63 protein-coding genes and 1 tRNA gene (1 of these 64 cut by a window edge) are annotated in these 56,380 nt (G+C 41.3%); 45 read left to right on the top strand and 19 right to left on the bottom strand.

The window, feature by feature from the left end; all coding sequences use genetic code 11:
• Positions 1-267 carry the 5' portion of a 30S ribosomal protein S9 gene (gene rpsI, locus GBI66_RS17250; protein WP_004775642.1) on the bottom strand. It extends 120 nt beyond the left edge of the window, so 267 of the gene's 387 nt are visible here — the first part of the coding sequence; it begins with the start codon at positions 265-267; its stop codon lies beyond the left edge, outside the window.
• Positions 268-279: 12 nt separating this feature from the next.
• A complete protein-coding gene (gene rplM / locus GBI66_RS17245) occupies positions 280-708 on the bottom strand; it encodes a 50S ribosomal protein L13 (RefSeq protein ID WP_004652543.1) in 429 nt (142 codons plus the stop codon).
• A 267-nt stretch (positions 709-975) separates the two neighbouring features.
• Between rplM and GBI66_RS17240 the strand changes: the two genes are divergently transcribed.
• From GBI66_RS17240 to GBI66_RS17065, 36 genes are all read left to right on the top strand, one after another.
• Positions 976-1,605 (top strand): hypothetical protein, encoded by a 630-nt coding sequence (locus GBI66_RS17240; protein WP_151716933.1) that lies wholly within the window; start codon positions 976-978, stop codon positions 1,603-1,605.
• Between the two features lie 88 nt (positions 1,606-1,693).
• Entirely contained in the window at positions 1,694-2,662 is a 969-nt protein-coding gene (pdxA, locus tag GBI66_RS17235) for a 4-hydroxythreonine-4-phosphate dehydrogenase PdxA (RefSeq protein ID WP_151716932.1), read from the top strand.
• Between the two features lie 32 nt (positions 2,663-2,694).
• Positions 2,695-3,507 (top strand): 16S rRNA (adenine(1518)-N(6)/adenine(1519)-N(6))-dimethyltransferase RsmA, encoded by an 813-nt coding sequence (gene rsmA / locus GBI66_RS17230; protein ID WP_005193205.1) that lies wholly within the window; start codon positions 2,695-2,697, stop codon positions 3,505-3,507.
• Positions 3,507-4,346 carry a symmetrical bis(5'-nucleosyl)-tetraphosphatase gene (locus GBI66_RS17225; protein WP_151716931.1) on the top strand — a complete coding sequence of 280 codons (840 nt, stop codon included), beginning with the start codon at positions 3,507-3,509 and terminating at the stop codon, positions 4,344-4,346. Before rsmA ends, GBI66_RS17225 begins: the two co-directional genes overlap by 1 nt.
• Positions 4,347-4,502: 156 nt before the next feature.
• Entirely contained in the window at positions 4,503-5,774 is a 1,272-nt protein-coding gene (locus GBI66_RS17220; protein WP_151716942.1) for a glycosyltransferase family 1 protein, read from the top strand.
• Between the two features lie 37 nt (positions 5,775-5,811).
• On the top strand, positions 5,812-6,363 hold the full coding sequence (locus GBI66_RS17215) for a phosphatase PAP2 family protein (protein ID WP_005193202.1): 552 nt from the start codon (positions 5,812-5,814) through the stop codon (positions 6,361-6,363).
• Between the two features lie 96 nt (positions 6,364-6,459).
• Entirely contained in the window at positions 6,460-6,660 is a 201-nt protein-coding gene (gene iscX / locus GBI66_RS17210) for a Fe-S cluster assembly protein IscX (protein ID WP_004652532.1), read from the top strand.
• 107 nt (positions 6,661-6,767) lie between these two features.
• On the top strand, positions 6,768-7,199 hold the full coding sequence (gene ndk / locus GBI66_RS17205) for a nucleoside-diphosphate kinase (protein ID WP_004652531.1): 432 nt from the start codon (positions 6,768-6,770) through the stop codon (positions 7,197-7,199).
• Between the two features lie 121 nt (positions 7,200-7,320).
• Positions 7,321-8,556 (top strand): 23S rRNA (adenine(2503)-C(2))-methyltransferase RlmN, encoded by a 1,236-nt coding sequence (gene rlmN / locus GBI66_RS17200; protein WP_005193201.1) that lies wholly within the window; start codon positions 7,321-7,323, stop codon positions 8,554-8,556.
• Between the two features lie 17 nt (positions 8,557-8,573).
• Positions 8,574-9,380 carry a type IV pilus biogenesis/stability protein PilW gene (pilW, locus tag GBI66_RS17195; RefSeq protein WP_151716930.1) on the top strand — a complete coding sequence of 269 codons (807 nt, stop codon included), beginning with the start codon at positions 8,574-8,576 and terminating at the stop codon, positions 9,378-9,380.
• Positions 9,371-10,168 carry a RodZ domain-containing protein gene (locus GBI66_RS17190; protein ID WP_005193199.1) on the top strand — a complete coding sequence of 266 codons (798 nt, stop codon included), beginning with the start codon at positions 9,371-9,373 and terminating at the stop codon, positions 10,166-10,168. The genes pilW and GBI66_RS17190 overlap by 10 nt, the downstream gene beginning before the upstream one ends.
• Before the next feature lie 22 nt (positions 10,169-10,190).
• Positions 10,191-11,306: a flavodoxin-dependent (E)-4-hydroxy-3-methylbut-2-enyl-diphosphate synthase gene (ispG, locus tag GBI66_RS17185; RefSeq protein ID WP_005193196.1), complete on the top strand. Its 1,116-nt coding sequence runs from the start codon at positions 10,191-10,193 to the stop codon at positions 11,304-11,306.
• Positions 11,303-12,595, top strand: a complete 1,293-nt coding sequence (hisS, locus tag GBI66_RS17180) for a histidine--tRNA ligase (RefSeq protein ID WP_151716929.1) — start codon at positions 11,303-11,305, stop codon at positions 12,593-12,595. Before ispG ends, hisS begins: the two co-directional genes overlap by 4 nt.
• A 29-nt stretch (positions 12,596-12,624) precedes the next feature.
• Positions 12,625-13,323, top strand: coding sequence for a tetratricopeptide repeat protein (locus tag GBI66_RS17175; protein ID WP_005193190.1), 699 nt, complete (start codon positions 12,625-12,627; stop codon positions 13,321-13,323).
• A complete protein-coding gene (gene bamB / locus GBI66_RS17170; RefSeq protein WP_151716928.1) occupies positions 13,323-14,465 on the top strand; it encodes an outer membrane protein assembly factor BamB in 1,143 nt (380 codons plus the stop codon). The genes GBI66_RS17175 and bamB overlap by 1 nt, the downstream gene beginning before the upstream one ends.
• Before the next feature lie 174 nt (positions 14,466-14,639).
• On the top strand, positions 14,640-16,049 hold the full coding sequence (gene der, locus GBI66_RS17165) for a ribosome biogenesis GTPase Der (RefSeq protein WP_004652520.1): 1,410 nt from the start codon (positions 14,640-14,642) through the stop codon (positions 16,047-16,049).
• Between the two features lie 263 nt (positions 16,050-16,312).
• Positions 16,313-16,927, top strand: a complete 615-nt coding sequence (locus tag GBI66_RS17160; RefSeq protein ID WP_151716927.1) for a beta-ketoacyl synthase chain length factor — start codon at positions 16,313-16,315, stop codon at positions 16,925-16,927.
• Entirely contained in the window at positions 16,912-17,733 is an 822-nt protein-coding gene (locus GBI66_RS17155) for a 1-acyl-sn-glycerol-3-phosphate acyltransferase (RefSeq protein ID WP_151716926.1), read from the top strand. Before GBI66_RS17160 ends, GBI66_RS17155 begins: the two co-directional genes overlap by 16 nt.
• Entirely contained in the window at positions 17,717-17,977 is a 261-nt protein-coding gene (locus GBI66_RS17150; protein WP_004775609.1) for a phosphopantetheine-binding protein, read from the top strand. The genes GBI66_RS17155 and GBI66_RS17150 overlap by 17 nt, the downstream gene beginning before the upstream one ends.
• An 11-nt stretch (positions 17,978-17,988) precedes the next feature.
• Entirely contained in the window at positions 17,989-18,237 is a 249-nt protein-coding gene (locus tag GBI66_RS17145; RefSeq protein WP_005193178.1) for an acyl carrier protein, read from the top strand.
• Positions 18,234-18,785, top strand: a complete 552-nt coding sequence (locus tag GBI66_RS17140) for a septation protein IspZ (protein WP_171494332.1) — start codon at positions 18,234-18,236, stop codon at positions 18,783-18,785. Before GBI66_RS17145 ends, GBI66_RS17140 begins: the two co-directional genes overlap by 4 nt.
• A gap of 6 nt (positions 18,786-18,791) precedes the next feature.
• Positions 18,792-20,465 carry an AMP-binding protein gene (locus GBI66_RS17135; protein WP_151716925.1) on the top strand — a complete coding sequence of 558 codons (1,674 nt, stop codon included), beginning with the start codon at positions 18,792-18,794 and terminating at the stop codon, positions 20,463-20,465.
• An 8-nt stretch (positions 20,466-20,473) separates the two neighbouring features.
• Positions 20,474-21,214: a glycosyltransferase family 2 protein gene (locus GBI66_RS17130; protein ID WP_151716924.1), complete on the top strand. Its 741-nt coding sequence runs from the start codon at positions 20,474-20,476 to the stop codon at positions 21,212-21,214.
• A gap of 4 nt (positions 21,215-21,218) precedes the next feature.
• Complete coding sequence (locus GBI66_RS17125; protein WP_151716923.1) at positions 21,219-22,148, top strand: acyltransferase; 930 nt, start codon at positions 21,219-21,221, stop codon at positions 22,146-22,148.
• Between the two features lies 1 nt (position 22,149).
• On the top strand, positions 22,150-23,715 hold the full coding sequence (gene hutH, locus GBI66_RS17120) for a histidine ammonia-lyase (RefSeq protein WP_151716922.1): 1,566 nt from the start codon (positions 22,150-22,152) through the stop codon (positions 23,713-23,715).
• Between the two features lie 9 nt (positions 23,716-23,724).
• Positions 23,725-24,153 carry a thioesterase family protein gene (locus tag GBI66_RS17115; RefSeq protein WP_004775601.1) on the top strand — a complete coding sequence of 143 codons (429 nt, stop codon included), beginning with the start codon at positions 23,725-23,727 and terminating at the stop codon, positions 24,151-24,153.
• Entirely contained in the window at positions 24,146-24,817 is a 672-nt protein-coding gene (locus GBI66_RS17110; RefSeq protein ID WP_151716921.1) for an outer membrane lipoprotein carrier protein LolA, read from the top strand. Before GBI66_RS17115 ends, GBI66_RS17110 begins: the two co-directional genes overlap by 8 nt.
• Positions 24,792-27,104, top strand: coding sequence for an MMPL family transporter (locus GBI66_RS17105; protein WP_151716920.1), 2,313 nt, complete (start codon positions 24,792-24,794; stop codon positions 27,102-27,104). The genes GBI66_RS17110 and GBI66_RS17105 overlap by 26 nt, the downstream gene beginning before the upstream one ends.
• A gap of 25 nt (positions 27,105-27,129) precedes the next feature.
• The gene (locus tag GBI66_RS17100) at positions 27,130-28,419 is read left to right on the top strand and encodes an NAD(P)/FAD-dependent oxidoreductase (RefSeq protein ID WP_151716940.1); all 1,290 of its coding nucleotides are present in this window, start codon (positions 27,130-27,132) and stop codon (positions 28,417-28,419) included.
• A 1-nt stretch (position 28,420) separates the two neighbouring features.
• A complete protein-coding gene (locus GBI66_RS17095) occupies positions 28,421-28,975 on the top strand; it encodes a DUF3261 domain-containing protein (RefSeq protein ID WP_151716919.1) in 555 nt (184 codons plus the stop codon).
• A complete protein-coding gene (locus GBI66_RS17090; RefSeq protein ID WP_151716918.1) occupies positions 28,972-30,165 on the top strand; it encodes a beta-ketoacyl-[acyl-carrier-protein] synthase family protein in 1,194 nt (397 codons plus the stop codon). The genes GBI66_RS17095 and GBI66_RS17090 overlap by 4 nt, the downstream gene beginning before the upstream one ends.
• Entirely contained in the window at positions 30,166-30,597 is a 432-nt protein-coding gene (locus GBI66_RS17085) for a 3-hydroxylacyl-ACP dehydratase (protein WP_151716917.1), read from the top strand.
• Positions 30,598-30,611: 14 nt separating this feature from the next.
• Positions 30,612-31,337, top strand: coding sequence for a 3-ketoacyl-ACP reductase FabG2 (locus tag GBI66_RS17080; RefSeq protein ID WP_151716916.1), 726 nt, complete (start codon positions 30,612-30,614; stop codon positions 31,335-31,337).
• Entirely contained in the window at positions 31,337-32,560 is a 1,224-nt protein-coding gene (locus tag GBI66_RS17075; protein WP_151716915.1) for a beta-ketoacyl-ACP synthase, read from the top strand. The genes GBI66_RS17080 and GBI66_RS17075 overlap by 1 nt, the downstream gene beginning before the upstream one ends.
• Positions 32,561-32,574: 14 nt before the next feature.
• On the top strand, positions 32,575-33,009 hold the full coding sequence (locus GBI66_RS17070) for an excinuclease (RefSeq protein ID WP_123773739.1): 435 nt from the start codon (positions 32,575-32,577) through the stop codon (positions 33,007-33,009).
• A gap of 25 nt (positions 33,010-33,034) precedes the next feature.
• The gene (locus tag GBI66_RS17065; protein WP_151716914.1) at positions 33,035-33,688 is read left to right on the top strand and encodes a 4'-phosphopantetheinyl transferase superfamily protein; all 654 of its coding nucleotides are present in this window, start codon (positions 33,035-33,037) and stop codon (positions 33,686-33,688) included.
• Positions 33,689-33,770: 82 nt separating this feature from the next.
• Here the strand turns inward: GBI66_RS17065 and secF are convergent, their stop codons facing one another.
• The 8 genes from secF to queA all read right to left on the bottom strand — a co-directional run bounded on the left by secF (position 33,771) and on the right by queA (position 42,448).
• Complete coding sequence (gene secF / locus GBI66_RS17060; protein ID WP_005193137.1) at positions 33,771-34,739, bottom strand: protein translocase subunit SecF; 969 nt, start codon at positions 34,737-34,739, stop codon at positions 33,771-33,773.
• 10 nt (positions 34,740-34,749) lie between these two features.
• Positions 34,750-36,651: a protein translocase subunit SecD gene (gene secD, locus GBI66_RS17055; protein WP_151716913.1), complete on the bottom strand. Its 1,902-nt coding sequence runs from the start codon at positions 36,649-36,651 to the stop codon at positions 34,750-34,752.
• 51 nt (positions 36,652-36,702) lie between these two features.
• Positions 36,703-37,032, bottom strand: a complete 330-nt coding sequence (gene yajC / locus GBI66_RS17050) for a preprotein translocase subunit YajC (protein WP_005149729.1) — start codon at positions 37,030-37,032, stop codon at positions 36,703-36,705.
• A gap of 109 nt (positions 37,033-37,141) precedes the next feature.
• Complete coding sequence (gene tgt / locus GBI66_RS17045; protein WP_005193126.1) at positions 37,142-38,272, bottom strand: tRNA guanosine(34) transglycosylase Tgt; 1,131 nt, start codon at positions 38,270-38,272, stop codon at positions 37,142-37,144.
• Positions 38,273-38,624: 352 nt separating this feature from the next.
• Positions 38,625-39,194 (bottom strand): LemA family protein, encoded by a 570-nt coding sequence (locus GBI66_RS17040; protein WP_005193124.1) that lies wholly within the window; start codon positions 39,192-39,194, stop codon positions 38,625-38,627.
• A gap of 31 nt (positions 39,195-39,225) precedes the next feature.
• Positions 39,226-40,254 (bottom strand): hypothetical protein, encoded by a 1,029-nt coding sequence (locus GBI66_RS17035; RefSeq protein WP_151716912.1) that lies wholly within the window; start codon positions 40,252-40,254, stop codon positions 39,226-39,228.
• A gap of 105 nt (positions 40,255-40,359) precedes the next feature.
• Entirely contained in the window at positions 40,360-41,286 is a 927-nt protein-coding gene (locus tag GBI66_RS17030; protein ID WP_228267306.1) for a hypothetical protein, read from the bottom strand.
• Positions 41,287-41,410: 124 nt separating this feature from the next.
• On the bottom strand, positions 41,411-42,448 hold the full coding sequence (queA, locus tag GBI66_RS17025; RefSeq protein WP_151716910.1) for a tRNA preQ1(34) S-adenosylmethionine ribosyltransferase-isomerase QueA: 1,038 nt from the start codon (positions 42,446-42,448) through the stop codon (positions 41,411-41,413).
• Between the two features lie 181 nt (positions 42,449-42,629).
• Between queA and GBI66_RS17020 the strand changes: the two genes are divergently transcribed.
• The 3 genes from GBI66_RS17020 (at position 42,630) to GBI66_RS17010 (ending at position 44,616) form a co-directional block, all read left to right on the top strand.
• Positions 42,630-42,716: transfer RNA gene (locus GBI66_RS17020), tRNA-Leu, on the top strand.
• A 185-nt stretch (positions 42,717-42,901) separates the two neighbouring features.
• A complete protein-coding gene (locus GBI66_RS17015) occupies positions 42,902-43,972 on the top strand; it encodes a site-specific integrase (protein ID WP_151716909.1) in 1,071 nt (356 codons plus the stop codon).
• A 95-nt stretch (positions 43,973-44,067) separates the two neighbouring features.
• Positions 44,068-44,616: a hypothetical protein gene (locus GBI66_RS17010; RefSeq protein WP_151716908.1), complete on the top strand. Its 549-nt coding sequence runs from the start codon at positions 44,068-44,070 to the stop codon at positions 44,614-44,616.
• 50 nt (positions 44,617-44,666) lie between these two features.
• On the opposite strand, the gene GBI66_RS17005 is transcribed toward GBI66_RS17010, so the two are convergent.
• From GBI66_RS17005 to GBI66_RS19515, 4 genes are all read right to left on the bottom strand, one after another.
• Entirely contained in the window at positions 44,667-44,951 is a 285-nt protein-coding gene (locus tag GBI66_RS17005) for a hypothetical protein (protein WP_151716907.1), read from the bottom strand.
• A 94-nt stretch (positions 44,952-45,045) separates the two neighbouring features.
• Positions 45,046-47,772, bottom strand: a complete 2,727-nt coding sequence (locus tag GBI66_RS17000; protein ID WP_151716906.1) for a toprim domain-containing protein — start codon at positions 47,770-47,772, stop codon at positions 45,046-45,048.
• A 7-nt stretch (positions 47,773-47,779) separates the two neighbouring features.
• Positions 47,780-48,163 carry an ogr/Delta-like zinc finger family protein gene (locus GBI66_RS16995; RefSeq protein ID WP_151716905.1) on the bottom strand — a complete coding sequence of 128 codons (384 nt, stop codon included), beginning with the start codon at positions 48,161-48,163 and terminating at the stop codon, positions 47,780-47,782.
• 154 nt (positions 48,164-48,317) lie between these two features.
• On the bottom strand, positions 48,318-48,488 hold the full coding sequence (locus GBI66_RS19515; protein WP_171253783.1) for a hypothetical protein: 171 nt from the start codon (positions 48,486-48,488) through the stop codon (positions 48,318-48,320).
• A gap of 120 nt (positions 48,489-48,608) precedes the next feature.
• Here GBI66_RS19515 and GBI66_RS16990 point away from each other — a divergent pair, with 120 nt between their 5' ends.
• From GBI66_RS16990 to GBI66_RS16980, 3 genes are all read left to right on the top strand, one after another.
• The gene (locus GBI66_RS16990; protein ID WP_151716904.1) at positions 48,609-48,959 is read left to right on the top strand and encodes a helix-turn-helix domain-containing protein; all 351 of its coding nucleotides are present in this window, start codon (positions 48,609-48,611) and stop codon (positions 48,957-48,959) included.
• A gap of 111 nt (positions 48,960-49,070) precedes the next feature.
• The gene (locus GBI66_RS16985) at positions 49,071-50,486 is read left to right on the top strand and encodes a hypothetical protein (RefSeq protein ID WP_151716903.1); all 1,416 of its coding nucleotides are present in this window, start codon (positions 49,071-49,073) and stop codon (positions 50,484-50,486) included.
• A gap of 6 nt (positions 50,487-50,492) precedes the next feature.
• Positions 50,493-51,143: a hypothetical protein gene (locus GBI66_RS16980; protein ID WP_151716902.1), complete on the top strand. Its 651-nt coding sequence runs from the start codon at positions 50,493-50,495 to the stop codon at positions 51,141-51,143.
• Positions 51,144-51,171: 28 nt separating this feature from the next.
• Here GBI66_RS16980 and GBI66_RS19510 read toward each other — a convergent pair whose 3' ends face one another.
• The 5 genes from GBI66_RS19510 to GBI66_RS16960 are packed head-to-tail and all read right to left on the bottom strand — an operon-like array spanning position 51,172 to position 52,706.
• A complete protein-coding gene (locus GBI66_RS19510; protein ID WP_005149759.1) occupies positions 51,172-51,333 on the bottom strand; it encodes a hypothetical protein in 162 nt (53 codons plus the stop codon).
• 1 nt (position 51,334) lies between these two features.
• Complete coding sequence (locus GBI66_RS16975; protein WP_151716901.1) at positions 51,335-51,652, bottom strand: antA/AntB antirepressor family protein; 318 nt, start codon at positions 51,650-51,652, stop codon at positions 51,335-51,337.
• A gap of 9 nt (positions 51,653-51,661) precedes the next feature.
• Positions 51,662-52,339: a hypothetical protein gene (locus tag GBI66_RS16970; protein ID WP_151716900.1), complete on the bottom strand. Its 678-nt coding sequence runs from the start codon at positions 52,337-52,339 to the stop codon at positions 51,662-51,664.
• Positions 52,336-52,515, bottom strand: coding sequence for a hypothetical protein (locus GBI66_RS16965; RefSeq protein ID WP_151716899.1), 180 nt, complete (start codon positions 52,513-52,515; stop codon positions 52,336-52,338). The genes GBI66_RS16970 and GBI66_RS16965 overlap by 4 nt, the downstream gene beginning before the upstream one ends.
• Positions 52,512-52,706: a hypothetical protein gene (locus tag GBI66_RS16960; protein WP_151716898.1), complete on the bottom strand. Its 195-nt coding sequence runs from the start codon at positions 52,704-52,706 to the stop codon at positions 52,512-52,514. The genes GBI66_RS16965 and GBI66_RS16960 overlap by 4 nt, the downstream gene beginning before the upstream one ends.
• A gap of 516 nt (positions 52,707-53,222) precedes the next feature.
• Between GBI66_RS16960 and GBI66_RS19665 the strand changes: the two genes are divergently transcribed.
• From GBI66_RS19665 to GBI66_RS16945, 3 genes are all read left to right on the top strand, one after another.
• On the top strand, positions 53,223-53,954 hold the full coding sequence (locus tag GBI66_RS19665) for an excalibur calcium-binding domain-containing protein (RefSeq protein ID WP_215901029.1): 732 nt from the start codon (positions 53,223-53,225) through the stop codon (positions 53,952-53,954).
• A gap of 72 nt (positions 53,955-54,026) precedes the next feature.
• A complete protein-coding gene (locus GBI66_RS16950; RefSeq protein WP_151716897.1) occupies positions 54,027-55,064 on the top strand; it encodes a hypothetical protein in 1,038 nt (345 codons plus the stop codon).
• 153 nt (positions 55,065-55,217) lie between these two features.
• Positions 55,218-56,249 carry a hypothetical protein gene (locus tag GBI66_RS16945; protein WP_151716896.1) on the top strand — a complete coding sequence of 344 codons (1,032 nt, stop codon included), beginning with the start codon at positions 55,218-55,220 and terminating at the stop codon, positions 56,247-56,249.
• Positions 56,250-56,380: the final 131 nt, after the last annotated feature.

Below are 56,380 nucleotides of genomic sequence, written 5' to 3'. Positions count from 1 at the left end.
GTCAGCAGCGATCAATGCACGAGTAATACCGTGACGGATAGCGCCTGCTTGACCACCGATACCACCACCTTTAACAGTGATGTAAAGGTCAAATTTTTCAGTAACTTCTAAAAGCTCTAAAGGCTGACGCACAACCATACGAGCAGTTTCACGACCGAAATATTGCTCAAGCGTACGGTTGTTAATTACGAGTTTACCTGTACCAGCTGATAAGAAAACACGTGCAGTTGCGGTCTTACGGCGACCTGTACCATAATTAGTAGCCATGTGCTGTATCCCTTAGATGTCCAAAACTTGTGGCTGTTGAGCAGTATGAGGATGCTCAGTACCAGCGTACACTTTCATTTTTTTGATCATTGCATAACCAAGAGGACCTTTTGGTAACATACCTTTAACAGCTTTTTCTAAAACTGCTTCAGGTTTGTGAGCAATTAACTTCTCGAAGTTAGTCTCACGGATACCACCAGGGAAACCAGTATGGCGATAATATTTCTTATCAAGTGATTTGTTACCAGTCACTTGAACGTGTTCAGCATTGATCACAACGATGTAGTCACCAGTGTCAACGTGAGGAGTATAAGAAGTCTTGTGCTTACCGCGTAAACGACGAGCGATTTCAGTCGCAAGGCGACCTAAAGTTTTGCCAGAAGCATCAACAACATACCAGTCGTGTTGAACTTCAGCTGGCTTAGCGCTGAGAGTTTTCATTTAAACCACTACCTATTATAGTTGGTTTGGACGGTAAAATCTGTCCAAACAAAAGGAGACCGAATTCTACATGAGTTCGTAAAAGTACACAAGAAAAATTCACCTGAGCCGTCACAAATTGCTGCAATGTGACTGAATTTGTAATTAAGGCGACTTTTATTTCAAGCAACATTATTTGCCTTGTGAGGGGGAGGGATTTGCCCTATTATTTTTTTAGCAAATATTTGAAATAAATAGAAGTATTAACCTCTTCTCGTGGGGAATTTGATGAAGTTGTCGTTTTCTACAAAAATTGTTGTAGTTACATTGTTGATAGGCGTTTGTTCAACACAGACCAATGCACGACGACTTTATAAATGGGTAGATCAGACCAGCGTCACTAATTATTCAGAATTTCAGCCTAAAGAGGGGACCAGCCGTAAGCTTGAGGTACTGGAAAGTCGAGGTAATGATCACGTTGACCCTGCAATGGCAGTGACGGCTGAGATGAAAGCGATTGAGATTCCTGTTGATCAACTGAATCTCCAAGGGCAAGCCTCAGCTGCAACAACACAATCTATTCAACAACCAACAACACAAACTGTAGTGAAGCAGGGGGCAATTGCAGCACCTTATACTCGACCTGTAAGTACTGTGGTTGCAACACCTGTGATAGAGAAGAAGGAATCTCAGATTGCACAGCCCGTGCAGGTTGCAGAAAAGAAAGATGTGGTTAGCAATCCATTGGTAGAAAAAGCCGCAAGTGGTGTCGTTGTGGCTGAGAAAAAAGAAGAAGTCGTTGTTGTACAGCCTCAAAAGAAAGTACAGCCAAAGATTAATCCTTGGACACGCAAGGTCGAGTTTGTACCTTCGAATCTAGTGCCACAAAATTTGCCGAAAGTTTCCGCTACACCTTAAAGCGTTTGAATTATTAAAAATCCAGCACTATAGCTGTTCTTCGATTTTGGTTACACTAGATAGGAATCAAGAAAGACTGGCGGTATACATGCGTCCTTTATATGTCACTTCAGGCGAACCTGCAGGAATTGGTCCTGATATTTGTCTCAGTTTGGCAGAACGTATCGATGAGCGACCGATTGTTATTCTGGCTGATCTACAAATGTTACAGCAACGCGCCAATCTTTTAGGTATTGATGTTGAACTGATTGCTTATCAGGGGCAGACTGAATCTAGTGTGCAGGGACAACTTTTTGTTGAACATGTGCCTTTAGCTAAACCTGTTGTGTTGGGACAATTAGATTCAGCCAATGCGGCTTATGTGTTGGAACAGCTACGCCGTTCAGCTGATTATGCGCTGTCAGGACTGAGTGTTGGTGTGGCAACAGCCCCAGTGCAGAAGTCGATTATCAACGAGGCAGGCATCGCGTTTAGTGGGCATACGGAATATTACCAAGAGTTTGCTGGCATTGATCGTGTGGTGATGATGCTAGCGACCAAAACATTGCGTGTTGCTTTGGCGACGACACATTTACCCTTACGTGATGTGCCTGATGCTATTACCAAAGAACGTCTACAGCAAGTCATTGATATTTTGATTCATGATTTAAAAACCAAATTTAAAATCGCTGCACCACGTATTTTGGTCTGTGGTCTGAATCCTCATGCAGGTGAAGATGGCTATTTGGGCCGAGAAGAAATAGAAGTGATTAATCCTGTGTTAGAAACCTATCGAGCACAAGGCATTGAGATGAGCTTAAGCTTACCTGCAGATACCTTATTTACTCCTGAAAATTTAAGCAATGCAGATGCAGTTTTAGCGATGTATCACGATCAAGGTCTACCTGTGTTAAAATCACAAGGCTTTGGTGAAGCAGTTAACATTACATTAGGCTTGCCATTTATTCGAACCTCTGTCGATCATGGTACAGCACTTTCTCTTGCAGGCACTGGACAGGCAAAAGCATCGAGCTTGCATGTTGCAGTGGATTTAGCACTTGATTTAGCTCGTCAGTGATTAACGAGTAAATTATTCACGTTGGAATTATTATGTATCAAATTAATGCCCTAAACCCTAAAGATGAAGGGCATCAGGCTCGAAAACGTTTTGGTCAAAACTTCTTACATGATCAACGTGTGATTGCCAAAATTGTACGCTCAGTGAATCCACGTACAGGCGAAAATATTGTTGAAATTGGACCTGGTTTGGCTGCATTAACATCGCCTTTGATTGGTGAGTGTGATGCTTTGACCGTAGTTGAGCTTGACCGAGATTTGGCAGCAGGCTTACCTGGGCGTGTGCCACATCCTGAACGTTTGACCATTATTGAAGCTGACGCATTAAAGTACGATTTCACCGAACTGTTTAAAGATGGTCGTCCACTGCGTGTGGTTGGAAATTTACCATATAACATTTCTACGCCTTTGTTGTTCCATCTCTTGGAGTTTGGTGACAAAGTCAAAGACATGCATTTCATGTTGCAGAAAGAAGTGGTTGATCGTATTACCGCAACGCCAAATACCAAAGAATATGGCCGTTTATCGGTGATGATTCAGTATTACTGCAAACCAACGTTTTTGTTTGAAGTGCCGCCAGGCTCATTCAATCCACCACCGAAAGTCACATCGGCAGTATTTCGTTTAGAGCCATATGAAACCAAGCCAATCGTTGCAAAGGATGAGAAAGCTTTGGCCCGTTTGGTTGGGCATGTCTTTACTCAGCGCCGTAAAACTCTACGTAATAGTTTAAAAGGGATGTTGGCAGAAGATGGCTTTGAAAAAGCAGGCGTTGATCCGATGGCACGTCCAGAAACCTTAAGCCTAGCTGACTTTGTCGCACTCTCTGATCAGATGGTGTCTTAATGTCTAAGCGCTATAACTATGTCATTGGTGATGTGCAAGGTTGTTTCGAAGCACTGAAAGCGTTGCTGAAAGAAATTCGCTTTGATCCTGACCAAGACTTTTTATGGTTTGCGGGGGATTTGGTTGCACGTGGTGAAAACTCGGTAGGTGCTTTACGCTTTATTAAAAAGCTGGCTGACCGTGGTGCTGCCGCAACGGTATTAGGCAATCACGATTTGACCTTGATTGCCTGTGCCCGTGGTTTTAAAAAGGCCAAAGACAAAGATCATACTCAAGAAGTGATTGATGCCATTGATGGTGATGAGCTGATTGATTGGCTGCGTAAACAGCCGTTAAGCCTATCTCCAAATGCGCAGACTTTGATTACCCATGCAGGTGTGCCGTGTATCTGGAATGCTGAACAAACGATGGCATTGGCACAAGAAGTACAGCAGGTGGTGGGTCATGACGATCTTTCGGTTTTAGATGGTTTTCTTGCTGAAATGTATGGCTCACAACCTGATCTATGGTCAGATGAATTGACGGGAATGGCACGTTTGCGCTGTATTACCAACTATCTGACAAGGATGCGTTTAACTGATGCTGCTGGGCGTTTGGAATTTGATTTTAAAGATGCGCTTGATGCACCAATGCCAGCAGGTTTCCAACCTTGGTTTGAGTTTGAAAGTCAGGCAGCACAAAGCCATCAATTAATTTTTGGGCATTGGGCAGCTTTGCAGGGCAAGACCATTAGTCCTCAAATTCAAAATGTCGATGGTGGTTGTGTTTGGGGACAGCAATTGATGGCGTTCCGTTTAGACGATCAGCAACTTTTTGCAGTGGATAATCCTTTAGCTTGATCAGTCTGTGATCTCTTTTAAATGCCCATTTTCATACTGAACTCGGGCATTTTTTATTTTAAGACTGTCAAAAAACTGTCACACACTGATCATTAAAGTGTCAAAAAATGCTTTTAAGCTGAAAGCATGAAAATAACGACACAAATGGATGGCGATATGCAGAGTACATACGCGACATCTCTATTCAAGCAAGAGTTTCCTGAAAATTTTAAATTTTACTTTAAAAGGAAACAACCCAGAAATAAACAAGATGAATTGTCTGAGCTTCGCGATCTCGTTCGTCCTCGTCTCCGAATTGCCATTGTGACTGAAACATGGCCACCAGAAATCAATGGTGTAGCGCTGTCGATGATGCAATTGTGCCAAGGTCTACAACGACTTGGACATAAAATTTTATTGGTACGACCAACCCAAAAAGCAGTTTGTACCGAATTTCATCCAGAACAAGAATGCCTGGTCATGTCTCAGCCGATTCCGAAATATCCAAGTATTCAGTTTGGTTGGCCACAATATCTCAAGGTCTCGAAAGCCTTTGAAAAGTTCGCACCAGATGTGGTGCATATTGTGACCGAAGGACCGTTGGGCTTGACTGCACTACAAGCGGCAAAATCGAGAAAAATAGCAGTCTCCAGTGGTTTTCATTCAGCCTTTCATGATTTTAGTCGCTTCTTTGACTTGGCTTTTTTAGTCAAGCCGATTCAACGTTATTTGACTTGGTTTCATAACAGTACCGATGTGACTTGTGTGCCGAGCCAATATACCGAACAAGCTTTACGCGGCTTTGGTGTGACTTGCCCATTGGTGGTGGTGGGTCGTGGTGTGGATACTGAGAAATTTTCGCCTCAGCACCGTTCACAACAACTGCGCCAACAATGGGGTGTCGATGCAGATACCCGAGTGATGTTGTATGTCGGACGTTTATCGCCAGAAAAAGAAGTCGATGTGCTGATTAAAAGCTTTCATGCCTTACAAGCACAACAAGGTAAAAATGTGAAGTTTGTAATTGTCGGTGATGGCCCAGATCGCGCCCGTCTAGGCAAGATGGCACAATCGGATGACATTATTTTTATGGGCAGTCTGAGTGGTCGTGAACTTTCAGCCGCGTATGCCAGTGCCGATGTGTTTGCCTTTGCTAGTCAAGCCGATACTTTTGGAAATGTAGTCTTAGAAGCAATTGCCAGCGGCTTAGCGGTGGTGGCTTATGATTATGTCTGCGCCCATCAACACGTCAAACCGAATGTTACAGGGTGGTTGACTCCATTAGGTCAAACAGATCATTTAATTCAGTCGATTTGCCAACTACCTGCACTACCACAATTGAGACAGATGGGCTTATTGGCCAGTGAAAGTGTGCAACAAAGTAGCTGGCAATTTCCAGTACAACAATTAGAACAAGCACTATATCAAGTCGTGAGGAGTCTCCCATGACCACGACTTAAAGTATTCTCATAAGAGGAGAAAAAGTATGAATCTTCAAAATGCAAAAATAAAAATACTTGATTTAGATTTAAAAGGGTGTGTCTACCTTAATCATCTCTCCCATTCACAGCGAGTCGCTTTATTTTTTAAAACGATCAGTCGTTTGGGGGATGGACCATTTTGGTATGTCATGTTGTTGTCAGTTTGGGCAATGCAAGGTTTGGCATATGGTGTGCAAATTTTGTATGTGATTGCTGCGGGTTCTGTCGGAACCTTGATCTATAAATTTTTGAAAAATAAAACCACACGTCCAAGACCTTATCAGGTGCATCAAGTGATTGTCTTGGGTGAAAGGGCACTGGATCATTTTAGTTTTCCATCAGGTCATACTTTACATGCAGTGATGGTGACCATCACGCTGGGCTATATCCAACCTTTGTTGCTGATCTTGATGCTGCCTTTCACTATTCTGGTCGCCTTGTCACGTATGGTCTTGGGTCTGCATTATCCGAGTGATGTGATTGTGGGTGCGATGATTGGTGCATCAGTTGCCAGTACTATTATTTTGCTGGCACCTAGCTTTAATATCGCATTGTAAGGTGTTTTATGCTGAATTTCGCAATAGAGCACTATCCCTTAAATTGCATGATTTGTTAAAGTACGCTCAATTACACATATTTATTTAGGTTGTCATATGGGCTTACGTTGGACAGATACGATTGATATTGCGATTGAACTCACCGAAGCACATCCAGATGTGGATCCACAATGGATCCGTTTTACCGATTTACATGCATGGGTTTGTGCTTTGCCTGACTTTAGTGATGACCCAAATAAGTCAACTGAAGGTTTGCTTGAAGCCATTCAAATGGCATGGCTAGATGAAGTTCGTTAAAAATTCGTCAGAAAACGCTTAAGTTTTGCATATTCAAGCTGATTATTAGCGATGACATCGGTATAATGCGGCAAATTTTTTAGTTTAAACCATAATAGGAGTCAATCATGGCGATTGAACGTACTTTATCTATCGTAAAACCAGATGCAGTTTCTAAAAACCACATCGGCGACATCTTTGCTCGTTTCGAAAAATCAGGTTTGAAAATTGTTGCAACTAAAATGAAACACCTTTCTCAAGCTGATGCTGAAGGTTTCTATGCTGAGCACAAAGAACGTGGTTTCTTTGCTGACTTAGTTGCATTCATGACTTCTGGTCCAGTTGTTGTTTCAGTTCTTGAAGGCGAAAATGCAGTTCTTGCTCACCGCGAAATCTTAGGTGCGACAAACCCTAAAGAAGCTGCTCCAGGTACAATCCGCGCTGACTTCGCTGTAAGCATCGACGAAAATGCTGCTCACGGTTCTGACTCAGTTGCTTCTGCTGAGCGTGAAATCGCTTACTTCTTTGCTGATAACGAGATTTGCCCACGCACTCGTTAATCCAAAGTATTCAAACCAGATAAGTGGTATACTACTTATCTGGTTTTTTATTTTTTATAGATTGCGTTGTGCGAATTATGCACAGCGGTTTTTAGCGCTGATATTGTTTAGGTAAATGTACATGAGTTCTGCAGTGGTCGTTTCATCAGAAAATTTAGATGAAAAACAACAGTCTGTTTCTACACCTGTCGTTCATGCTGTCGAGAAAAAAGTAAATTTACTTGGCATGTCTCGAGCTGAATTAGAAAAATTCTTCGAAGACTTAGGCGAAAAGAAATTTCGTGCGGGTCAGGTCATGAAATGGATTCATCAATATTTTGTGACTGATTTTGCTGAGATGAGCAATATCTCAGGCAAATTACGAGAGAAACTGGAAAAGATTTGTGAAATTAAAGCACCTGATGTGGTGCATCGTAACTACTCTAAAGATGGAACCCGTAAGTGGGTGTTCCGTGTTGGAGATGGTGAAGGGTCATTGGTTGAAACTGTATTGATTCCTGCGGAAGATAAAACAGGTGCACGTAAGACCTTGTGTATTTCGTCACAAGTGGGCTGTGCATTGGATTGTTCATTCTGCTCGACAGGCAAGCAAGGTTTTCAACGTGATTTAACCCCAGCTGAAATCATTGGTCAGTTGTGGATGGCAAACTATTCCTACATGGAAGAGGTACCTGTTGCCGAACGCGAGCGTACCGTGACAAATGTAGTGATGATGGGTATGGGCGAACCTTTACTCAACTATGATGCTGTACTCAGTTCTATGCAGTTAATGCTGGATGACTTTGCTTATGGCATGTCGAAACGCCGTGTCACCTTATCGACTTCAGGTGTCGTACCGAAAATTGATCAACTGGCGCAAGATATCGATGTCGCTTTGGCAATTTCACTACATGCACCAAATGATGAATTGCGGAACGAACTTGTTCCAATCAATAAAAAATATCCATTACAGCAGTTAATTGCTGCTTGCCAACGTTATCTTGCTAAAGATGGCAATGAAAGCTCACGTCGCCATGTCACGATCGAATATGTGATGTTAGACGGTGTTAATGACAAGCCTGAGCATGCACAACAACTTTTAAAATTATTGAAAAACTTACCGAGTAAGATCAATCTTATTCCATTTAACCCGTTCCCGCATGCACCGTATGGTCGTTCGAGCCGTAACCGTATTATTGCTTTCCAAAAAACTTTGTCGGATGCAGGATTTGTGTGTACGATTCGTCAGACACGTGGTGATGATATCGATGCAGCGTGTGGACAATTGGTAGGACAGGTTGCTGACCGTACTCGTCGTGCTGAACAATGGAAAAAGAAAGTGGCGCAACAACAAGAAATTTTGCGCACACAAGGATAATACTTGGGGAAAAGGCGTTGAATACCACTCGACCAAAAACGATTATTGCGACAGCTGTTGGGTTTACTTTACTTGGCCTAACAGCATGTCAAACACCCTCTACAACATTAAAAAAAGATCCAGAAAAAGCAGTGCAAGTCCGTACTCAACTTGCGGCAGAGTATATTCGTAATCGTGATTTAGATGCAGCTAAGCGTTCACTTGACCAAGCTTTAAAGATTGATTCCCGTGATGCCAATGCCAATATGATGATGGGGATTTTGCTGCAACAAGAAGGTAGCAAGACTAATATGGAAAAAGCAGAAGCTTATTTTAAGCGTGCAATTTCCTCAGAACCTGATAATGCTCAAGCGCGTAATAATTACGGTACATATTTGTATCAACAGCAACGTTATAATGACGCCATTGAGCAATTTACCCGTGCGGGTGCAACTTTAGGCTATGAACAACGTTTTCAGTCGTTGGAAAACCTAGGGCGAATCTATTTGAAATTGGGCGATGTTGCGAATGCTGAAAAATCATTCAAACAAGCGCTACAAGCGAATCGAAACGCAACCATTTCAATGTTAGAGTTGGCGGAAATTTTCTATTTGCAACAAAATAATAGAGATGCTGCACAACTATACGAACAATATGTTCGTAACGTGGGACAGAAAAACCAAGGTGCTCGGGCGCTTTGGATTGGTCTACGCATTGCTCGAGCGAATGCGGATCAATTAGGAATGCAAGTGTTAGTCAATCAACTACGTGCGCTATTTCCTGATAGTCCAGAATATCAACGTTATTTGCAATTACAGTACAGTACTGAGGCCGTATGGAAATAAATCCAAATTCACATCAGCCAACTGGCTCAACCTCGCCAGCGTCAACGTTAGGAAATATTCAACGACCTGGTGAGTATTTGCGTCAAATTCGTATTGCACAAAAGAAAGAAATTGATGAGATTGCAAACGTATTGAATATGCCTGTCAAAACATTGACAGCATTAGAGCAAGACGACTATAAATCATTACCTGAAGCCACGTTTATCAAAGGCTATTATCGTGCTTATGCAAAGCATTTAAATGCAGATGCCAGTGCGATCATTCAGCGCTTTGATGAAATCTATGCCAACGATACTGGGCTTAAAGCCAGTCATGCCTTGAATAATTCTCCGATTAAAATTATGGGGAAATTGTCAGGTTCGAAAAGTGTACGTAACCGTATCTGGTTAAAGCGTATTGCGATCGTGGTTGCGGTTGGCGTTTTGGCTTGGTTAGCGGTTATGGCGGTTCAAAACTGGACATCAAGCCATAAAGATGATGAAGATGTGCCGAAGATCAAGAATTCTGACGTTCAAATTCTACCTATGAGTGGGACGACCACGACTGCAACATCTGGTGACCAATTGGTGTTGAGTTTTAACCGTCCGACCTCTGTGCATATCGTAGATGCAACAGGTAAAGTATTGGCAACAGGTCGCCAAGCATCGACATTGACTTTAAGTGGTGAATCACCATTTCAAATCCGTTTAGATGATGCGACAGCAGTAGCATTGACTTTAAATCAGGAGCAAATTTCATTGTCTCCTTATACAGTTAATGGAAAAGCAGAATTCCGTTTGTCTCGTTAATGCCAAAGAGTAGAGCTATACGATGATTGTGAACCCAATTAAACGCCGTCCAACACGTAAAATTCGCGTCGGTTCGGTGTATGTCGGTGGTGATGCCCCGATCAGTGTTCAAAGTATGACGAATACTGAAACCTGTGATGTCGATGCAACTGTTGCGCAAATCCAGCGCTGTGCAGATGCAGGTGCAGATATCATGCGCGTTTCTGTTCCTTCGATGGAAGCGGCAGAGGCGTTTGGTGCAATTCGTAAACGTGTGACTGTTCCTTTAGTTGCGGATATTCATTTTGATCATCGTATTGCACTCGCTGTGGCTGATTATGGCGCAGATTGTTTGCGTATTAACCCAGGCAATATCGGTTCAGATCAGAAAGTACGTGAAGTGGTTGCTGCGGCAAAACATCATGGCATTTCGATTCGTATTGGTGTGAATGCGGGTTCGTTAGAAAAAGATTTACAAGTGAAATATGGCGAGCCAACAGGACAAGCTTTACTTGAGTCTGCTATGCGTCATATTGATATTCTTGATCGTTTAGACTTTCATGAGTTCAAAGTCAGTGTAAAAGCATCGAATGTGTTTTTAACCATGGATGCCTACCGCTTACTGTCTCAGCAGATTGATAATCCCTTACACCTTGGCGTAACCGAAGCTGGTATTTACCGTACTGGTACGGTGAAATCAGCCATCGCACTGGGTGGATTGTTGATGGAAGGCATTGGCGATACCATGCGTATCTCGCTTGCAGCTGAACCAGAAGATGAAATTAAAATCGGTTTTGATATTTTAAAATCGTTGGGCTTGCGCTCAAATGGAATTAACTTTATTGCTTGCCCAAGCTGCTCACGCCAAGAATTCAATGTGATTCAAGTGATGCAAGCATTGGAAGAGCGTTTAGAAGATATCCGTACCCCGATGGATTTATCTGTGATCGGGTGTAAAGTGAATGGTCCTGGTGAAGCCAAAGAGGCAGATATCGGGATTGTAGGAGCATCTCCTCGTTCATTGGTCTATCGTAATGGTGAAAAGAGCCATTTGATCGACACAAATCAGTTGGTTGATGAAATTGAAACAATGGTTCGTCAACGTGTTCAAGAGCTTGAAGAAGCAAAATCTAAAGAAATTATTCGTAGTTCATCATGAGTTCAATCGTCGCTATCAAAGGTTTTAATGACATCCTTCCAACGCAAACTGCAGCTTGGAGAAGTCTGGAACAACAACTTGCATCTCTGATGGATGCGTATGGTTATCAACAGATCCGTTTGCCGATTGTCGAGCAGACAGGTTTATTCAAACGTGCTATTGGTGATGCGACCGATATCGTTGAAAAGGAGATGTATACCTTTTTCGACAAAGGTAATCCGCCTGAATCATTGACCTTACGTCCAGAAGGGACGGCGGGTTGTGTACGTGCTTTGCTTGAACATAATTTGTTGCGTGGCGCGACGCCGCGTGTGTGGTATATGGGACCAATGTTCCGTTATGAAAAACCGCAAAAGGGCCGTTACCGTCAGTTCCACCAGTTTGGTGTAGAAACTTTTGGGGTGGCAACGCCAGATATCGATGCAGAGTTAATTTTACTCACAGCGCGTTTGTGGAAGCATATGGGTATTGCTGACAAGGTTCAACTTGAGTTGAATACCTTGGGTGAAACCGATGAGCGTGCAGAATACCGTGCAGCATTGGTTGAGTTTCTAAACCAACACAAAGATGCGCTGGATGAAGATTCGCAACGTCGTTTAACCACCAATCCATTACGTATTTTGGATTCTAAGATTGAATCGACGCAAAAGATTTTGGAAAATGCACCGAAGTTGCATGATTTCCTTAAAGAAGATTCAATCAATCACTTTCAGCAATTGCAGCAATATTTAAGTGATGCTGGCATTGAATTTGTGATTAACCAAAAGTTAGTGCGTGGTTTGGACTACTACAACAAAACTGTATTTGAATGGACCACCACAATGTTGGGTTCACAGGGTACAGTTTGTGCGGGTGGTCGCTATGATGGTTTGGTTGGCCAGTTGAAAGGTAAGGCTGATCAGTCGGTACCTGCAGTTGGTTTTGCGATGGGTATGGAGCGTTTGCTGCTGTTGCTTGAGCAAGTTGAACAAACCAAAGATGTTCGTGATTGCGAAATCTTCTTGTTAGCTGAACCTGCTTATCAAGCTAAAGCGCTAGTCTTGGCAGAGCAAATTCGTGACCAATTGGAAGCGGCAAATAGCACGATTCGTTTGAAAACTGGATCTCAGGGCAGCATGAAAAGCCAAATGAAGAAGGCGGATCAGTCTGGTGCAACCTATGCGGTTATTTTGGGTGAGCGTGAGTGGGAATCTCAGCAGCTATTAGTGAAGCAACTTGCAACGGCTGAACAGTCTCAAGTAGCCTTGGCTGAACTGACACCATTCTTTATCGAAAAATTTAAACAATAAATTGCAAAGTTTAGGAAAAGGACAATCACATGAGTCTAAGTGATGAAGAACAACTCGACAGTTTAAAGTCGTTTGCCAAAAAATATGGTTCTGCAATGATTAGCGGAATTCTCATTGCCTTGATTGCCTTTTTCGGATGGGAATACTGGCAAAAGAAAAACCTTGCTGAAGCCCAGAACCAAACAGCAAAGGTACAGAAGTTGATGGATGAGGCAAAAGCGGCGTCGGGTCAACCAAATGCTTTTGCCAGCTTATCTGAAACAGCTGATAAAATTGTAAAAGATGACGCTGACTCGGCTCAAGCAATTCAAACACAATTTATTATGGCGAAACTTGCTTACGACAAGCAAGACTATGCTGCAGCTGAAAAAGCCTTGAAGAAAGTTGAAAATGCGAAGGTAAAAGATGCTGGTTTGCTGCAAATTGTTAAAATACGTTTAGCGGATACACAATTGGCGCAAAGCAAATATGATGAAGCTTTGAAAACCTTATCAACGGTGACTGATCCAGCGTTCAAAGCAACAGCAGAAGAGCTGCGCGGTGATATCTTTGTTGCGAAAAAAGACAACGCATCTGCACGTAAAGCGTATCAAAGTGCATGGGATAACTTGCTCGAACGTAAACAAGAGCGTCAGCTTTTACAAATTAAACTCGAAAGTGTTGGCGTTTTAGTAGATGATCCTGATTTTGAGCGCCCGATCTTAGATACCAAAGTGGATGAGTCTTAATGCAGAATAAACTAAAACTACCTTTGGCAATTGCAATTGCTTCAGCTTTATTGGTTGGTTGTTCAAGCAATAAAGTAAAAGAAGTAAAACCAAATCCATTGCCAAAAATCACGCAAGAACAAAATTTAAACCTTGTGTTTTCACAAAGTGTTTCGTCGACTGATGCTGCTGAAGCTTTACGCTTGCAGTTGGATACCGACAATGGTGTGGTTTTTGCGATTGACCCAGATGGTCAGGTGTCTGCTTACAAAGGTAAAGAACGTCTCTGGAAAAGTAAAATTACCAAACAAGAACTCACTGCTGGTGTAGAAGCTGGTGAGGGGATTGTAGTCAGTGGTAATCGCAAAGGTCAGTTATTTGCTTTAGACCAAGCGACTGGTGAACAAAAATGGACAGCGAAATTGTCTGGGGCAATTTTGTCGCCATCACTGATCCAGTCTGGTCGCGTAATTACCATTGCTAATGATGGTACAGTGTTTGCGCATGATGCTGTGACAGGACAACAAGTTTGGGCATATAAGCTCCCGAATGTACAATTCAGTTTGCGTGGGCAACCAGCACCTGTTCGTTTAGACGAGCGTACTGTGTTGATTGGCTCTGCAAATGCCTATATCTATGCTTTGGATATCATTAGCGGTGTGCCACGTTTCCAACGCCGTGTTGCAATCAGTGAAGGTCGTTCAGACATTCAACGTTTGGTGGATGTGGTTGGTGATCCGGTGGTTTCAGGACAATATCTAGTGACGACGAGCTTCCAAGGCCAAGTGACTGTGACTGATCTTGCAACACAACGTGTCGTGTGGAGCGAAGATGCAAGCAGTACCAATAGTGCTGAAGTTGCAGATGATAAAGTCTTTGTTACGACAACAGATGGCAAGTTGAATGCGTATAACTTGGCAACTGGTGAGTTGGTTTGGCAAAATGAAGAATTGCTGAATCGTAAGCTCAGCAATCCTGTAATGCTAGGACAAAACCTTGTTGTAGGTGATTTGGATGGTGTGATTCATCTGATTAATCCAGCCTCAGGTAAGCTAATCGGCCGTGCTAAAACCAGTGGTGAAGTACGTTCATTGCGCGTGATTGATAATCAACTTTATGTTGCAACGCGTAAAGGTGCATTAAGCATCTGGCAGAATCGTTAATTTTTCCTAAATGTGGTAAAATTAAAACAGCGAATTGCACTTTTAACAAATTCTTCGGGGTATTTGTCAGACAAATCCCCGAATTTTTATTATGATCATTTGATCACCAAAATCTTCCCTACAGTTTCTGATACGATGTCATCAATGATGGCTCGTCTGAATTAAGGTTAATTTATGAAACCCGTTATTGCGCTCATTGGTCGACCAAACGTCGGAAAATCAACGCTATTTAACCAAATCACCAAAAGTCGTGATGCTTTGGTTGCCGATTTTGCTGGTTTAACCCGTGACCGTAAATATGGTGATGCTGTTTTTCAAAATAAGTCATTCATTGTCGTAGATACCGGTGGTATCGGTGAGAATGAAGGTGGTATTGATTCGTACATGGCTGAACAGTCGAAAACTGCGATTCATGAAGCAGACATCATTGTTTTTGTTGTGGACGCGCGTGCTGGCCTATTGGCATCAGACGAGCAAATCGCACGTGAACTACGTACACTCGGTAAGAAAGTTTACTTGGTTGCCAATAAAGTGGACGGTGTTCATGCCGAGGCTGCTTTAGTTGAATTCTACAAGCTCGGTATGGGGGAACCCTTACAAGTTGCTGCAAGTCACGGCCGTGGCGTACAGCAAATGCTTGAAGATGTCTTGGCTGAAGTTCCAGAAGATGAAAATCCAGAAGAGCATGACAAAGCAACAGGTTTACGTTTAGCGATTATTGGTCGTCCGAATGTCGGTAAATCAACCTTGGTTAACCGCCTGTTGGGTGAAGACCGTGTGGTTGCATTTGACCAACCCGGAACAACGCGTGATTCGATTTACATCCCGTTTGAACGTGATGGTCGTCAATATACTTTGATTGACACAGCTGGTGTACGTCGTAAAGGCAAAGTAGAGGAAATGATTGAGAAATTCTCAATTGTGAAAACACTACAAGCGATTAAAGATGCACATGTGATTGTGGTGGTACTGGATGCCCGTGAAGGGGTGGTCGAACAAGATTTACATTTGATTGGTTATGCGCTTGAAGCTGGTCGTGCCATGGTGATTGCGATCAACAAATGGGACAACATGACCGAGTATGATCGTAAGCAATGTAAGTTGGATGTAGACCGTCGTTTTGACTTTATTCCTTGGGCGAAAGTACATTTAATCTCGGCATTGCATGGTACTGGCGTAGGGGAAATGTACCCAACCATCCATCGTGCTTATGATTCATCACACTTAAAAGTTTCTCCTGCGAAACTCACTCAAATCTTAAATGATGCGACTGAAGCGCACCAACCGCCGATGATTGGTGGTAAACGAATTAAAATGCGTTATGCGCATATGGGTGGACAAAATCCACCAACAATCGTGATTCATGGTAACAAGGTAGACAAGACACCTGCGGATTATCGTCGTTATTTGGAGAATGTGTTCCGTAAAGTTTATAAACTTGAAGGAACGCCAGTTCGTGTTGATTTTAAAACATCGGACAACCCATTTGAGGGGCGTAAGTCGCAAGTGGATGAACGTGTGGCAGCACGTAAACGTCGTTATGTACAGAAATTCAAAAAAGCAGAAAAGAAATTCAAGCGTTAAGCTGATCTTGATGCCAAAAGCCCAAACTTTGCTTTGGGCTTTTTTATTATAATTTTTAGATAGTTAATATTTATAATATAGTTTTTTGTTTAGTTGAATTTCACATTGAATGGATTTAAAATCATTGAGTAATTAAAATTGTTGTTAAGTTACTGATATTTAGAATAAATATTTTTTTGTTAAAATTGGTGTGAATGCTATAATGCCACCGCCTAAGACCTACTTTTTGTCTGTTTTTTAACCTTATTGGGATTATGCATTGCATGTTGAAACTCCATATAACGCAGCCTCAGCTTATTGATGCTAAGCAAAACTATGCTGCGTTGGATGCTATTCCTGCCATGCAGCGTCGACGACTCTCTGCATTGGCAAAAATGGCTTTGAGTTGTGCCTTGACGAAGCTTGACGGTCAATATGTAGATTATATTGTCTGGGCTTCCCGGTACGGGGACGAACAAAAAACCTTGGATATTCTCCAAGACGTATTACAACAACAAACACCATCACCAACACAATTTTCAACCTCAGTTCACAATGCAATTGCAGGCTTGTATTCGATTCTATGTCGGGATGCGACGCCCTCGACAAGTTTAAGCTGTGAATGGACAGAAGCATTGATTGAGGCTTATGCAATTTTAAAGTCAACACCCTCGGCACAGCGTGTGTTGGTGGTGGCATATGATCAAGCTTTACCAAGTGTTTATGCTGATGCTACTGAGTTCTCTGCATTTGCTTTGGCAGCTATCGTGAGTTTAGAAAATCCCAATCTGGAAGTTTTACAGCTCAGTGGCTCGGAATCATTAGAAAGTTTAGCTTTTTACCAGTTTTGGCAGACTGCAGAAGTAGACCAATCTGTGTTGAGATGGAAAAAATGTTAAAGCTGAATCAGATTAAACAGAAAGCCAATTATGCTTGGCGTGTTGCAGCGACAGGTTTCAGCTTTGCAAGTTTTGGTGCAGGCGGGGTTGGGATTGCAACGGTTATCGCACCTTTGGTTCATTTAAGCAGCCGCAATCCAGTTTTGCGTCAGCAGCGTGCGCAGCAAGTCATTCATTACAGCTTCAAGGGCTTTACTGAAATGATGGTCAAACTTGGCGTAATGACCTACTCCGTAGAGGGGCTGGAAAAACTGCAAAATAGCCGCCAAGAATTAGTCATTGCCAATCACCCGACCTTGATTGATGTGGTGGTGATGATTGGTCTGATGCAACAAGCCAATTGTGTGGTTAAGCAATCATTATGGTCAAATCCCTTTACGCGTGGGCCAGTTCGTAGCGCAGGTTATATTTTAAATGCAGGTTCACAGCAGTTTATTGAGGATTGCGTGGTGCGTTTAAAAGAGCAGGGCGCGGCGTCATTGTTGATCTTTCCTGAAGGAACCCGCACAGAAAAAGGCGAATCTCTGAATGAGTTTCAACGTGGTGCTGCAAATATTGCCATCCGTGCCAATGTGCCAGTGCGTCCAGTGTTGATACGTTGTACACCGTCGACCTTAACCAAAAATGAAAAATGGTATCATGTGCCTGCGCAACCCTTTCATATTGAAATTAAGGTACTCGATGCAATTGAGGTCAAAGACCTATTAGCGGATTCAGACGTTAGCCCTAAGCAGGTACGTCAGTTGAATCAACAGTTTTATCAAATTTTTAATGATGAGTTATCTAAAAATGAGCAATCTTGCTGATGAATTAAAGCAAATGATTATTGATGTTCTCGCACTTGAGGATATTAGCATCAGTGATATTGAAACCGACGCTCCACTTTTTGGTGAGGGTTTGGGTTTAGACTCAATTGATGCTCTAGAGTTGGGCTTGGCATTGAAAAAGCGTTACAACATTCATTTGAATGCCGAGTCAGATGAGACCAAACAACATTTTAAATCAGTTCAAAGTCTGGTGGCTTTGGTTGAAGCACAGCAAGCAGTTTAAGGAGTAGAGCGATGTTAACTCAAGAACAGGTGCTGGCAAAATTAAGAGAATGGATGCAGGATTTATTTGAAATTGAGCCTGACGATATTCAGCTTGATTCAAATTTATATGAAGATCTCGACGTCGACAGTATTGATGCTGTGGATTTAGTGGTGAAAATTAAAGAACTGACTGGCAAGCAAGTGAAGCCAGAAGACTTTAAGGCCGTCAGAACAGTACAAGATGTGGTTGTTGTCATTCAGAATATGACTGCTGAATGAAACATCTGTTCAGAGGGGGCGTGATCACATTTTTTGTGTTATACCCCTTTATAGTCGGATGGAGTCTATCGCATGGTCAGTTTCTCTGGGTCAGTGGTTTACTCGTCGTTCTGGGTATACTTCGTTTAGTCAGTGCGAAAAAAGACTTGATGTTACCTTTGACTGGACTGGCCATTATTTGTGGTGGTTTGAGTCTGCTTTTAAAAGATCATGCCTGGCTAAAGCTTTATCCAGTTGCAATGAGTTTGGGCGCTTTGCTGATCTTTGCCCTGACATTATATAAGCCTCCTTCCATGATCGAGCGTTTTGCCCGTCTGATGGAACCTGATTTACCTGCATCGGGGGTACAGTGGACACGTAAAGTGACTGTGGTCTGGTGTATATTTTTTAGTATCAATGCCCTGATTGCATTGGCAACCTGCTTTGCACCAATGAAGTTTTGGGTGATCTATAATGGTTTTATCTCTTACGTTTTGATGGGGATTTTATTATTGGGTGAGTTTATCTTGCGCAAAAGACATCAACGTTTAAATCAAACAATATCTTAAAATACTATGCCTATCTTCTTTTATAACGATACCGATTCAGCGAAAACGTTTTGTATTAGCGCTGAATTTAAAACCATTTCTTATGCGGACTTTTGGCAAGATGTTGCTGAACAGACAGCGGCTATTCAAAATTTACCTCAACAGATCTGGGCGTTATGGGAGCAGGACAGTTATCAATTTAGTGTCTTGTTTTTTGCAAGCTTGCTCGCGAACAAAAAAATTATTTTACCGCCGCATCGAGTGCGTGATTTAGAGAAACAATTTTTACAGCAAGATATCCATTTTCTTGAACGTCAACCTGTTCATGCATCTTTAAAGCGCAGTGAGCATGAAGCGAACCTGATCAGATTACAAAAAGATGAATTCCTCAATCAGGCGGAAGTGATGTTTTTTACCTCTGGCTCAACAGGGGAACCAAAAAAGATTGAACGGACCTTAAAGCAGCTTTTAAATGAAGTTTCAGGCTTGGCCAGCAGTTTCCAGTTCAATGAAAAAAGTGCTGCGATTGCGACGGTTAGCCACCAACATATCTATGGATTATTGTTTAAGCTGCTTTTACCGTTAGCTACGGGCCGTCCTTTTTTCAATATGCAACTGGCTTTTCCAGAAGATGTTATTCAGGCACAGCAGCGTTTAGCTCAAGCGGGCTGGACCAATTATGTGATCTCAAGTCCTGCCCTATTAAAACGTTGGAGTCAGGATCTCGCCTTAAAACATTGTGAAATGGCCTTTAGCTCAGGTGGAAAACTGGATGCAGGTATTCGTCCGCATCTGAATGTTCCGATTGTGGAAGTTCTGGGTAGCTCTGAAACAGGGGGCATCGCACACCGTCATCAGGATGAGGCCGCTTGGACAGCATTTGATAATGTTGAGATTCAGATTTCAGCAACTACGCAGCTTATGGTGCAAAGTAACCATGCGGGTGAGTCTGGCTGGATCATCACTGGGGATGCTGCTGAATGGATCGATATCAATCTGAAGCAATTTAAACTATTGGGACGACTCGATCGGATTATCAAGCTCGAAGAAAAGCGTTTAAGTCTGGATGCCATTGAACAGCAGATCAATACTTTGCTTGAGGTTGAACAAAGTCATGCCTTGGTGACGGAACATCAGAATCGCCAAATTCTGGTGTGCATTGTGGTGCTTACACCAGCGGCTCAGCAGCAACTGATTAAACTGGGTAAAGCTACATTTGTGAAGAAGTTAAAGCAGCAGCTCCAGTTTCAGCTTGAAACCATTGCGATTCCAAGACAATGGCGTTTCCTCAGTCAGATTCCACAAAATGCGCAGTCAAAACGAGATAAAAACTATTTAAAAGCGCTCTTTGCACCAATGCTACAACCCGTGGTTTTATCACAGTGGCAGGTGCAGGATGAGCAATATCTTTTACTCGAGTTCCCTCCTGAACTGGAATGTTTTAAAGGACATTTTCCGAATCAACCAATTTATCCTGGTGTTGGGCAGATCAGTTTTATTCAACAGTTTGCCAAGAATAGCTGGTCTGATTTAAATGAGTGCCAGGGCTTGGAGCAGATCAAGTTCCAGAATCTGATACGCCCTTATGCAGTGATACAATTAAAATTAACGCGAAAACAGCATAAAATTAGCTTTGAAATGACTGCCGCAGAACAGACTCTGGCTTCTGGTCGTCTTTCGTTTGCCGTTGATGAGGTGTAGGGGCAGTTATGTTGACATATAGCATTGTGATTCCTGTTTATAATCATCCGCATTATCTGGCTGATCTGGTGCAGCATTTATCCCAGTTCCAGTATTCGATCATCTTGGTTAATGATGGCAGTGATGCTGCCTGTACAGCGATTCTGCATCAACTGGCACAACACAATGCTTTGATCGATTTGGTTGAGCATCCAGAAAATTTAGGTAAAGGCCAAGCCGTGATCACGGGCCTGCAACATGCAGCACAACTGGGCATGAGCCATGTATTGCAGATCGATGCAGATGGTCAGCATTGTTGGGACGATGTGGCGAAATTTATTGCGTTATCGCAACAGCATCCACAGGCGATGGTAATTGGGCAACCTGTTTTTGATGCTTCTGTACCTAAAAAGCGCCTCTATGGTCGTTATGTCACACACTTCTGGGTCTGGCTGAATAGCCTGTCTTTTGAGATTAAAGACAGTATGTGCGGTTTCCGCATCTATCCATTGGCGCAAACAATACCGATTCTGAACACAGCCCGATTCCAGCCGCGAATGGGCTTTGATAGTGAGATTTTGGTACGGTTAAAGTGGGAAAATATCCAGTTTGTAAATGTACCGACCAAGGTGATTTATCCTGAACATGGCATTTCTCATTTTAATGTGTGGCGAGATAATCTCGGTTTAAGCAAAGCCCATGCAAGGCTATTTGCTGGCATGCTGATTCGGTTGCCTAAATTAGTCTGGCATAAGATCAAGGCTGACTAATTTTATGGTACAGCACAGAACAGATCGCAGTTGGCACGATATTAAAGAGCGTGGCGGGCTTTTACCCTTGATGCTCATGCTTGGTTTTTATCGTTGTGGCGGGCGCTGGTTATGCCGTGTCGTGCTGTACTTTATTATCATGTGGTATTGGCTCTTTGCCGTGACTGCGCGCAAGGCATCGCTGCAATATTTACAACGTTTGCACCAGTTTGCAGGCACACAATCACCATTTGAAGCGATGCCGAACTGGACCAACAGCTATACGCATTTTATGCAATTCGGCGAATGCATTTTAGATAAAATTGAAGGCTGGTTAGGTCATATTCCTGAACAAAAATTACAGCTATTCGGGCATGAGCATTTTCAGCAGCATTATCAGAAAGGTACGATTATTGTGGTGTCGCATTTTGGCAATATTGAATTGTTGCGTGCGATAAAGTCTGAACATCCACAAAAAATTAACGTGCTGGTCTATCAAAAACACGCGTCTCAATTTAACCAGTTTTTAAAAAAAATTAATGATAAAGCCGATGTGAATTTAATTTCTGTTGATGAGCTGGGAATTGAAACTGCCATATTGTTGCAGGAAAAAATGCAGCAAGGTGAGTGGGTGATCGTGGCCGCAGATCGTGTCCCTGTACAATCAGATCGTGTGCAAAACGTACAGTTTTTAGGTCGAGAAGCGGCTCTACCTCAAGGTGCATGGATTCTGGCAAATTTACTCAAAGTGCCTGTGCTGGCTGTGTTTTGTTATCGTGCCCAGCAAAACTTTCAGGTGCATATTCATTTGATTGCTGAACAGGTCGATTTACCGCGTAAAACCCGTTTAAGCAGCATGCAACTCATCACACAATCCTATGTCAGCGTATTAGAACAGCATTGCTTACGTGCACCGTATCAATGGTTTAATTTTTATCAGTTTTGGACAAAATAACGTGAATGCAAGTCAAATTGAAGCAAGGGCCAAGCCTGTTCTGATTGTAGGGGAACAAGCTCTGAGTATCGAAGATGTGGTGGCCGTTGCCCGACAACAGGTGCAAGTGGCTTTACCTACGTCAACGGCTTGGCGTGAATTGATTCAGCGCGGGGCTGACTTTTTAGATCAGCTGTTGCTGGATGAAGGTGTGATTTATGGCGTGACCACGGGTTATGGCGATTCCTGTCTGGTTGAAATTCCCATGCATCAAGTTAATGAACTGCCTTTGCATTTGTCTCGTTTTCATGGCTGTGGTTTGGGTGAAAATCTGGACCTGATCACTGCCCGTGCGGTTGTGATCACACGTCTTTGCTCATTGGCGCGTGGTTATTCAGGTGTCTCTTTGGTATTGCTGGAGCGTCTGGTCTGGATGCTCAATGAAAATATCATTCCTGTGATTCCATCTGAAGGTTCTGTCGGCGCAAGTGGCGATTTGACCCCTTTATCTTATATTGCTGGTGCTTTGGTCGGCGAGCGGGATGTCTATGCGCAAGGTAAGGTTGTGCCGATCGCCCAAGTCTATGCCGAGAAAGGAATTCAGCCGCTCATCTTGCGCCCGAAAGAAGGATTGGCACTGATGAATGGTACCGCTGTGATGACGGCGATTGCCTGCTTAAACTATAAAAAAGCAGAGCAGGTAGCATTGGCAAGTACCTTGATTACGGCCTTAAATGTACTGGCACTTGAAGGGAATCCAAGTCATTTTGATGAAGTTCTATTTGCACAAAAACCGCATCAGGGGCAGCAGCTGATTGCACAGCAACTACGTGAATGGCTGAATAGTGAAGTACAAACAGCACATCAAAGTCCACGTTTGCAGGATCGTTATTCCTTACGTTGTGCACCACATATTATTGGGGTGTTTGAAGATTCAAAAACATGGTTGCGCCAGTTTATTGAAAATGAATTAAATTCCAGCAATGATAACCCATTGATCGATCCTGTGAACTTACGGGTGCTGCATGGTGGTCATTTCTATGGCGGGCATATTGCACAGGCCATGGACAGTTTAAAGATCATGATTGCCAATATTGCGGATCTGATGGATCGCCAAATTGCACAACTGGTTGATCATAAAATGAATCATGGATTGCCGCGTAATCTGACAGGCTCTGGTGCAGACCGCTTACCACTAAATCATGGTTTTAAAGCCGTACAAATCGGGGTGTCAGCCTGGACTGCCGAAGCATTGAAGCATACTTTAGCAGCGTCTATTTTTTCTCGTTCTACTGAATGTCATAATCAGGACAAAGTGAGTATGGGCACCATTGCAGCACGGGATGCAACTCGTGTGATTACCTTGACTCAGCAGGTTCTGGCGGCATTATGTTGTGCCAGTGTGCAGGCTGTACATTTGAAAGGTGTTGAATCTCAATTAAGCCCGCCTTTAAAAGCTTTTGTTGAGTGGACCTTACAAAGTTTTGCACTACTGCAAGAAGATCGTCCTTTACAAACTGAACTACAACAGATAATCGATCGTTTCGACAACTTTGAATTGTTTAATCAATTCCAGCAACAGGTCTAGGAGCGCACAATGCAGGCAGATGTAATCATTGAAATTCCGTTTCATGATGTCGATACCATGAATGTGGTCTGGCATGGACATTATTTAAAGTATTTTGAAATCGCCCGTTGTAAGTTGCTGGAACAGTTTAATTATAACTACAACCAGATGAGAGCATCAGGCTACGCATGGCCCGTGATTGAAAGTCATGTACGTTATGTACAAGGCATTGAGTTTGAGCAGAAAATCAAAGTCCGTGCCATTTTGAAAGAATGGGAAAATCGTTTAAAAATCGAGTATTTGATTCTGGATGCAGAAACTGGACGCCGTTTAACCAAGGGCTATACCACACAAGTTGCGGTGAACATTGCCAATCGTGAAATGTGTTTCCAGTCCCCGCAAGTTTTACTGGACTGTTTGAATGCTTGGGATGCATTTAAGGAGCATCATCATGATTAATCTGCTCTCGAACGTCTTACAGCGCCTGCTGCAAAAACGTCACTGGTTAGCACTGCACAGTGTTGTTTGGAGTTTATTGCTCGGTTTCAGTGTGGCTGCTTCTGCCAATACCGAACAGGTATCTTCAATTTTTAAGCAGCTGTCTAAAAGTGACATTGTACGCGCTGATTTTGAACAGCAAAAGAAACTTGCCAGTTTGAATAAAACCTTTACTTCTAATGGTGCCTTGACCTTTGCTAAATCTAATGGCGTGCTGTGGCAAATTAAGCGTCCTGTTCAGGCAGATCTGATCGTTACGCAAAAGAAACTCGTCCAGAAAACACAGAGAACCTATAGCCAGATTCAGATTGATCAGTCACCTTATAGTTCTGTTGCAACTTTATTTTTACAGTTGATGTCTGGTGATGAAAAGGCACTGGCGAAGAATTTTAATGTCGTTTCAGCGGATTATCGACCAACAGGCTGGAATATTGCGTTAACGCCTAAATCTTCACTATTTAAAAAGCTGTTTGTGCGAATAGATGCACAAGGACAGCAATATGTAAATAAAATTGTGATTCAGGAACAGGCCAATAACAGCACCACGATTTTATTCCGTAATCAAATGACTCAACAGAATCAACTGACGGCTGCTGAAGATGCGCTTTTCCAATTGGCAAAATAAATTTACTGCCATCTGGTTAGTTCTTTTAACCATTGTTGGACTTGCGCTTGCAGTCGCATGGTTGAAAAAGGATATTCATATCCAGACCAATATTTTTGCTTTGTTGCCTGAAACACAGCAAAATCCTGAACTCACGCAAACTCAGAAATATATAAGCGATCAACTGAATGAGAAAGTTTTTGTCGTTTTAGAAAGTTCCGATCAACAGGCCTTAGCGCAAGCGACTCAACTGTTCCAGCAGAAACTGCAACAGAGTGATCTGTGGCAGCCGCTGAAGCCACAACTCGATTTAGAACAATTTTCCAAACAGTTGTATCAGCATCGGGTAGGCTTACTGAGCCAGCAAGATCGGCAGTTCTTACAGCAACAGGATTATGAAGCACTGACTGAGCAAAGCTTGATGCAACTCATGAGTGTCGGCATGCCGATTACCGCGACCTCATTACAGCAGGATCCATTGCTGTTATTTCCACGTTATATGCTAAATGTGGTAGGTCAGGCGGGAAGTCAAATCGAGCTGGAAGATGGTTTTGCAACCATTCATGATGAGCAAAAGACCTCACGCTTATTGGTTCTGCAATTAAAACAGAGTCCTTATAACATTGATTATCAGGAACAGGTCAGCGCTTGGATTGAACAGCTACAGCCCGAGCTGAGTAGGTTGCAGGTTCAATCGCATTGGACGGGGACCATTTTATTTTCTAATTATGGAACCCAGTCGGCCAAGCAGGAAATTTCAACTATTGGCCTCGGTTCGACATTGGGTTTAATCCTCTTGGTCTGGTTTGGCTTTCGTTCATTCAGGCCACTCATCACTGAATTTATCGCTGTATCAACAGGGAGCTTGTTGGCATTTGCAGTGACCCATCTGGTGTTTGGGGAAATTCACTTGATGACGCTGGTGTTTGGGGCCAGTCTCATCGGGGTCTGCGTCGATTTTTCTTTCTATTTTATGGCGATGCAATCGCAGCACCGTCAACTGGATGGCTTTAAAATTCTAACCCCTTTGTTACCCAGCTTGTTTATGGGTTTAATGACAACGGTGGTGGCCTATATCTTTCTGAGCTTTACGCCGTTTCCGGCCTTTAGGCAAATTGCGGTGTTTTCAATTGTTGGTTTGGTCGCAGCCTGGATCACCAGTGTGTTGCTCCTACCGCGCTTAGCTCCGCTGAATGCACAAGCAGCAATTCGACGCTTAGCTTGGATTGGAATGGCCAGACAATGGTTTCAGCAACATCAAAAACTACGCTATGGCTTTATTTTGAGTATTTTGCTGATCGGAGGAGGCAGCCTATTTGCTTTGCAATCCAATGATGATATTCGAAACTTGCAAAGTATGGATGCCAAGCTGAAACAGGAAGATCAATATATTCGTTCCTTGTTTGCCCAGCAGCAAAGCAGTGATTATTTTGTTGTGCGTGCACATTCTAGTGCTGAGCTTGAGCAGCAGGAAGCACAATTGATTGATCAATTGCAGCAATTGCAAACTCAGGGGCAGATTGACGGTTTTCAAGCTTTGGGACAATGGATTCCGCCTTTGGCCCAGCAGCAACAAAATGTGCAACTACTTCAGCAGATTCCTGCAACCGCATTGAAAAAGTATGCGGAAAGCATGGGTTTAAATTTTGCGGATCTACTGCAATGGCAACAACAATTGCAGCAGCAACCTTTACTCACAGCACAGGTGTTTCAACAACATCCCTTGGCATTTTTACAGCTCAGTCCTACCGAGCGTCTGGTTATGGTTCGTGGGGTGAAGCAGGCGCAGCGATTAAAGCAATTGGAATCCGCACAGATTGATTTCCAACAACCCGTCAGCACACTGTCTAGTGCGTTTGCACAGCATCGTCAGCAAGCGCAGCATTTATTGATCTATGCCTTATTGGGATTGGCGCTGGGTTTGGGCTTGGTCTATGGCAGGCGTTCGATTATGCCGCTGGTTTTGCCTGTGACTTTGGCGCTGATCAGTACCTTTGCGGTACAGGCATGGTTGGGTGTGGAAATTAACTTGTTCAGTATTATGGGAACCTTCTTGATCATTGGGATTGGTGTGGATTATGCGATTTTCTATCGGCATGGACATGACCATCCACAGGTGGTTGGCATGGCGCTGTTTTTGTGTATGATGTCGACCTTATTGGGCTTTGGACTCTTATCATTGAGTCATACTTATGCGATTCATTGCTTCGGTCTAACCGTTTTATTGGGTGTGATCTTTTCATTTGTTTATGCAACTTTGCTTACACCAGCTGATCAGCACCATATTGTGAATTTAGAAGAGCATTAAAAATTTTAATTTTTTGGGGGCAATGATGATACAAACAGCCGATGTGGTAATTATTGGTGCTGGACCTTCTGGCGGTTCAGCCGCAGCCTTGCTTCGTCAAAAAGGTTATGCGGTCACGGTGATTGAAAAACAATATTTTCCACGCTTTTCAATTGGTGAATCTTTATTACCGCAGTGCATGGTGTTTTTGGAAGAAGCAGGCTTATTAGAAACCGTACGTGAGCATGTTCAATCCCGCGCCTTTCAGTTTAAAAATGGTGCGGCATTTTTGTGTGGTGAAAAACGTAGCCATTATGATTTCACTGAAAAATTTAGCGAAGGGCCTGGCACCACTTGGCAAGTTCGCCGAGCTGATTTCGATCACTTACTGGCTCAACAAGCACAGCACTATGGTGCGGATATTCGTTTTGGACATGAAGTTGTTGCGATCGATGTCGAGGTGGAACACCCTGTTTTAACCGTGCTAGATGAGGCACAGCAACGCTATCAGATTCAAGCCAAGTTTTTATTGGATGCCAGTGGTTTTGGCCGTATCTTACCGAAGTTTCTAGATTTAGAAAGCCCATCCAATTTCCCAGTGCGTCGTGCCTTGTTTACCCATATTGAAGATGGGATTGGCGATCGTGCTGATTTTGACCGTGACAAAATTTTAATTACCGTGCATGAAAAAGACCGTCGTGCTTGGTATTGGCTGATTCCTTTTGCCGATGGTCGTGCTTCCTTTGGTGTGGTGGCAGAGCAGGATTTCTTTGATCATTATCAGGTTGAAGATGCCGCTCAGAATGAACCAGATGTGTTATTGAAACGGATTCTAGATGATGATGCTGCGTTATCTGAGGTCTTAGCACAGGCGAAATTTGATACGCCTGTACGTACCTTGGTTGGTTATTCGGCAAACGTCAAACATTTGGCAGGTCGGAATTATGCCTTGCTCGGCAATGCAGGCGAGTTTCTCGATCCTGTATTTTCATCGGGAGTGACCATTGCCTTGAAATCTTCCAGTCTGGCAATTCCTTTAGTTGATCGAGTGTTGCAAGGTGAACAGGTGGATTGGATGCAGGAGTACGAATTACCGCTGCGTAAAGGGATTAAAGTGTTTCGTGCTTATGTAGAGTCTTGGTACGAAGGTGAGTTTCAGGATGTGGTGTTCGCGAGTAATCAAAATGACAACATTCGTCGTATGGTTTCATCATTACTGGCAGGTTATGCATGGGATGATCAAAATCCGATTCATAAAAATGCCAAACGCCGTTTAAGCACCTTGGCCGAGTATTGTCGTGAAGGCGTCGCGCAAGAGAAGGCCTTAGAGGTTTAATATGCAACGGATCTGGATCAGCATATTATGCTGTAGCATGTTGCTGTTGAGTGGCTGTCAACTGACGCCCCATGCACAGGGGCTAAAAAGCAGTCATTGGCCAGCACAGCAATATCAACGGCAAGATCAAGTTGAAGTGCAGTGGAAGGATAAAAGCTTTAGCTTCTTACTGTATCAACAGCAGCAAGGTCAGCAACTCAGTCTGCTTGCTTTGGGTTTAACTGGACAGCCTTTGTTCCAATTACAGTTTGATGGGCAGCAGGTCAAGGTACAGCAACGCATTGATCAGATGCGTCTACTGCCTTTTGAGTTTGTGGTTCGAGATCTGTTATTCGCAACCTATCCTCAGTTTGCTCAGTTAGGACAACAGTCTGTTCGGGTACAACAATCGGCAACGCAGCAGCAAGTTTTTATTGCTGAAAAGGCTGTACTAGCAATTCAAACTCAAGACAAGGGCATTGAGCTTGATAATCTGCAGGTACCGTACCGCATGACCTTGAGTCCGATTGAAAATACCTTGAATGGCGATCAATCTGAGCAAGGAGTGCAGCCATGAGTCAATCTTTATCTCAATTGCAAGCAGTTGGTATTCCTGTAAGTGTTGGGCTGTCCGCATTAGGTCAGAATCTTCAGCACATTCATGAACGTTTAACGACTCCTGACAATACCTTGATACTGGAAGCAGGATTTTTAGCCGATCGTGCTGTTTGGGTAGGGCGTTATGCAGATGCCTTAATTGAAACAGTACCAGAATCTTTAAAGACATTTGATTCGCGGAATCTACGTTTTGCCTTGACTGCGCTGCAAAAAATTGAGACTGAACTTCAACAGCAGATCGCCCATATTGATCTAACCCGTTTAAGTATTGTGATGGGGACCTCGACTTCGGGAATATCCGACAGTGAGCTTTTACTGAAACAATATTTTGATGGAAATGACACTATTGAAATTTTGCATCAACCGCAGGAAATGGGCTGCCTAGCCAAAGCTTTACAAGGCTATCTCGGTTGGCGAGGGGCGGCTTATACCATTTCGACGGCCTGTTCTTCTAGTGCCAAAGCCTTTGCCGCAGGACAACGTTTAATTCAGGCTGGTTTGGCTGATGCCGTATTGGTTGGCGGCGTCGATACCTTATGCCAACTGACCTTAAATGGTTTTAATAGTTTGGAAAGTTTATCAGCAGATATTTGCCAACCCTGCGGTGTCAATCGTGATGGCATTAATATTGGCGAAGCCGCAGCTTTATTTTTGCTGACCAAAGCTTCTGCACCAATCATGTTATATGGTGTGGGTGAATCGATGGATGCATGGCATATTTCTGCGCCGCACCCTGAAGGTTTGGGTGCAGCGATCGCGATGCAGCGCGCCTTGGACAGTGCAGCGATAACAGCGCAAGAGGTAGGGTATATCAATTTGCATGGAACTGCCACACCGCAAAATGATGCGATGGAAATCAAAGCTGTTCGACAAGTTTTCCAAGGCTTGAATGTGCCCTTAAGTAGTACCAAGCATAAAACCGGACATTGTTTGGGAGCGGCAGGCGCGATAGAGGCTTTTATTTGTACCCAGCTATTAAAAGATCAAAGCGGCTTACCCTTACATCAACTGGTTGAGATTGATCCTGAGCTTGTGGATCAAAACTATGTAACAGATGCTCGGCAGACAGAGAACATTCGCTATGTGTTGAGTAATTCTTTTGCCTTTGGTGGCAGCAATATCAGTTTGTTATTTGGAGTACAGCACTAAATGAAATTAGATGCGAGTGAATATATTCCACATGAACAACCTATGGTCTTTATTGATCATTTGCTAGAAGTCAAAGACGGTTATGCCATTGCCGAATTGACCATTCGTCCTGAATTAATGTTCTGTGAGGCAGAGGGTTTGCCGACTTGGGCAAGTATTGAAATTATGGCGCAAACTATTAGTGCCTATTCAGGTTGGATGGGGCAACAACTACAGCAAGCACCGAAACTGGGTTTTTTGTTGGGGACACGCAAGCTGCAGTTACCCTTTGCGTATTTTGCGCTTGGACAGACCTTGAGGATTCGGGTCGAGCAGCAATATCTGCATGAAGGTCTGGGGCAGTTTTCTTGCGAGATTGATGGGGCTGAGCAGGTGATCAGTGCCTTACTCAGTGTTTATGAACCGACTGATCAATCGACATTGGCATTATAGTTTTAGGAACAACAATGAGTAGAAGAATATTAGTCACGGGTTCAAGTCGTGGCATTGGTAAAGCAATCGCATTGCAATTGGCTCAGGCGGGCTTTGATGTGACCATTCATGCTCGTTCACGTGAGGCTGAGGCAGCTCAAGTGGTTGAACAGATTCAAAAGCTTGGGCAAAACAGCCATTATTTATTATTTGACGTCAATGAACGGGAACTGGTTAAAAGCCTATTAGAACAAGATGTTGAGCAGCATGGGGCTTTCTATGGTGTGGTGCTGAATGCAGGTCTTACCCATGATGGTGCATTTCCAGCTTTAACCGATCAGGACTGGGATGAAGTAATTTCGACCTCGTTAGATGGGTTTTATAATGTGCTTAAGCCTTTGATTATGCCGATGATCCATTTGCGTAAAGGTGGGCGTATTGTCACGCTGTCTTCGGTATCTGGGATTATGGGCAATCGTGGACAAGTGAATTATAGTGCAGCAAAAGCAGGGCTCATCGGCGCGACTAAAGCATTGGCTCTGGAATTAGCCAAGCGCAAAATTACGGTGAATTGTGTTGCACCAGGCCTGATTGAAACCGAAATGGTCACTGAGGAAGTTAAAGAGCACGCCTTAAAAATGATTCCAATGCAACGCATGGGACAGGTCGATGAAGTTGCTGGTGTGGTGAAATTCTTGTGTTCAGATGAGGCATCGTATATTACCCGTCAGGTGATTTCGGTCAATGGAGGACTGATCTGATGAAGCGTGTTGTGGTGACAGGCATGGCAGGTATTACCTCATTAGGCGAAACTGCGGATGAAATTTTTGCGCAATTCCATGCAGGTAAAAGTGGCATTTGCTATATGCCTGAGTGGGAGCAATATCCAGATTTAAGAACCAAGCTGGCGGGACCTGTTAGTAGCTTTCAGGTTGCCAAGCATTTTAACCGCAAGGTCACGCGTGGTATGGGACGGGTTGCGCTTATGTCCGTGATCAGTGCGGAAAATGCATTGCAGGATGCGGGACTTATTGATCACGAGATCCTGAAAAGTGGTGATGCTGGGGTGGCTTTCGGTTCTTCGGCAGGTAGCGTCGATGCCGTTCGCGAGTTTGGTAATATGTTGATTGATCAGGATATGAGTAAGATCAATGCCACCACTTATATCCGGATGATGTCCCATACCAGCGCCGTGAATATGACGGTCTACTTCGGTTTAAAAGGATTAACCTTACCGACTTCAAGCGCATGTACCTCAGGTTCAATGGCCATTGGTCAGGCTTATGAAGCGATTAAATATGGCAAACAGACTGTCATGATTGCAGGCGGCGCAGAGGAACTGAGTGCCGCAGGGGCAGCCGTCTTTGATGTGTTATTGGCCACCAGTGGAATGAATGATCATCCTGAAAAATCACCTCGTCCATTTGATATACAACGTGATGGCTTAGTGATTGGGGAAGGTGCGGGTAGCCTGATTCTTGAAGAATATGAACATGCCAAGCAGCGTGGCGCCACGATCTATGCTGAAATTATTGGCTATGCAAGCAATACGGATGGACAGCATGTCACCAGACCAGATACCGAAAGAATGGGACAATGCATGCAAATGGCACTTAAAGATGCCAAGCTGGATGCCAGCCAGATTGATTATGTTAATGCACATGGAACGTCTACCGATCAGGGTGATATTGCAGAAAGTCAGGCCACTGCACGAATATTGGGACGTAAACCAATCAGTTCCTTAAAAAGCTATTTTGGACATACTTTAGGTGCTTGTGGTGCAATCGAGGCATGGTTAGGAATTGAAATGATGCAGCGCGGACAATTGATTCCAACCCTGAATCTGGATGAAATTGATCCACAATGCGGTGATCTGGATTATATTACTCAACAGGTAAGAACGAGTGATATCAATATAATGATGAGCAATAACTTTGCTTTTGGCGGTATTAATACGTCACTGATTTTTAAACGTGTAACATAACGAGGGGCATAATAATGTCAATGAAACAATTATTTCTAGCAACAATTTTAAGCACAGGCTTTGCTGCATCTGTTCAAGCTGCCGATACTGTACATAATTTTGATTTTAAAGCTGCTGTGGATCGTGCGGTTGCTGATGGTACTTTAGACGGGAGCGTAAAGTTCTACCTGAAAGGAAATAAAGCAGGTGGCAAGGTGTTAGAACAAGATATCGTGACCAATCAGAAGACCAATGGTTTTGGCAAGTCGGCTGAAAAGTCATGTGACTGGGTACTTCGTTCTGCATTGATACAGTTAGACAAAGCTGCGAAAGCACGTGGCGCCAATGCTGTGACGAATATTGTGAGCTATTTTAAAAAGAATGAAGCACAAAGCTCAAGCACCTATCAATGCTATAAAGGCATGGCAGTAGCGAGTGTTGCGCTCAAAGGCGATCTTGTTAAATTTTAAGCATAGATAAGATCAGGTTAAGCCAATGACGACACGTGAAATTGAAATCCATGTTCAGGCATTGGCTCAACTGCTTGAAAAGAATAAAACAGATTTTTCTGATTTAAGAAGCTTTAATCATTATAAAAAACAGCAGATTCAGGCCCGACGTAATCAGTTGCTTTCCCATCAACTGGATTGCTGTATAGATAAATTGATTTTTGCCAAACATGAGCATGGCAAACCTTTTTTAAGCTCTCATTCCTTACATTTTAATCATTCGCATAGTCAGCAATATTATGCGTTGGCAATGAGTAAGCGTGTTCAAGATATCGGTATTGATGTTGAGGAGCTAGATCGAAAAGTTCGTTACGATGCTTTGGCGCAGCATGCATTTCATCCCGAGGAATACCAGATTTGGCAACAGCAAGATCAGGATCTGGAATATTGGTTTAAAGTCTGGACCACCAAAGAAGCGATTTTAAAAGCCTCAGGTTTAGGGATTCGTCTGGATCTGAATAGCTTGAATACGCAGGTTCATCCCTCAAATCAGGGCGGCATGTGTTCACATCCATTGATTGGAACTTTTGCGTATCAGAACTTTATCCTGAAGCAGAAAATCGTGGTGACTATCGCATGGCGGGCAGAGCAGTCTTGCCGAGGTTTTCAGTTTCCAAAAATTCAGATTGTTCAGCATTAAGGCCGACAGGTATTGCAGATTTTACGCGATAAAAAATGCCAGCAATTGCTGGCATTTTGTTTGAATCAAAGAGGAGAGGGATTTAAGGAATCTCTTCTTCTTCAAATTCAGGTTTAACTTGAACAATAAAGTCCTGACGGTTTAAACCACGCCATAACGCGAATGCTGTACCGATATAGATCGATGAGTAGGTACCAACAAAGATACCGACAAACATTGCCATAGAGAACCAGTGTAAGCCATCACCGCCTAAGAACATCATGGCAAGGACCACAAGTAATAAGGTCATAGAGGTGTGAATGGTACGACGTAAGGTTTCTGTCAGCGCAATATCTACGATTTCACGAGGGCTTGCACCACGAATCTTGCGGAAGTTCTCACGGATACGATCCGATACAACGATGTTATCGTTGAGGGAGAAACCAATCACAGCAAGTACTGCAGCTAAAACTGTTAAGTCGAATGGCCATTGGAACAATGCAAATGCACCAAAAATGATGATAATGTCATGGAATAATGACATTACAGCACCGACAGCCATTTTAAACTCAAAGCGCACGGTGACGTAGATCAGCATTAAGATCAATGCCAGTGCAACGGCACCCGCAGAGCGTACATAGAGCTCATTACCAACCGCACCACCAACAGAGTCCACTTTGTGAACTTCTACTGTGTTATTTGGTAATTGAACCGCTTTAGTGATGCTATTGCTAAGATCTTCAACATTCAGGTCTTCTTGTACTGGCATACGTACGATGAGGTCAGTACTACTTCCTAAAGTTTGCACCACAGCATCTTTAAAGCCTGCACGATCCAGTGCTTGAACCACTTGAGCAGGTTGAACCCCTTGCTTATAGTTCAATTCAGCTGAAATACCGCCAGTAAAGTCTAAACCGAGATTCAGACCTTTGGTTACGATAAAAAAGATACTGGCAATGGTAATCAGGATCGAGAAGATGGCCGCAGGTGTGGCAATCTTCATAAACGGGATGATTTTTAGATCATCTGGGCGACCGTATTGCTTTGAGTCTTGTTGAGTCAGATCAGTCATGTGAATCTCCTTAAATACTCAACTTGGTCAAATTACGGCGCTTGCCATAAATGAGCTGTACGATTGCACGTGTTACGGTAATTGCAGTAAACATCGAACAAATAATACCGATCATCAAGGTGACTGCGAAGCCTTTGATCGGACCTGTACCAATAGCGAATAAAATAAACGCAACAATGAAAGTGGTTAAGTTCGAGTCAAGAATGGTGTTATAGGCCCGATCATAACCTGCGACAATTGCTTGTTTTGGCGAGGCGCCCCAGAGCATTTCCTCTCGTATTCGTTCACAGATTAGTACGTTGGCATCGACCGCCATACCAATGGTAATTACGATACCGGCAATACCCGGCAGGGTGAGGGAAGCTCCAATCCAAGACATCACCGTTAAGATCATGGCAAGGTTAAAGACTAAGGCAAAGTTCGCAATCAAACCGAATAAACGGAAGAACACAACCATCCAGATCGCAACCAGCAAGAAGCCGATTTGGGTCGATAATACACCCTTGTCAATGTTTTCTTGACCAAGGCTTGGACCAACAACACGTTCTTCAACGAAGTACATTGGCGCAGCTAATGCACCTGCACGAAGCATCAAAGCAAGTTCTGCTGCTTCTTGTGGTGAATCTAGACCAGTGATACGGAATTGTGAACCCAATACCGCTTGAATGGTCGCAGCGTTGATCACGACAGATTCGGTATATGGGGTACGAACTTCAGTTTGCACACCTGTGTTTGGATCAGCAACATAAGAGATTTTTTGTTTATTTTCGATAAACAAAACAGCCATACGTTTGCCAACAGCACCACGGGTTGCATCAGCCATCAGCTTACCACCCGAAGAATCTAGAGTGATGTTTACTTCTGCACCACCAGAGTCTTGGCTAAAGCCAGAGCTTGCATTTTGGACACGTTCACCTGTCAAAATACGGTTACGTTGCAATAGCAATTGACGACCACTGTCTAAAGACTGATAAGCAAATACTTCAGTGCCTGGAGGAAGTGGCTGACCATTATATTTACCCGTATATGGATCGATATATTGATCATTGCTGTCAGCAACCAAACGGAACTCTAAGTTCGCTGTACGACCCAAAACACGTTTTGCTTCCGCAGTATCTTGTACACCGGGCAATTCAACCACAATTCGGTTGCTACCTTGGGTTTGTACCAGTGCTTCTGCCACACCGAGTTCGTTAATACGGTTACGTAAGGTAGTTAAGTTCTGATTGACTGCATAAGATTGAATTTCCTGACGACGTGCATCGGTATAACTCAGTCTTAAGGTTGCACCAGATGAAGTGGCAACAGCTTGTTGCGTAAACTCATTGCCATTACGACGTAAAAAATCAGTCGCAGCATCACGGTCTGCATTGCTAGAAAACTGGACCGTAATGGTATTGTTGCTTAGCGCAAGGTTATTGAATTTAATTTTGTTATCACGAAATTGACGACGCAAATCAGTTGCAGATGTTTCCATACGCTGACTAATTGCTTTATCCATGTCGACTTCGAGCAAGAAGTGTACACCACCACGTAAGTCCAAACCGAGTTTCATCGGTTTTGCCCCAATCTTTTGCAACCATTCTGGTGTGGTCGGCGCAAGGTTGAGTGCAACAACGTAATCTTCACCTAAATCACGGCGTAATACTTCTTTGGCTTTTAACTGTTCTTCAGAAGAGTTTAAGCGTAATAAGGCCGCGTTGTTGGTGAAGCTATTGTCATGACTGCTAATGTCGGCAGTTTTTAAAATCTGCTCAGCTTTTTGCACTATGGTCTGATCAATTTTCGTGCCTGCTTTTGCTCCAGAAATTTGGACAGCAGGTTCATCTGGATACAGACTTGGAAGTGCATATAACGTACTGATCACAAGTACTACAAGGATCAGCAAATATTTCCATGCAGGGTAACGCATTTGCTTTCTTCTTAAATGAAAAAGTCGTGCTGAGGCACGACTATTTTATGATTAAAGGTTATTTAGTGTGCCTTCAGGTAAGACTGAAATGACACTCGCACGTTGAATTTTTACATCAACACCACGAGCGAGTTCAACTACTGCAAAGTCACCTTCAAGTTTGGTAATTCTCCCCATTAAACCACCAGCAAACACGATTTCACTGCCTACGCCTAAGCTTTCGATCAAAGAACGGTGTTCTTTAGCACGTTTCGCTTGAGGTCTCCAGATCAAGAAATAGAAGATTGCGATAAAGACAGCAATCATCAAGATGTTTGCCATCAGGCTTGGACCTTGTGCAGCCGCAGGCGCAGCGTGAGCAGTAGAGATTAAGAAGCTCATTTCGTTTTCCTAAAATTAAAAAGCCAAAAAATTAACAATAAATTCCAATTCGTTTTGCAATGTACCTTGTCTTGCGATCAGGCGCAAATCTTGATGCATTTACTTTACATCAGTCCTCTGGACATGGTGGAACGTCTAATCCACGACGCGCATAAAAGTCCTGAACGTATTCATCAAATGTGCCATTGTCCAATGCATCACGCATACCTTGCGTCAGGCGTTGGTAGTAACGCAAGTTGTGGATTGTGCCGAGCATCGATGCCAGCATCTCACCACACTTCTCTAAATGATATAAATAGGCACGACTGAAGTTTTTACAAGTGTAGCAATCACAATGTGGGTCCAAAGGCCCTTGATCATGACGGTAGCGACTATTACGGATTCTGACTAAACCATCGGTGACAAAATAATGACCATTACGTGCATTACGGGTTGGCATCACGCAGTCAAACATATCGACGCCACGACGAACCGCTTCCACGATGTCTTCTGGTTTACCCACACCCATTAAATAACGTGGTTTATCTTGTGGCATTTTGTTTGGCAGATAATCAAGTACCTTGATCATTTCTTCTTTCGGTTCACCGACCGATAAGCCACCAATTGCATAACCATCAAAACCAACTTCTAACAAGCCAGTGAGTGACTCATCACGAAGGTCTTCGTACATGCCACCTTGAATAATGCCGAATAAGGCATTTTTATTCTTAAGTTCATCATGGTGGTGGGTTTTACAGCGTTTAGCCCAACGTAAAGAAAGCTGCAATGATTTTTGCGCTTCTTCATGGGTTGCAGGGTAAGGCGTACATTCATCAAAGATCATCACGATATCTGAGTTCAATACATGTTGGATCTCCATTGAAATTTCTGGAGACAAGAACACCTTTGAACCATCAATCGGAGAGCGGAAGGTCACACCTTCTTCTTTGATTTTACGCATGGCGCCCAAGCTAAAGACTTGGAAACCGCCTGAGTCGGTCAAAATTGGTTTATCCCATCGGATAAACTCATGCAGACCGCCATGCTCTTTAATCACTTCTAAACCTGGACGTAGGTACAAGTGGAAGGTATTTCCTAAGATAATTTGTGCCTGAATTTCTTCAATGTCACGAGGGAGCATGCCTTTAACCGTACCATAAGTACCCACTGGCATAAACACAGGGGTTTCAACCACACCATGTTCTAAAGTAAGTCGACCACGACGGGCGCGCCCCGACTGGCCTAATTTTTCAAATTTCATGTAATAACCTGAGCAAGATCGAAGTGCTACTTTGATTGCAGCGCAAGAAGGCGAAAAAACAGTTCGCTGATCGAAAGCGGCTATTTTCCCCGATTATGGCGTGTAGTTCTACTACTAAATGTAGCCATAACCAAAAAATAATAATCTCCCCTAACCCCTCTTTAAAAAGAGGGGGATAAAAGGCAATATTATCTGACGATAAACTCAAGTGCTCCCTCCTTTTTAAAGGTGAGCTGCGATTGTAGCAGCGCAAGGAAGGAGGATTTATGAGCTAAGATAAGTAAATCTAAAGCATCAAACTGAATGATTTTCCGCTTATAAAAAATGGACTGCAGTGATCAGTACTAAAGCATTAAAAATTCGGCTTATAGTCAAAGTTTTCAGTCGCCAGATTATCCTTAAACGGGCGAATGGCTTTCTTCGATAAAGTCAGGGTATTGATCAGATTATTCGGGAACACTTCGATCTGGTTATTAAATAATTCCACGTTGCGGTTAAAGATGGTGATGGCTGCACCGACATTTTCGTTTTGTTCCTGAATGTCATCCATCATCTTGCTATACAGCGCATCCGCTTTCAGTTCAGGATAATTTTCAACCACCACATTCAAACTACGAATCAGTTCCTTACTCATTTTTTCAATCTGTTGTAACTGAGAAATATCCGTGTCATTCACATTCAGGTTAAGAATCTGCTGACGCAACTCAGTGACTTTTTCCAGTGTGGATTTTTCAAACTGGGTATATTGATCCAGTGTTGCTTCCAAGGCTTCCAACGTCTTTACTTTTTGACGTTCGAAATTGGCGACTTCTGACCATGCCCGTTTGGTGGCATTAAAATACCGTACGATGTTGTTGCGAATAGAAACGCCCCATACGATCAGTACCACAAAAATCCCCAAAAAGATCAGTAAACCTGTCATCGCTATTCCCCTTATTGTTATCGCTAAATGATTAGCTAATTAAATTCAGCATGAGCTGTTGAAACTTTTGATATTGCGGCATGGTCATGGTTCTTAAATGTCCACGTAATGCTGGAATATCGTTTATTTCACTACGTTTACTGGCGGTTTGGAAAAGATTTTGTTCGCCTACGTAACACATGATTTGCTCTTCATGATGATAAATTAAATCACCTGTAAAATGTTGAAAAAAATCATGTAACTTTAAGGTCAGGCTAGGGCTTGCCTCTTTTGCGAGTCGGTGTTGATCTAAGCCAAAAATATTCAATTCTTGGTTAATCAAAATATCGCTGCTTTGCCATGAACTGGTGTAAGGTTCAAAAAAACGAGAACGTTGATTGCTTACAGCAATACCTAAGGCTGGCATTTGAAAAATAAACGCGCCCCATAAATCTTTATGGATTTCTTTAACGATTTTTTTATCGCTGCTCTGATCCTGAAGGATCGGCATTTCACTGACATAGTGATATTGAAATAGCAGTACTTGGTGGGTTGTGTTGCCATCATGCCATGTGGTCGACGCGTATTGGGTAATCTCGTTAGCTTCATTGCCGCGATTGAATAAGGGGAAATGTTGCTTTAGTTTGCTGATGACCAAAAGTGGCTGCGCTTGAATGGGTAAATAAGCCGGCAATTGTTGGAACTGCAAACCATAGCGTAATACCGTCATACGTTCTTCTAAATAATGAATGACGCGTGTTAATGGCTCTTGTGGTTCATAGAGCAAATAGGCCAGAAAACCTGTCAAAAATGCGCCTAGTAAACTCCAGATGTATTGAATATGCGGATGTAGAAAATAACCAAACACCAAGGTGCCAACACTAATTATACCCAGTAAGTAGGGTAGCACATTAAAAAAACGTAGACTATGATCGTCACGCCACGGGTGCAAAGCATCTAGCAAAGCTTGATCACTATGGGACTTTTGTCCAGCTTCCCACAGCCGAGCAATATTGTGAAAAACCTGCGCATTTTTTTTACGTCTGATATGCAGCGCTTGTTGTACAGTGTCGATTGGCATGGAAATAATCGTTTCATTATAATGGGTTGGTCTTGTTTGAATTATGCTTTAAATTTCAGAAACTAAGAAGTACCTTGCGGGTTGTTTTAACCATTATAAATGAGGTTAGAGCGTCATGAGCAGACTGGAGAAAGCATCTTGTAAACGTTGAAGTTTTGGCATTTGCAATTGTTCCAGCTTTTCAGCCAGTTCATGCACCGTGATTGCCTGAAATAAATAATTATTTTCGTCTAAAGGCGATTCATTGAGTAACCAGCACATCAGGCCAGTGTGGGGGTCGACATAAAAATCACTATGAAAAGCCAGCATCAGGTGCTCAAGTGCCAGTAAGCGCTCTGGTGTTAAGAATTTCACAAACTCAAATTCACTGACACCACTTTGCTGGTACTTTTGATTAAAACGGATATCACTGGACTGCCATTCAATGCCAAGATGACAACGGCTTTTATACGCGGCTGAAATACTAACACCTTTATAGGGAAAACTCTCCATGAGCACACCCCATAGATTAGAATGGTGAGTTTCATAGAAGGTTCGACCTTGCTCATCAGTTTTTTCGACAGAATAAGCGTAACGATATTTAAAGACTGAATAATCATAGGTCTTTTGTTTGATTGCCATTTGCCCAACAAGCAAGGTTGTAACGGTATTGTCTTTATCACCGAGTTGAAATAAGGGATGATCCTGTAATGCATGGTTTAATGGTGTGTTTTCATGATCAAACCGCACCTGATAGGTCTGTTCCAGCAGATAAAGTCTGAGTTCCTGTTTCAAGTTTTCCAGCTCAGTGGTCGGAATGCGATAACGCAGGCCAAAAGCAAACAGAACCACACAAACAATCAGGTAGTAGCCTGAGAACAAAAGGCCAGTCAATAAAAAAATCAGACTAAGTGTGGTCATCGCCCAGTTCAGGTAATTCTTGATATACAGGTTTTGCTCGCCTTGCCAGTGTTTTAAGCGATAAATAAGCGTGTCGGGTGTGGGGCGTTCCTCAAGCAACTGGCGGATGGCCTCAATATTTTCTAAGGTCACCTGATTATGCCTGAATTGATTCTGAAAGGTTTTTTGAATCTTTTGAGATATAAATGGCATAGTTTTTTTAAATCATTATTCTGAAAAAAATAGGCTAAATCTGAATTTAGCCTATTGGTCTGTTTTAAGCGTCGAGTTTATCCACCAACATCGCATCGCCATAACTAAAAAAGCGATAACGTTGTTCAACTGCATGGGTATAAGCAGCCAAGATATTATCTCGATTGGAAAGTGCTGAAACCAACATCAGTAAGGTCGATTCTGGTAAATGGAAATTGGTAATCAAACGATCCACAATACAGAATTGATAACCTGGATAGATAAAGATTTGGGTATCACCAGTCCATGCTGCAATTTGGCCTTGATTGGCTTGTGCTGCACTTTCGAGGGCACGGGTCGCCGTGGTTCCCACAGCAATGACTTTATTACCACGCGCTTTGGTTGCCAAAATCAGGTCAATCGTGGCTTGTGGTACATCACACCATTCACTGTGCATAATGTGATTGGTAATGTCTGTGGTACGCACAGGCATAAACGTTCCTGCACCGACATGTAGCGTGACAAAGGTTTTTTGCACGCCTTTGGCTGCTAGTTTTTCTAATAAGCCTTGGTCGAAATGCAGACTCGCAGTTGGCGCTGCAACACTGGCAATTTTTTCAGGATCGTGGAAAACAGTTTGATAACGTTCAGTATCAATCTCTTCGGCTTCACGATTGAAATAAGGTGGAATCGGCAGCTGACCGTATTGATCCAGTATCGACAAAATCGGTTGTGAAAATTTCACCACAAATAGATTTTCATGGCGACCTTGTACGGTGACAGGAACAGCATCTTCACCAATATACAGTTCTGCGCCTGCTTTAGGGGAGTTACTTGATTTGATATGGCAATGTGCAGTGTGGGTATCCAGCATGCGCTCAACCAGAACTTCGATAGCTCCGCCTGTAGCACGTTTACCTTTTAAGCGTGCTTTCATGACTTTGGTGTCATTTAGTACCAATAAATCACCGTCTTCAAGTAGATCGAGAATATCGGTAAAGGCATGGTCGTGATATTGGCCTTGCGCATCGATATGCAGCAGGCGAGATGCGCTACGACTGTCTAAGGGGTAGCGAGCAATAAGTTCATCGGGGAGATCAAACGAAAAGTCGGAGAGTTGCATACATCTAAAACATTGCAAAAAATTGGGTGTAGTATAGTCTTTTTTGCGTTTTCTCGCTGAGTTCGCGTGTTTATAAGCAGAAAAATATCTGAGTGATTTAAAAGTGAGCAATAAGCGTGAGTTAGTGTTTGACAATAAAATCAAACAGGTTATTATACGCAACACAAAGCATCGCACTCTTCCCGAGGTGGTGAAATTGGTAGACGCGGCGGACTCAAAATCCGCTGTCAGAGATGACGTGTCGGTTCGAGTCCGACCCTCGGGACCAAGCGAAAGCTTACACAGATTATTCAAAGCCCCAAGCCTTATATATCAAAGGCTTGGGGCTTTGTCGTTTCTGGCCTTTGAGTTTTTTTCGGGTATTTCTAGGGTTTTTCGGGTATATATTTCCACATATTTTCCACATTAAATTTTTGTGGATTTATTTCAGGAAATTAGGGACTTGGTGCAGATATGAGTTTGTCTGTTTATCAGCAAGCGAATGGCTCTTGGCGAGCTGATTTGCGAGTTTTAAATATTCGTTGCAGCAAAGTTAGAAAAACAAAAACAGAAGTGCTGAAATGGGCGATGGAAAAAGAGCGAGATATTCTTTTGAATAACTCGACTGAAGAAGCTTTAAAAAGAAAAATTGTTTTGACCGTTCATGAGGCTTTAACTCAGTACTCCAATGAAGTTTCACGCTATAAAAAAACTGGAAAGAAAGAAGCGCAGCGGATTAAATATTTTCAAAATCATCTGCCGAATGTTGATTGGCCATTGGTAAATTTTCAGTCGGATTATTTGGCTCAATATCGTGACGCGATGATGAATCGTTCAATCAAGCCACTGAAAGCGAGTTCAGTGCGTCGAGACTTTTCTACTTTATCATCGTTTTTCTCCTGGTGTATCGAGAAAAAATGGATTAAGCATAATCCAGTGGCAGAAGTGAAGCTACCGCCTAAACCTACTAACCGTGAACGTCGTATCGAGTTAGATGAAGTTGAGAGAATGTTGGCCGCATTAAAATATGTTCCTGGTTCTGTTCCAACGACTAAGTCTCAAGAAGTCGCTTTAATTTGGTTGATTGCGATGGCTACTGGTATGCGCTCAGGTGAAATTGTTAATCGGTTACCTAGAGAAGTTCTATTGAGTAAACAGCAGATCCTGTTGCCTGATACTAAGAATGGTTCGTCAAGAACGGTTCCATTGGATAATTTTGCGGTTCATCTTTGGTCACTGGCCATGAAGATTGATCGTAAAGCATCACCAAAAGTTTTCACAGTGTCTGACTCTTCAAGAGATACTTTATTTAGAAAGGCGAGGAAGCAGGCAGGTTTGGAACAAGCAGATTTAACCTTTCATGATTCGAGACATGAAGCTGCGAGTTTGATGGCTAAACGTATTAAAAATGCACTTACACTTTGTAAGATTTTTGGTTGGAAAGATCCCAAGTTTGCTTTGGTTTATTACAATCCAACCAATGATGAGATTGTTCACGAATTGAATCAATCTGAAGGATTAAGAAATTCATTTAACAAAGTTTAAAATTTGGTGTTGAAAAATGAAGTTGGAGCCATAAATAAGAATTATAAAATTAGAAATTAATTTTAAAATCTAAACACTTAATTAAAGAGCATCTTATGATTACCCAAGTTTATGGAAATTTACAGCATTTTAAAGATCAGATTGATGAATGGCAAAACGTTGTAACGGAAAAACTAGATTCTTACTCTAATTTTATTGATCATGCTTTTGCCCATTTTAATGATACCAACAATAGTGCTGACTATCAGAGTGTTGAGCAAATTAATAATAGACATTCCTTAGAAAGTTTAACTTCAGAGAAAAATATTGCTGATGCAAAAATCAATGAATTAGTTCAATTAATTAATGATGTTGCAGAAGATGCGTGCAAAAAACTTGAGATATTAGATTCTCAAACCTTTAATGAGATTGAAGGAATTCAAGAGTTTGGAGATTTTTTTCAATTTCATCTAAATTTTGACCAACTTATGAAGCAATTTTTAGATTCAATGCAACATTATGAAGTTGAATATCTTGATAGTTTCAATACTTTTAAATCTAAGAATTCGTTATCATCAATTTTTCGTGGAATTAATAACTTACGTCATAACTTGCTACTTCAAAAATTGCAAAAAATCACAGCCAGTAGCCAAGCTAACGAATAGGCAGCTTAATAGTTGTTTTATATGCATGTAATTAGTTCGTAATAAGATCCTTATTTATAAGTGGTATTCGCTTTATCAAACGCCATCCCAAAACTAATCACATCCTTTGCTCGCCATCTTGGGACAGTGTGATCGCCAGTGGTTGGTAGATCACGGCTTGGTGGGAAGTAAGGGTTTGTAATGATGTGGCGTTTGGTATAGTCGGTAGAATATTTAAAATATTTCGCTATGTCATCGAGATCCCAGAGTTGATGCTCTATCGGGATGATCGGTTTAGCATCCAGTTGCTGAAGCATTTTTAGAATGACTTTTTCTAATAATTTTTCATTACTCATTGTTGTATCCATTATCGTAAAGTTTCAGATAAAAAATAAACAGCTCCGCAAAATGATGAGCTACTAATAATAATTGTGGCTTGGGTCATATTCATCATTTTTTTGTTCCTGGTTGTTTAACTTGATGCGGGTTGGTGAATATCCAACACTTAACGGTTCGATCGCTCTGCAGCGGATTCGTATCGGTGTGATCACCAATATTTTTGACTTCGTCAGCAGGGTATTTAGAGGATCGGATTGATTTGTTTGCTTCGACAAATTTGTAGCGTTTACTGGTACGTAGTAGGGTTCGCATTTCATTTACGTCAGGTAGAGCTTGAAAGTTTTTTGCAGCGACTTTGTAGACTTCATTTAAATTGATTGCGATATGTGCCTCCGTTGGTTCGTAATGATTAAGATGAAAATGTGAGGTTCTGATGCTGTTGAGATACTCATAAGCATCCCAGAACTGTTGAACTAAAATGTGATCCATACCAATTTCATCGACTCGACGACGAGCCATGTTTTCAAGCATGGTTTTTGAATTTTGGATCTCAGTTGCACTGATTTCTTTTTTAAAGACGTGTTCTGCTAAAGCATCGATCATTGCTGAGACTTGAGCATGGCATAGCGCGATACGGACGTGGGTGATGCCTTTGGCATGAAAGTCCGCTTCGATCTGTTTGAGGTTGTTACTATAGGTCTCTAAAATTTGCTTTTCATTTCTCAAGCAATAGGTCATGTAGGTGCATGCATCTTCCAATGGCATTTGGGTTAGTTTAGTTGCGATGTTTTTCTTCTCTAAACTGTGACCTTTGATGTCCACCGATATATGTAAGGTACGTGATAGGATCGCTTCTGATGCTTGGATTGGGGTGTTTTGGCTGATCATCACAGCTGCACGGAACGGTGGTTCGTATGTTTCATTACCTGCGGTTTTTAAGCCTTTACTACGAATCGCACGACCGTTAAACGCATCTTTTAATTCATCCCATGAAAATTTAGCTTTTTGTGATCCTGTTTGATCGTTTCGGTCGCCCTCGATGAGCACGATTGGCATATTTGAGGTTTGGGCAAAATTACGATAAATCGCCACTGATGTTGATTTGTTTGGATCAAAGCCTTCGTAAGATTCACGTCCGCTGAATTTCCATAGCATTTCAATCAGTGTGGATTTACCTGAACCTGCCTGTCCGACTAATTCAAAGAAAGGGTAGGATGCATGCATCGCTCGGATTTGTTCTGCGAAATATGAGCCTGTCCACCAGGCTAAAAGTATTAAACCGGTTTCACCGTTTAGGGTGTAGTAGTCACGCCACCATGTCGACTTAAATTCCTTTTTAGGATTGATATGAATGATTGGTGTTGACGCTAAGGTCTTGATCTCTTTTTTGTTTGTTTTGAAATAGTCATGCTCATTTTTGGGGATAACTTGACCTTTATGCACAGCATATTGGTCAAAAATATACACATCGTATTCTTTGCTGTAGCCAATAAAATCAATGGTTTTTACTTCGCGTAAACGCTCAGTTTTACGTTTGATAAAGGTTTCGAGCTGTTGATCTGTACCAGTCCACATCGCACCCGATAAAACACCCATAACACGCGGTTTAAACTTACTGCGTGATGAAATATGTTCAGGAGTGAAGGTTGCTTTCACTTCACCCCAAGGCGATTGAATGTTGAAGTAGTACCAACTTTCGTCGGTGATTTCGTTGCGTTGGAAATAAAGTGGATCTAGTTGAGCGTTGCAGATCTCAATGACTGAAGAGCTGTTTTTGAGTGCTTGTAGTCGGATCTCTTCATCGCTTAGAACTGAGCCTTGTGCTTCTTCAGTTGCTCGCATCACAAGATCAAATTTTTTGAAATCAAGTTCCCACCAGTAGGTGCGGAATGCGTGATTAAAGAAAAACTTTGCAAGGCTGTTGTTATAAAAGTTGTAAATCAGTAAGCCTGCTTCTTCAGCAGATTTGGCGATTTGTAGTTTGCCCCAGTGGATATATTTATCCTGGTCTTTTTCGGTGAGCTGTCCGTTTTGGAAAAGGTCATTCCAGTCTTTACCGACTGGTGGCAGAGCAGCTGTCGAAAGCCATCCATCTTCAGTGGCTTGTTCGATTTGTTTGGTTAAGTATTTTTTACCTGCTTTGTCATTGTCTAATGCCCAAACAAGGCGAGGGCGATCTTTCTGTAATTCTTCACAGCGTTTGGCTATTTGCTGTAGTAGGCGGTTAGGGTAGTTGGCACTGTTCATGGTGCTGATGCTTGTGAGTTCAGACTGAGCAAGGGCAATACTGTTGAAAATGCCTTCAGTGAGCCAAATACTGCCCGCATTGCAAAGTTGATCTAGTTCATGGATCGTCCATGACAGTCCTTTCCATTCACCGATGAAGTTTGCTTTTTGACGTCCGAAGCGTTCAGGCCGATCGATGAAACGCTCCCAGTATATATTTGGCGCAAGTTCAAAGCGGACAGTCGCAGTGACTAGACTTTTATTTTTAAAGTCTCGGTGTAGTTCTTGGGTATAGCGTCCTTTGAGTGGGGCAATGTCGAAGCCTCTCGCATGTTGCATATAGGCATCTGCGGAAGCATTAGGATTTTTTTCGGTTTTTGGGAAATCTTCTGACCAATCTTTGAAAAGGTCTTCACAGATATCTTTGACGTGCTCTTCATAGCTGCATTTGTTGATACGTGAACATTTAACAACTTTTGGCGTGATCGCATGGGTATAGGCTTCTTTTTGGTTGCACTTTGGGCACACGCCACTACGGTACCATTCGCCCACTTTTTTGAACTTAAATATTTGATTAAGTCTCTCGTCTATTCGACGTTGCAAAATGTCCATGTGTTCCCTAGATCAATTTCATTTGTAGTAAACGGTTGCGATAGCTTTGTGCAGTCGCTAGATCAATTTTGTTTGCCCAAAACAAGGCATTGATTGCTCCTTCGACATAGCTCTTTTGGAACTGATCAATTTCAGGTTGTAGTTCTAAAGCGAAGAGCTGCAGCTCGATTTCGATCTCCCACTTTTGTTTTGTGAGGGAAAGATCAGGTTTTGGAGCAAGGCTGTTATGGATGGTGCGTGTGATTTCGAGATCAGCAGCAAAGCTAGCTAAACAGTCGGGATTTATGCAGCTGACAATGATGTTATGTAGTAATGGTGATGGACGTTTGCGACTGGTCACATGTAATCTGCGCTCGCAATGCGGACAATAGAATCCTATAGATTTACTCATTATTACCCCTAGTGAATCGACCAAGTGATCTGTTGCTCCCGACGACACTCACTTGTTATTTTTTTACCGCTTTACAGTCCGTTTCATTTCTTTACTAAACATTTACGCGATTGGCTTCGGAATCTGTGATGAGCCAAAAAGTCGTCTCTTATGATTATTTTGAGTTTGAAGAAGTTGATTTCGGCAGTTTTGATTCGACCAGAGATTTGATCCATTCATTGAGTGACATGTTGCATTTAGCTGCTTCGATGCGAGCCAAGCGACGATTTTCTGGTGTGGTACGAAAACTGATTTGGATTTCTTTTTGAGACTCTTTAGTCGCCATAGCAGGTTTCCTTTTTAGTGACAGTTTTAGACTGTAGTGAAGATAGAACTTTGTTAAGATGGTATATGTTTAAACAGATAATATCCCAATTGGGATATTTAAATAATAGGTATATCTCAAATGGTATATGATAATACCGATCAAAAGGGTGATCGTATTCGTATCGAGCGATCAAGACTTGATTTATCGCAAAGTGAATTTGCAGCCTTAATGAACAAACAAAAGATGGCAGTGTTTCGCTATGAAAAAGGTGAGCGTGTCATGGGGCACGATGATTTAGAGGCATTGCATTCAAAAGGGGTAGATGTTTGGTTCTTACTTACTGGAGAGCGTACTCGTCCTGATCTGCTTTCAGACGATGCAAAAGAGCTGTTAAAACTTTGGGATCAGGTTGACCCTGCACAGCATGCGACTTTGCTAACTTTGGTAAGAAATTTTGCTGATAGTTTTGGGGCTAAAAAAACCGATTAAACGTTCTTTTGAACGAATGAAAGAAAGTTCATTCGTTCAACATTTTTTTAGAATAATAAAAATGTTATAAATACATCAAATTAACAATGTTAAATTTATAAGAGTTTAGAAATGTATATTAATGATGTTATAAGTTATATGGGGGCTTGGGAAAAATTACAGACAGATCATCCTAAGGTCTTCGATGAAATAAGTTTATTATTAAAATTGGTTAAATCTAGAATATTCGAAATGTATGGAGATTTAAATGAAGAAAATAAATGGGAAAAGCCACCTATAGGAAATTTTATAAGGATAGAAGTAGAAAATAGCTTATTTGACATTGGGTGGATAAACAAAAGTTTTAATATTGATGAAAGAGCTTTTATAAATAATTTAGGTGTTTCTAAAGATAATTGTTTTATTAAAGCAGGATTAAGTGGTTCAAATGCAAATCTATCAGTAATGTCATGGATATTTTCAGAAATAACTTATGTTTCTAAAATTACAGATGTTTCTATTCCAGTTTTATTACTTTTTTCAATAAGTGCCAATGTGGTCAAAGAATATCTCGGCAATAAAAATAAACTTTCTTTTAAAAGCAATAAGTTATATTCAATAAGATCAGTAAAAAAAAATCTAGAAAGGATTTCTCCATTAAGGGTTGAGCAACCTTTTTTAATTTTGGGCATAGGCTTAGAAGAATTAGAGTTGGATGTAGTAGAGCTTGAGCAAGCTACTTCAATGAATAATGAACAAAATATTAAAATTGATAGATGTATTACATTTGAACCAGAATACTACCAAGCAGGATTAAGCATTCTGAGTTATTTTGGAACAGTTTTAAGAGATAAATATCCTGAACAAAATGCAACTGTCAGAATCGAACAGCATGATTTGAATGTACGAATGGTAATTCAGTCTGAAAATGGAAATATCGAAACGATTGAAAAGGCTCTACACGAGTACGAGTTAGTGCTAAAAGGGGAAACAAGCCCTGATGAATTCGCTATATCTCCTTTAAAAGCTTTAGAACTCAAAAATCAACTGAATTTAGTTAATTTTCAAGTTGAGTCTCAAAAAGAAATTATTGCTTTACAAAAGGGGCAAATCTTGGATTTAAAGCAAATCGTAGATAAAGCACTTTCTCCTATTTCTCATCCACCTGTGACGATCATTAATCAACTGCATAACTCGCAATCCACAGTCATTAATCATAAAGCTGAGATCTCAAAATCTAATGATGACCTAGAGGAGTTGATTGATCTTGCCGATAGTGATGCTTTGAAGAATAAACTTGCCCTGATTCAAAACGCCTTAGACAACAATAGAAACTCAGATAATCCTGAGGATGTTAAAGACTCTAATGGTATGAAGAAATTAGCTAAATTTCTAAAAGAAGCAAATGAAGTGGGTACAGAGGCAAACGATTTAGCCGAAAAGGGTGGCAAAGCAGTAGATCTCATTAAAAGCTTAGGACGAAGTTATAACAGCATAGCTCAATGGTGTGGGATGCCCGTTATTCCGAACATATTTGTGAAGGAGTAATGTGAGATGGAAAACTTAAAAGATTGGATACCAATACTTGCAGGTCTTGCAGCTGTAATAGGGCTTTTTTATAAAAGAGAGGAAGTATTATCTTTAAGACATAAAGATTTCACGACTCGCTTAGATGCAACCATTCGTTTTTTTGATGAGTTCTATGGAAAAGAAGATGGAAAAAACAAATTAGTATTAGATCGGGCTGCACAAGATGTTGTGAAATCTGAATTGATAGACTTTAAGTTTTTAAGCTACTTAATTCAATTAGATGAAAAATTCTTAATCAAGCTAGATGAACTCATACATCATTATAAAGTTGGCAAAGAATTTATAATATATTCACCTAGTCTTGGAAAAGTTGACATTAACAATTTTAGCCTAAAGTTAAAAAATGGTAGGTCAGTAAAAAGGCAAATATTAATGTTTGATGCTCAGTATTTTTTCTTTGCATTTATTTTTTCGATCCCTTTTTTGATTTCACCTTGGTTCTCTAGTTTTTTAATGGCTGATAAAACGCCTTTTATTTTTGTTATATGTACGATTATTTTAGGTTTTGTAAGCTTTATGGCAGCAGTTGTTGCTATGGTACAGGCATCTAATTTGCATCATGCAGCAGAATTTATTAAAAAAATAAAAGAAGCTGATCAAATACTTAACTCATAATGAAAGCCCTCTTTCGAGGGCTTTTTCTTTACTCTTTATTCATAGAATTTTGAACGAGTCGAACTTGCTCTTGAATAATAAATAATGTTGCAGCGACAGACTCGCCAGTTAATGAGTCACAATTTTCAGTAGATTCAATAAGTAAAGATAAGTGCTGATCTAGTAATGATAATCTTGTTTGTATATCCATGTCATACCCCTTTTGAAAGGTTAAATCCATTATTTATCAGGTCTGTAAGTTCGTTGAAAAGTCTCCAACTTATTTCGGTATTTTCCATAATTAAAATGGCTTGAACCGCACTGATATTCAGGTTGTAGGTGTCATGATTTTTGTTGAAATGGTAATCAATATTTTCTCTTAATCGTGACCATATAATATTGGTTTCGATAAAGGTTTTATATGAGACATCGCACTCTAAAATACGGTGTAATTTTTTAGCACTTACGAATAGCTGTCGTTTATTTGTCTGCGGATTTTGAACTCGCATGATTAATTTTTCTATGCTCATGGTTCGCCCTCAATCTAGTAAATGGTTTGGAAGTATTTGCTGCGGTGTGTGCCAATGCCATTTGGTTATGTCCAGTCGTGATGATGCGGACGCAACATAGGCGCTGATCATTTTGGCGTTGTGTGCCCATATTTCGAGGAGTGGTTCGGTATGGGTGATGTCGAGTTTTAAGATGCGTAATTGGTTGTAGAGCTTGCGTTGATTGTCAGGTAGTTTTGACAATTGTTCAGGTGTTGCAGGTGGGTTTTGTGGTGTTGCTGTGCCGACAATTTTATCCTGGTGTGGTGTAGGCACAGGTTTTGGTTCAGGCGTGTTTGGTGTTGGAATGTCTATACAAAACAGCGTCTTTAATTTTTTGTAGTCGATGGTGTAGTAGTTGACACGGTCTGATTTGATTTCCGAGAGTTTGGCGACTTGGATGAGTCCGAGTGCTCTGAGTTTTGCGACTGCGCGTTTGATGGTTGAGACGCTAAACATGCCGAGAGTAGTTTGCCATTCTTCATAGGTGTGAAACCACCATTTGCGCCCTTTGTGGGTGGTGAGGTTCTTTTTAGTTTTGCGTTTGCGTGTTTCGCTGATCAAGAAATAGAGTTTTTGCAGGAACGTTGCTGCTGTGATCCCCAGTACTTTCGCCAATTCAGGCGAAGCGATGAGGGGATATTCGTTGTGCTGTAGGAGTAGTTTCATGCAGCTGCTCCCCGATATAGTTCGCTAAAGCAAGCTTTGCATTTTGATGTCCATTGTTGGCGACCGTTTCGGATACCGTTTTTATTGAAAAATTCTTCATCAAAAGGATAGAACTCGCCACAAGTGCTGCACATTCGTTCTGTGCCTAGTTCGGTGTAAATAAATACTCTGCTCATGCTGCACCGCCTAGATTTATAAGGATGTAAGCGATGATCAGATAGGCAATGAATGCCAAGCTGTCTTTGATTTTTTTGCGTGTTTGGGCTTTCTTTTTTAATGCGAGATGTGTGGGTAAATCTAGGACTGGGGTGTGTTCAATAATATTATTTGAGGTGCGTGTGTATGCACTATAAGAACGTGATGTCATAGTCTTTTTCTCGATAGTAAGTTTTAAAACTTACCGCCATTACTTCTCACGGTAATGGTGGCAGCCTAAGCAGGGGTGAGAATACCGCTCTATCGAGTAACGGCCAGTCTTGCGACTGCCCTGAATAGACTGCCATAACGAGGGCATGACTATGCATTGGACAAAAAAAATGCCGCATATAGCGACTTTGATTTCGCTCGATAGATGATAAAACAGGTTCTCACGCCTGATCACAGATTTTGCTGTGATTTAAGAAATATAATCACATTTATTTTTGAAAGCAAGCGTTTTTGGTTTTGGCATTCTTTTATATTTCTAGTTGTTATTTTATTTATAGATAGAAAGATTAGTTCGTTTTGATACAATGGGTTGGATTGTTTTGACCTGATGGATTGGGTCAAAGTGGGATGGTGCATAGTTTCATTGTGTTTGATTTGCTTTGTATTTCAAATCTTATTTATTTTCTGTTTTTACGGGGACTAATGGCATTTAATTTAATGCTATTGAATTAATAATATGAAATTTATTTTATTTGTTTTAGCCAGTTATTTTGGTTGGTGTTGTGGGCAAAAGATTTATCATTATTGGCTTACTAAAGGGTACTGGAAAATTGTTTCTGCAATTGGAGCAATTTGTTTTGGTTTCTTTATTGCTTTAGTTTCATTCGCATTTTCAATTCCAATTTTTGATACTACGTGGACAGCCGTTGTATTTATCATTGCATGTTTAATTACTTGGATTGGATTTAATGATCCTAGTCTGCTGCGGTTTTCTGCTACTGGTCGACTTTGGACACAGAAACAATTGGGAGTATCTCTGAGTATTTTGGCTTTTGTTTTGGCTATGTTCGGAGCAGAACCTTCAACTGAAGCTGTCGACTCTTCAAATACCCCACTTCCTGTTGTTGCTCAAAATACTGAAAAGCCTGTAGACGATGATCTTAATCAAGATAATCCTTTTAATGATGAAAATGCATCTACAACGGTTGAATCAAATCAGGTTGTCTCTACGACTTCACAAGAACCTAGTCTAGAAAATAATTTAGTAAATGAGCCAGCGCCTGTTGTTGAACCTGAAGAGGAAGAAGTAACGGTATTTCGTGAGGAAGACAATAATAGCTGTGGTGGTTTGCCTTCACGTTGTACTGAGATGCGTGATTGCAAGCAAGCTTATCAAGCATTGGAATGTGGAAATTATAGATTGGATCGGGATGATGATGGAATTCCCTGTGAAAGTATTTGCGGTTGAGTTTGATGCTTTTTTTTTAGTAAATAGCAAATTTATAGTTAATTATTTTATTTAAAAGAAATTGGAGGGAGTATGCAATTAAGCTTTGGAGAACAATTTGGAGAGGATTTAGAATATGATTTTGTTCGATTTAAAGAGTTATTCGAGGAAGTCTCAAATGAATTAAAGATATTAATAAATAATAGCAAAGACTTTATAATTGAATCTGAGAATACAGTTAGAAGAAATAAAGTAATTGAAAGAATTGAAATTAATACCAAAAAAGTTAATGAAGAATTCTACAGTTTTTTTTCAAGTCACCATAAGTATCTAAATTTTATAGTATTGGGTAGGAATTTTAATCAAATTTTAATTGATTTTCTTGAATTAATAAGAAATATAAATCTTCAAATACAATTAAATTTATCTGCTCTTGGGCATGTTTTGATGTCATTAAGGGAGTTGGTGCAATCATTTGATACACTTAAACGGATTGAAAACAATGAGTCAAAGTCAAAAGATCTAATATCAAAACTAGAACTTGAAGTAGAAAAAGCTACCCAAAGTGCAAAAGGTGTTGAGTCTGCAAAGCTGGCATTAGAAGGACAAAGAACTGAACAGATATATTCTCAAGCGAGTAATATTTTTTTAAGTGCAGCTAGAAACTATGAAGTTTTCTTTTATATGCTAATAGGTACAGCATTAATTATCACTGTAATTTGTTTAGCTTATTTCCCATATAGTGAAGCAACGAAAGTAAATTTTATATTTTCTAAGATATTGACGGCAACGCTAGTTATTACGTTAGGTACTTTGTTCTTAAGAAAGGCTGCGCATCTTAGAAAGTTACATGAGCAAGCACATCAGACATCTTTAGAATTACAAGCTCTACCATTGTATCTAGTGAATGTAACACCTGATCATCAAGCCGAAATCTATAAAGATCTAGCGAGTAAATATTTCGGGAAAGAGTTAGATAAAACGCAGCATGATAAGATTGGTGATTTGATGACTGAACAAGTTAAAACCAGTTTAGAAGTATTCAAAACTAGTTCAGAGATTATGAAATCCATGAAACCGAGTGTTGCATCTTCAGAATCGGGTGAAGCTAAAGAAAAACCAAAAAACTGAACAATATTTTATAAGTAATTTGACCACTCAGCTGAGTGGTTTTTTTATAGAGTACTTATTTTTAAAATAAAAAAGTGCTGATCACTGATGTCAAACTTTGTTAAGTTGTGTAAAATCAGAATATAATTTAAATACCACTTTTATGAGGGAAAAATGTCTGAAGAAAAAGCAAAAGAACTTATAGATATTATTAACATCGAAGAATTAATCGAGACTTTTAGAAGCATATCCGAAGATAATGAAAATTTAGAAAAATTATTAGATCCTGTTTATATTATTTTTTATAGGAATAATATAAACAGGTATATCGCTAAAATTAAATCAATCTATACGAATTTAAAAAATTTGAATTATGAGTTTGAGGATTTAGATCCCTATTTAAAAAATTATGTTATTAATAAAATTGATGAGATTAGAGCATTTATTCCCTATCCTGATAAAACAGGTGGAGGGAATGCTAATTCAAATTATGATAGAGATATATCTTTTTTATTGGATCATATCGATTTCAGGGTTAGTTTGATTAATAATTTTATGGGGTATTTCTCTAGAGAAAAAACTAAGATGAATAATATTATCGAAAGTTTTTTTAGAGAAGAATTGACTCATCTTTTAAAAGAATTTGAAAATCAAAAAGAACGAGCATATGCTCTTGTTGAAGAAATAGATAAATCTAATCAGTTTATTAAAAATCAAGAAGCTGAATCAGTATATTTAAATGCAAAAGATACATTTGATGATAAGTCAGTAAAATATCAATATTTATTTTACGCTTCTTTAGGTATTACATTTATTCTAATTTTATTTTATGGAACACCTGATTTTAGTGATAGTGTAAAAATTGTTGCATTTATACTTTATAAGTTGGCGATATTTATAGTTGGTGGCTCACTCATTGCGTATTTTTTGAAAATGTCATCATTCTATCATTTGAAGTCAGAACAAGCTTATCAAACTTACTTAGAGTTACAGGCATTTCCATCTTATGTATTAGGTTTGGATGAAAAAGATAAATTAAGCTTAAGAAAGGATCTTGCACCACATTATTTTGGTAAGGAAATAAGTGAAAATATGCATGACAAATTAAGTAATGTATTACAAGATCAAATTAAAGTTGGAACTGAACTTATTAGAGCTAGTACAGAAATGGTTAAAGCGAAACAAGAAAAGGGTGAGAAATTATGAATTATCTAATTTTTATTATGGGATATATTTTGTTTTTCTCGTTGTTCGTTTGGGTTTTTATATCAAATGACCTGTATTTAAAAGTATTTTTCCTTAAAGGTGAAAAGAAAAGTCTGAGAAGACAACGTGAT

This window comes from Acinetobacter sp. TUM15071, assembly GCF_008980925.1.
GTDB classification, from domain to species: domain Bacteria; phylum Pseudomonadota; class Gammaproteobacteria; order Pseudomonadales; family Moraxellaceae; genus Acinetobacter; species Acinetobacter dispersus.
The sequence above is the reverse complement of the archived record's forward strand: the minus strand, read 5'-3'. Positions and strand labels throughout refer to the sequence as shown.

Bases quoted from the DNA above. Each gene is read 5' to 3' on its own strand.
- rplM (WP_004652543.1), bottom strand. From the start codon at position 708: ATGAAAACTCTCAGCGCTAAGCCAGCTGAAGTTCAACACGACTGGTAT.
- GBI66_RS17240 (WP_151716933.1), top strand. From the start codon at position 976: ATGAAGTTGTCGTTTTCTACAAAAATTGTTGTAGTTACATTGTTGATA.
- pdxA (WP_151716932.1), top strand. From the start codon at position 1,694: ATGCGTCCTTTATATGTCACTTCAGGCGAACCTGCAGGAATTGGTCCT.
- rsmA (WP_005193205.1), top strand. From the start codon at position 2,695: ATGTATCAAATTAATGCCCTAAACCCTAAAGATGAAGGGCATCAGGCT.
- GBI66_RS17225 (WP_151716931.1), top strand. From the start codon at position 3,507: ATGTCTAAGCGCTATAACTATGTCATTGGTGATGTGCAAGGTTGTTTC.
- GBI66_RS17220 (WP_151716942.1), top strand. From the start codon at position 4,503: ATGCAGAGTACATACGCGACATCTCTATTCAAGCAAGAGTTTCCTGAA.
- GBI66_RS17215 (WP_005193202.1), top strand. From the start codon at position 5,812: ATGAATCTTCAAAATGCAAAAATAAAAATACTTGATTTAGATTTAAAA.
- iscX (WP_004652532.1), top strand. From the start codon at position 6,460: ATGGGCTTACGTTGGACAGATACGATTGATATTGCGATTGAACTCACC.
- ndk (WP_004652531.1), top strand. From the start codon at position 6,768: ATGGCGATTGAACGTACTTTATCTATCGTAAAACCAGATGCAGTTTCT.
- rlmN (WP_005193201.1), top strand. From the start codon at position 7,321: ATGAGTTCTGCAGTGGTCGTTTCATCAGAAAATTTAGATGAAAAACAA.
- GBI66_RS17190 (WP_005193199.1), top strand. From the start codon at position 9,371: ATGGAAATAAATCCAAATTCACATCAGCCAACTGGCTCAACCTCGCCA.
- ispG (WP_005193196.1), top strand. From the start codon at position 10,191: ATGATTGTGAACCCAATTAAACGCCGTCCAACACGTAAAATTCGCGTC.
- hisS (WP_151716929.1), top strand. From the start codon at position 11,303: ATGAGTTCAATCGTCGCTATCAAAGGTTTTAATGACATCCTTCCAACG.
- GBI66_RS17175 (WP_005193190.1), top strand. From the start codon at position 12,625: ATGAGTCTAAGTGATGAAGAACAACTCGACAGTTTAAAGTCGTTTGCC.
- bamB (WP_151716928.1), top strand. From the start codon at position 13,323: ATGCAGAATAAACTAAAACTACCTTTGGCAATTGCAATTGCTTCAGCT.
- der (WP_004652520.1), top strand. From the start codon at position 14,640: ATGAAACCCGTTATTGCGCTCATTGGTCGACCAAACGTCGGAAAATCA.
- GBI66_RS17160 (WP_151716927.1), top strand. From the start codon at position 16,313: ATGTTGAAACTCCATATAACGCAGCCTCAGCTTATTGATGCTAAGCAA.
- GBI66_RS17155 (WP_151716926.1), top strand. From the start codon at position 16,912: ATGGAAAAAATGTTAAAGCTGAATCAGATTAAACAGAAAGCCAATTAT.
- GBI66_RS17150 (WP_004775609.1), top strand. From the start codon at position 17,717: ATGAGCAATCTTGCTGATGAATTAAAGCAAATGATTATTGATGTTCTC.
- GBI66_RS17145 (WP_005193178.1), top strand. From the start codon at position 17,989: ATGTTAACTCAAGAACAGGTGCTGGCAAAATTAAGAGAATGGATGCAG.
- GBI66_RS17140 (WP_171494332.1), top strand. From the start codon at position 18,234: ATGAAACATCTGTTCAGAGGGGGCGTGATCACATTTTTTGTGTTATAC.
- GBI66_RS17135 (WP_151716925.1), top strand. From the start codon at position 18,792: ATGCCTATCTTCTTTTATAACGATACCGATTCAGCGAAAACGTTTTGT.
- GBI66_RS17130 (WP_151716924.1), top strand. From the start codon at position 20,474: ATGTTGACATATAGCATTGTGATTCCTGTTTATAATCATCCGCATTAT.
- GBI66_RS17125 (WP_151716923.1), top strand. From the start codon at position 21,219: ATGGTACAGCACAGAACAGATCGCAGTTGGCACGATATTAAAGAGCGT.
- GBI66_RS17115 (WP_004775601.1), top strand. From the start codon at position 23,725: ATGCAGGCAGATGTAATCATTGAAATTCCGTTTCATGATGTCGATACC.
- GBI66_RS17110 (WP_151716921.1), top strand. From the start codon at position 24,146: ATGATTAATCTGCTCTCGAACGTCTTACAGCGCCTGCTGCAAAAACGT.
- GBI66_RS17105 (WP_151716920.1), top strand. From the start codon at position 24,792: ATGCGCTTTTCCAATTGGCAAAATAAATTTACTGCCATCTGGTTAGTT.
- GBI66_RS17100 (WP_151716940.1), top strand. From the start codon at position 27,130: ATGATACAAACAGCCGATGTGGTAATTATTGGTGCTGGACCTTCTGGC.
- GBI66_RS17095 (WP_151716919.1), top strand. From the start codon at position 28,421: ATGCAACGGATCTGGATCAGCATATTATGCTGTAGCATGTTGCTGTTG.
- GBI66_RS17090 (WP_151716918.1), top strand. From the start codon at position 28,972: ATGAGTCAATCTTTATCTCAATTGCAAGCAGTTGGTATTCCTGTAAGT.
- GBI66_RS17085 (WP_151716917.1), top strand. From the start codon at position 30,166: ATGAAATTAGATGCGAGTGAATATATTCCACATGAACAACCTATGGTC.
- GBI66_RS17080 (WP_151716916.1), top strand. From the start codon at position 30,612: ATGAGTAGAAGAATATTAGTCACGGGTTCAAGTCGTGGCATTGGTAAA.
- GBI66_RS17075 (WP_151716915.1), top strand. From the start codon at position 31,337: ATGAAGCGTGTTGTGGTGACAGGCATGGCAGGTATTACCTCATTAGGC.
- GBI66_RS17070 (WP_123773739.1), top strand. From the start codon at position 32,575: ATGTCAATGAAACAATTATTTCTAGCAACAATTTTAAGCACAGGCTTT.
- GBI66_RS17065 (WP_151716914.1), top strand. From the start codon at position 33,035: ATGACGACACGTGAAATTGAAATCCATGTTCAGGCATTGGCTCAACTG.
- secF (WP_005193137.1), bottom strand. From the start codon at position 34,739: ATGACTGATCTGACTCAACAAGACTCAAAGCAATACGGTCGCCCAGAT.
- secD (WP_151716913.1), bottom strand. From the start codon at position 36,651: ATGCGTTACCCTGCATGGAAATATTTGCTGATCCTTGTAGTACTTGTG.
- yajC (WP_005149729.1), bottom strand. From the start codon at position 37,032: ATGAGCTTCTTAATCTCTACTGCTCACGCTGCGCCTGCGGCTGCACAA.
- tgt (WP_005193126.1), bottom strand. From the start codon at position 38,272: ATGAAATTTGAAAAATTAGGCCAGTCGGGGCGCGCCCGTCGTGGTCGA.
- GBI66_RS17040 (WP_005193124.1), bottom strand. From the start codon at position 39,194: ATGACAGGTTTACTGATCTTTTTGGGGATTTTTGTGGTACTGATCGTA.
- GBI66_RS17035 (WP_151716912.1), bottom strand. From the start codon at position 40,254: ATGCCAATCGACACTGTACAACAAGCGCTGCATATCAGACGTAAAAAA.
- queA (WP_151716910.1), bottom strand. From the start codon at position 42,448: ATGCAACTCTCCGACTTTTCGTTTGATCTCCCCGATGAACTTATTGCT.
- GBI66_RS17015 (WP_151716909.1), top strand. From the start codon at position 42,902: ATGAGTTTGTCTGTTTATCAGCAAGCGAATGGCTCTTGGCGAGCTGAT.
- GBI66_RS17010 (WP_151716908.1), top strand. From the start codon at position 44,068: ATGATTACCCAAGTTTATGGAAATTTACAGCATTTTAAAGATCAGATT.
- GBI66_RS17005 (WP_151716907.1), bottom strand. From the start codon at position 44,951: ATGAGTAATGAAAAATTATTAGAAAAAGTCATTCTAAAAATGCTTCAG.
- GBI66_RS17000 (WP_151716906.1), bottom strand. From the start codon at position 47,772: ATGGACATTTTGCAACGTCGAATAGACGAGAGACTTAATCAAATATTT.
- GBI66_RS16995 (WP_151716905.1), bottom strand. From the start codon at position 48,163: ATGAGTAAATCTATAGGATTCTATTGTCCGCATTGCGAGCGCAGATTA.
- GBI66_RS19515 (WP_171253783.1), bottom strand. From the start codon at position 48,488: ATGGCGACTAAAGAGTCTCAAAAAGAAATCCAAATCAGTTTTCGTACC.
- GBI66_RS16990 (WP_151716904.1), top strand. From the start codon at position 48,609: ATGGTATATGATAATACCGATCAAAAGGGTGATCGTATTCGTATCGAG.
- GBI66_RS16985 (WP_151716903.1), top strand. From the start codon at position 49,071: ATGTATATTAATGATGTTATAAGTTATATGGGGGCTTGGGAAAAATTA.
- GBI66_RS16980 (WP_151716902.1), top strand. From the start codon at position 50,493: ATGGAAAACTTAAAAGATTGGATACCAATACTTGCAGGTCTTGCAGCT.
- GBI66_RS19510 (WP_005149759.1), bottom strand. From the start codon at position 51,333: ATGGATATACAAACAAGATTATCATTACTAGATCAGCACTTATCTTTA.
- GBI66_RS16975 (WP_151716901.1), bottom strand. From the start codon at position 51,652: ATGAGCATAGAAAAATTAATCATGCGAGTTCAAAATCCGCAGACAAAT.
- GBI66_RS16970 (WP_151716900.1), bottom strand. From the start codon at position 52,339: ATGAAACTACTCCTACAGCACAACGAATATCCCCTCATCGCTTCGCCT.
- GBI66_RS16965 (WP_151716899.1), bottom strand. From the start codon at position 52,515: ATGAGCAGAGTATTTATTTACACCGAACTAGGCACAGAACGAATGTGC.
- GBI66_RS16960 (WP_151716898.1), bottom strand. From the start codon at position 52,706: ATGACATCACGTTCTTATAGTGCATACACACGCACCTCAAATAATATT.
- GBI66_RS19665 (WP_215901029.1), top strand. From the start codon at position 53,223: ATGAAATTTATTTTATTTGTTTTAGCCAGTTATTTTGGTTGGTGTTGT.
- GBI66_RS16950 (WP_151716897.1), top strand. From the start codon at position 54,027: ATGCAATTAAGCTTTGGAGAACAATTTGGAGAGGATTTAGAATATGAT.
- GBI66_RS16945 (WP_151716896.1), top strand. From the start codon at position 55,218: ATGTCTGAAGAAAAAGCAAAAGAACTTATAGATATTATTAACATCGAA.